At 60.4% G+C, this 41,115-nt stretch carries 44 protein-coding genes and 7 pseudogenes; 30 read left to right on the top strand and 21 right to left on the bottom strand.

The window, feature by feature from the left end; all coding sequences use genetic code 11:
• Positions 1 to 1,202, bottom strand: a 1,202-nt coding sequence (locus LB565_RS27640; protein ID WP_224589258.1) for a beta strand repeat-containing protein, incomplete at its 3' end; no start/stop codon positions are given.
• 494 nt (positions 1,203 to 1,696) lie between these two features.
• Here LB565_RS27640 and LB565_RS27645 point away from each other — a divergent pair.
• From LB565_RS27645 to LB565_RS27685, 9 genes and pseudogenes are all read left to right on the top strand, one after another.
• A complete protein-coding gene (locus tag LB565_RS27645) occupies positions 1,697 to 3,439 on the top strand; it encodes a type I secretion system permease/ATPase (protein WP_224589259.1) in 1,743 nt (580 codons plus the stop codon).
• Positions 3,436 to 4,782, top strand: coding sequence for an HlyD family type I secretion periplasmic adaptor subunit (locus LB565_RS27650; protein WP_224589260.1), 1,347 nt, complete (start codon positions 3,436 to 3,438; stop codon positions 4,780 to 4,782). The genes LB565_RS27645 and LB565_RS27650 overlap by 4 nt, the downstream gene beginning before the upstream one ends.
• Positions 4,783 to 5,153: 371 nt before the next feature.
• Positions 5,154 to 5,333, top strand: coding sequence for a hypothetical protein (locus LB565_RS27655; RefSeq protein WP_224589261.1), 180 nt, complete (start codon positions 5,154 to 5,156; stop codon positions 5,331 to 5,333).
• A 2-nt stretch (positions 5,334 to 5,335) separates the two neighbouring features.
• Complete coding sequence (locus LB565_RS27660; protein ID WP_224589262.1) at positions 5,336 to 5,662, top strand: DUF736 domain-containing protein; 327 nt, start codon at positions 5,336 to 5,338, stop codon at positions 5,660 to 5,662.
• Positions 5,663 to 5,958: 296 nt separating this feature from the next.
• On the top strand, positions 5,959 to 6,240 hold the full coding sequence (locus tag LB565_RS27665) for a helix-turn-helix transcriptional regulator (protein WP_224589263.1): 282 nt from the start codon (positions 5,959 to 5,961) through the stop codon (positions 6,238 to 6,240).
• A gap of 17 nt (positions 6,241 to 6,257) precedes the next feature.
• Positions 6,258 to 7,262: a conjugal transfer protein TrbF gene (gene trbF / locus LB565_RS27670; RefSeq protein ID WP_224589264.1), complete on the top strand. Its 1,005-nt coding sequence runs from the start codon at positions 6,258 to 6,260 to the stop codon at positions 7,260 to 7,262.
• Positions 7,259 to 8,323, top strand: coding sequence for a P-type conjugative transfer protein TrbG (gene trbG / locus LB565_RS27675; RefSeq protein WP_224589265.1), 1,065 nt, complete (start codon positions 7,259 to 7,261; stop codon positions 8,321 to 8,323). The genes trbF and trbG overlap by 4 nt, the downstream gene beginning before the upstream one ends.
• Positions 8,320 to 9,456 (top strand): TrbI/VirB10 family protein, encoded by a 1,137-nt coding sequence (locus LB565_RS27680; protein WP_224589266.1) that lies wholly within the window; start codon positions 8,320 to 8,322, stop codon positions 9,454 to 9,456. Before trbG ends, LB565_RS27680 begins: the two co-directional genes overlap by 4 nt.
• A gap of 2 nt (positions 9,457 to 9,458) precedes the next feature.
• Positions 9,459 to 9,671: pseudogene (locus LB565_RS27685) on the top strand (DUF2274 domain-containing protein); the annotation flags it as partial.
• Positions 9,672 to 9,916: 245 nt separating this feature from the next.
• On the opposite strand, the gene LB565_RS27690 reads toward LB565_RS27685, so the two are convergent.
• Positions 9,917 to 10,570 carry a TetR/AcrR family transcriptional regulator gene (locus tag LB565_RS27690; protein WP_224589267.1) on the bottom strand — a complete coding sequence of 218 codons (654 nt, stop codon included), beginning with the start codon at positions 10,568 to 10,570 and terminating at the stop codon, positions 9,917 to 9,919.
• Between the two features lie 82 nt (positions 10,571 to 10,652).
• On the opposite strand from LB565_RS27690, the gene LB565_RS27695 reads away from it, so the two are divergent.
• Positions 10,653 to 11,177 (top strand): cupin domain-containing protein, encoded by a 525-nt coding sequence (locus LB565_RS27695; RefSeq protein WP_224589268.1) that lies wholly within the window; start codon positions 10,653 to 10,655, stop codon positions 11,175 to 11,177.
• A gap of 22 nt (positions 11,178 to 11,199) precedes the next feature.
• Positions 11,200 to 11,424, top strand: a pseudogene (locus tag LB565_RS27700) (efflux RND transporter permease subunit); the annotation flags it as partial.
• Between the two features lie 243 nt (positions 11,425 to 11,667).
• On the opposite strand, the gene LB565_RS27705 reads toward LB565_RS27700, so the two are convergent.
• Together LB565_RS27705 and LB565_RS27715 are read right to left on the bottom strand one after the other, a co-directional pair.
• Positions 11,668 to 11,847 (bottom strand): hypothetical protein, encoded by a 180-nt coding sequence (locus LB565_RS27705; protein WP_224589269.1) that lies wholly within the window; start codon positions 11,845 to 11,847, stop codon positions 11,668 to 11,670.
• A gap of 124 nt (positions 11,848 to 11,971) precedes the next feature.
• Positions 11,972 to 13,141: an amidase gene (locus LB565_RS27715; protein WP_224589270.1), complete on the bottom strand. Its 1,170-nt coding sequence runs from the start codon at positions 13,139 to 13,141 to the stop codon at positions 11,972 to 11,974.
• A gap of 603 nt (positions 13,142 to 13,744) precedes the next feature.
• Between LB565_RS27715 and LB565_RS27720 the strand changes: the two genes are divergently transcribed.
• Positions 13,745 to 14,167, top strand: a complete 423-nt coding sequence (locus LB565_RS27720; RefSeq protein WP_224589271.1) for an SgcJ/EcaC family oxidoreductase — start codon at positions 13,745 to 13,747, stop codon at positions 14,165 to 14,167.
• Positions 14,168 to 14,223: 56 nt separating this feature from the next.
• Here LB565_RS27720 and LB565_RS27725 read toward each other — a convergent pair whose 3' ends face one another.
• Positions 14,224 to 14,724, bottom strand: coding sequence for a MarR family winged helix-turn-helix transcriptional regulator (locus tag LB565_RS27725; protein WP_224589272.1), 501 nt, complete (start codon positions 14,722 to 14,724; stop codon positions 14,224 to 14,226).
• A 182-nt stretch (positions 14,725 to 14,906) separates the two neighbouring features.
• Entirely contained in the window at positions 14,907 to 15,293 is a 387-nt protein-coding gene (locus LB565_RS27730; RefSeq protein WP_224589273.1) for a hypothetical protein, read from the bottom strand.
• Positions 15,294 to 15,394: 101 nt separating this feature from the next.
• On the opposite strand from LB565_RS27730, the gene LB565_RS29920 reads away from it, so the two are divergent.
• Positions 15,395 to 15,529: a hypothetical protein gene (locus LB565_RS29920; RefSeq protein WP_263488676.1), complete on the top strand. Its 135-nt coding sequence runs from the start codon at positions 15,395 to 15,397 to the stop codon at positions 15,527 to 15,529.
• A gap of 100 nt (positions 15,530 to 15,629) precedes the next feature.
• Here LB565_RS29920 and LB565_RS27735 read toward each other — a convergent pair whose 3' ends face one another.
• The gene (locus tag LB565_RS27735; RefSeq protein ID WP_224589274.1) at positions 15,630 to 15,785 is read right to left on the bottom strand and encodes a hypothetical protein; all 156 of its coding nucleotides are present in this window, start codon (positions 15,783 to 15,785) and stop codon (positions 15,630 to 15,632) included.
• A gap of 760 nt (positions 15,786 to 16,545) precedes the next feature.
• Here LB565_RS27735 and LB565_RS27740 point away from each other — a divergent pair.
• Positions 16,546 to 16,761: a hypothetical protein gene (locus LB565_RS27740; RefSeq protein WP_224589275.1), complete on the top strand. Its 216-nt coding sequence runs from the start codon at positions 16,546 to 16,548 to the stop codon at positions 16,759 to 16,761.
• A gap of 83 nt (positions 16,762 to 16,844) precedes the next feature.
• Entirely contained in the window at positions 16,845 to 16,994 is a 150-nt protein-coding gene (locus tag LB565_RS27745) for a hypothetical protein (protein WP_224589276.1), read from the top strand.
• 273 nt (positions 16,995 to 17,267) lie between these two features.
• On the opposite strand, the gene LB565_RS27750 is transcribed toward LB565_RS27745, so the two are convergent.
• Positions 17,268 to 18,908, bottom strand: a complete 1,641-nt coding sequence (locus tag LB565_RS27750; protein ID WP_224589277.1) for a recombinase family protein — start codon at positions 18,906 to 18,908, stop codon at positions 17,268 to 17,270.
• Between the two features lie 276 nt (positions 18,909 to 19,184).
• Complete coding sequence (locus LB565_RS27755; protein ID WP_224589278.1) at positions 19,185 to 19,709, bottom strand: hypothetical protein; 525 nt, start codon at positions 19,707 to 19,709, stop codon at positions 19,185 to 19,187.
• Positions 19,710 to 19,970: 261 nt separating this feature from the next.
• On the opposite strand from LB565_RS27755, the gene LB565_RS27760 reads away from it, so the two are divergent.
• Entirely contained in the window at positions 19,971 to 20,897 is a 927-nt protein-coding gene (locus LB565_RS27760) for an ArdC family protein (protein WP_224589279.1), read from the top strand.
• On the opposite strand, the gene LB565_RS27765 is transcribed toward LB565_RS27760, so the two are convergent.
• The 4 genes from LB565_RS27765 to LB565_RS27780 all read right to left on the bottom strand — a co-directional run bounded on the left by LB565_RS27765 (position 20,818) and on the right by LB565_RS27780 (position 22,794).
• A complete protein-coding gene (locus LB565_RS27765; protein ID WP_224589297.1) occupies positions 20,818 to 21,165 on the bottom strand; it encodes a hypothetical protein in 348 nt (115 codons plus the stop codon). The genes LB565_RS27760 and LB565_RS27765 overlap by 80 nt on opposite strands.
• Positions 21,056 to 21,472, bottom strand: coding sequence for a hypothetical protein (locus LB565_RS29980; protein WP_224589299.1), 417 nt, complete (start codon positions 21,470 to 21,472; stop codon positions 21,056 to 21,058). The genes LB565_RS27765 and LB565_RS29980 overlap by 110 nt, the downstream gene beginning before the upstream one ends.
• A gap of 2 nt (positions 21,473 to 21,474) precedes the next feature.
• The gene (locus LB565_RS27775; protein WP_224589280.1) at positions 21,475 to 21,951 is read right to left on the bottom strand and encodes an integrase; all 477 of its coding nucleotides are present in this window, start codon (positions 21,949 to 21,951) and stop codon (positions 21,475 to 21,477) included.
• Positions 21,952 to 22,038: 87 nt separating this feature from the next.
• A complete protein-coding gene (locus LB565_RS27780) occupies positions 22,039 to 22,794 on the bottom strand; it encodes a helix-turn-helix transcriptional regulator (protein WP_224589281.1) in 756 nt (251 codons plus the stop codon).
• 97 nt (positions 22,795 to 22,891) lie between these two features.
• On the opposite strand from LB565_RS27780, the gene LB565_RS27785 reads away from it, so the two are divergent.
• The gene (locus LB565_RS27785) at positions 22,892 to 23,290 is read left to right on the top strand and encodes a VOC family protein (protein WP_224589282.1); all 399 of its coding nucleotides are present in this window, start codon (positions 22,892 to 22,894) and stop codon (positions 23,288 to 23,290) included.
• A 119-nt stretch (positions 23,291 to 23,409) separates the two neighbouring features.
• Positions 23,410 to 23,529, top strand: a pseudogene (locus LB565_RS27790) (antirestriction protein ArdC); the annotation flags it as partial.
• A 168-nt stretch (positions 23,530 to 23,697) separates the two neighbouring features.
• Here the strand turns inward: LB565_RS27790 and dinB are convergent.
• Together dinB and LB565_RS27800 are read right to left on the bottom strand one after the other, a co-directional pair.
• Positions 23,698 to 24,734 (bottom strand): annotated as a pseudogene (dinB, locus tag LB565_RS27795) (DNA polymerase IV).
• A 667-nt stretch (positions 24,735 to 25,401) separates the two neighbouring features.
• Positions 25,402 to 25,824, bottom strand: a complete 423-nt coding sequence (locus LB565_RS27800; protein WP_224589283.1) for a DUF6894 family protein — start codon at positions 25,822 to 25,824, stop codon at positions 25,402 to 25,404.
• 217 nt (positions 25,825 to 26,041) lie between these two features.
• Here LB565_RS27800 and LB565_RS27805 point away from each other — a divergent pair, with 217 nt between their 5' ends.
• The gene (locus LB565_RS27805) at positions 26,042 to 26,257 is read left to right on the top strand and encodes a hypothetical protein (protein ID WP_224589284.1); all 216 of its coding nucleotides are present in this window, start codon (positions 26,042 to 26,044) and stop codon (positions 26,255 to 26,257) included.
• Positions 26,258 to 26,319: 62 nt separating this feature from the next.
• Here the strand turns inward: LB565_RS27805 and LB565_RS27810 are convergent, their stop codons facing one another.
• The 3 genes from LB565_RS27810 to LB565_RS27815 form a co-directional block, all read right to left on the bottom strand.
• Positions 26,320 to 26,574: a hypothetical protein gene (locus LB565_RS27810; RefSeq protein ID WP_224589285.1), complete on the bottom strand. Its 255-nt coding sequence runs from the start codon at positions 26,572 to 26,574 to the stop codon at positions 26,320 to 26,322.
• 530 nt (positions 26,575 to 27,104) lie between these two features.
• Positions 27,105 to 27,353, bottom strand: a complete 249-nt coding sequence (locus LB565_RS30075; protein WP_411970699.1) for a PAS domain-containing protein — start codon at positions 27,351 to 27,353, stop codon at positions 27,105 to 27,107.
• Entirely contained in the window at positions 27,329 to 28,390 is a 1,062-nt protein-coding gene (locus LB565_RS27815) for an EAL domain-containing protein (RefSeq protein ID WP_263488678.1), read from the bottom strand. The genes LB565_RS30075 and LB565_RS27815 overlap by 25 nt, the downstream gene beginning before the upstream one ends.
• Before the next feature lie 147 nt (positions 28,391 to 28,537).
• On the opposite strand from LB565_RS27815, the gene LB565_RS27820 reads away from it, so the two are divergent.
• Together LB565_RS27820 and LB565_RS30080 are read left to right on the top strand one after the other, a co-directional pair.
• Positions 28,538 to 29,197: a cupin domain-containing protein gene (locus LB565_RS27820; protein WP_224589286.1), complete on the top strand. Its 660-nt coding sequence runs from the start codon at positions 28,538 to 28,540 to the stop codon at positions 29,195 to 29,197.
• On the top strand, positions 29,119 to 29,505 hold the full coding sequence (locus LB565_RS30080; protein WP_224589287.1) for a helix-turn-helix domain-containing protein: 387 nt from the start codon (positions 29,119 to 29,121) through the stop codon (positions 29,503 to 29,505). Before LB565_RS27820 ends, LB565_RS30080 begins: the two co-directional genes overlap by 79 nt.
• Here LB565_RS30080 and LB565_RS27830 read toward each other — a convergent pair.
• Complete coding sequence (locus LB565_RS27830; RefSeq protein WP_224589288.1) at positions 29,502 to 30,356, bottom strand: AraC family transcriptional regulator; 855 nt, start codon at positions 30,354 to 30,356, stop codon at positions 29,502 to 29,504. The two genes, LB565_RS30080 and LB565_RS27830, sit on opposite strands and share 4 nt — an antisense overlap.
• A gap of 82 nt (positions 30,357 to 30,438) precedes the next feature.
• Here LB565_RS27830 and LB565_RS27835 point away from each other — a divergent pair, with 82 nt between their 5' ends.
• The 9 genes and pseudogenes from LB565_RS27835 to LB565_RS27875 all read left to right on the top strand — a co-directional run bounded on the left by LB565_RS27835 (position 30,439) and on the right by LB565_RS27875 (position 39,911).
• Positions 30,439 to 30,825 carry a hypothetical protein gene (locus LB565_RS27835; protein ID WP_224589289.1) on the top strand — a complete coding sequence of 129 codons (387 nt, stop codon included), beginning with the start codon at positions 30,439 to 30,441 and terminating at the stop codon, positions 30,823 to 30,825.
• 165 nt (positions 30,826 to 30,990) lie between these two features.
• Positions 30,991 to 31,909, top strand: a pseudogene (locus LB565_RS27840) (NADP-dependent oxidoreductase).
• Between the two features lie 378 nt (positions 31,910 to 32,287).
• Complete coding sequence (locus tag LB565_RS27845; protein ID WP_224589290.1) at positions 32,288 to 33,457, top strand: ROK family transcriptional regulator; 1,170 nt, start codon at positions 32,288 to 32,290, stop codon at positions 33,455 to 33,457.
• Positions 33,454 to 34,707, top strand: a complete 1,254-nt coding sequence (locus tag LB565_RS27850; RefSeq protein ID WP_224589291.1) for a M20 family metallopeptidase — start codon at positions 33,454 to 33,456, stop codon at positions 34,705 to 34,707. Before LB565_RS27845 ends, LB565_RS27850 begins: the two co-directional genes overlap by 4 nt.
• Positions 34,708 to 34,739: 32 nt before the next feature.
• Entirely contained in the window at positions 34,740 to 35,801 is a 1,062-nt protein-coding gene (locus LB565_RS27855; protein WP_224589292.1) for a substrate-binding domain-containing protein, read from the top strand.
• Between the two features lie 57 nt (positions 35,802 to 35,858).
• Entirely contained in the window at positions 35,859 to 36,920 is a 1,062-nt protein-coding gene (locus LB565_RS27860) for a substrate-binding domain-containing protein (protein WP_224589293.1), read from the top strand.
• 43 nt (positions 36,921 to 36,963) lie between these two features.
• Positions 36,964 to 37,935: an ABC transporter permease gene (locus LB565_RS27865; protein WP_224589294.1), complete on the top strand. Its 972-nt coding sequence runs from the start codon at positions 36,964 to 36,966 to the stop codon at positions 37,933 to 37,935.
• A 13-nt stretch (positions 37,936 to 37,948) separates the two neighbouring features.
• Positions 37,949 to 39,148, top strand: coding sequence for an alanine racemase (locus LB565_RS27870; protein WP_224589295.1), 1,200 nt, complete (start codon positions 37,949 to 37,951; stop codon positions 39,146 to 39,148).
• Positions 39,149 to 39,158: 10 nt separating this feature from the next.
• Positions 39,159 to 39,911 carry an ATP-binding cassette domain-containing protein gene (locus tag LB565_RS27875; RefSeq protein WP_224589296.1) on the top strand — a complete coding sequence of 251 codons (753 nt, stop codon included), beginning with the start codon at positions 39,159 to 39,161 and terminating at the stop codon, positions 39,909 to 39,911.
• A 182-nt stretch (positions 39,912 to 40,093) separates the two neighbouring features.
• On the opposite strand, the pseudogene LB565_RS27880 reads toward LB565_RS27875, so the two are convergent.
• Together LB565_RS27880 and LB565_RS27885 are read right to left on the bottom strand one after the other, a co-directional pair.
• Positions 40,094 to 40,273, bottom strand: a pseudogene (locus tag LB565_RS27880) (D-glutamate cyclase family protein); the annotation flags it as partial.
• A 72-nt stretch (positions 40,274 to 40,345) separates the two neighbouring features.
• Positions 40,346 to 40,659 (bottom strand): annotated as a pseudogene (locus LB565_RS27885) (ABC transporter permease); the annotation flags it as partial.
• Positions 40,660 to 41,115: the final 456 nt, after the last annotated feature.

The following is a 41,115-nucleotide window of genomic DNA, read 5'->3' on the forward strand; positions in this document are numbered from 1 at the left end:
AGCGTCGCGCCCGCGCCGATCGTCGCGTTGACAGTATTGGAGCCGGCGGTGAAGGTCACCGTGTCATTGCCGGTCCCGAGTGTTACCACGTTGCCGCTGCCGCCGTTGACGGTGAGGTTCAGACCATTTTTTAGGGTCAGGCCTTCACCGGTTCCCGAGAGCGTGACGTTCTCGACGCCGCCGAGGGTCACGAGGGTATTGAGATCGAAGGATCCCGATCCGGAGAGGACCAGCGTGTCGGTGCCGTTGCCGCCGGTGAGGCGATCGCCCGCGTTCAGCGTCGCGCCCGCGCCGATCGTCGCGTTGACAGTATTGGAGCCGGCGGTGAAGGTCACCGTGTCATTGCCGGTCCCAAGTGTTACCGCGTTGCCGCTGCCGCCGTTTACGGTGAGGTTCTGACCATTTTTCAGGGTCAGGTTTTCACCGGTTCCCGAGAGCGTGACGTTCTCGAAACCGGTGAAGGTCGCAAGCGTGTTGAGGTTAAGCGATCCCGATCCGGAGAGGACCATCGTGTCGGTGCCGCTGCCGCCGTTGAGGCGATCGCCCGCGTTCAGCGTCGCGCCCGCGCCGATCGTCGCGTTGACTGTGTTGGAGCCGGCTGTAAAAGCCACCGTGTCATTGCCGGTCCCGAGGGTTACGGCGTTCCCGCTGCCGCCGTTGACGGTGAGATTCTGACCGTTCTTGAGCGTGAGGCTTTCACCTGTGCCGGTGAGAGTGACATTCTCGAAACCGGTGAAGGTCGCAAGGCTGTTGAGGTTAAACGATCCCGATCCGGCGATGTTGAGTGTGTCCGCCCCGCTGCCACCCGTCAGGGCATCGCCATTGTTCAGGGTCGCGCCGGCTCCGATCGTCGCGTTCACCGTGTTGGAGCCGCCGGTGAAAGTCACCGTGTCATTGCCGGTCCCAAGCGCCACCGTGTTGCCGCTGCCTGCGCTGACAATCAGATTTTGACCATTCTTCAGGGTCAGGTTCTCACCCGTGCCGGTTAAAGTGACATTCTCGAAACCAGTGAAGGTAGCCAGGCTGTTGAGGTCGAACGATCCCGATCCGGAGATGCTGAGAGTGTCGACGCCGCTGCCGCCGGTCAGCCGATCGCCGCTGTTTAGCGTCGCGCCCGCGCCGATCGTCCCAAACACGGTGTTCGCACTTGAGCCGCTGAAAGTGACGCTATCATTGGCTGTTGTGAGCGTTCTTGATGGCATGACGTCCTCCCCGATTCTTGTTTTGAGCCGGCAGCCGAAAACGCAGAGACCTGACTAAGAGCCGCTCAGGATCTCAGAGTGTTACGCCGCTCAGTATTTCCCTGTGGGAATTTTTGCCCCGAATTTCTGCCAGCGTGCCGACCATCGTATGCCGAAAGGACGGGCGCCGGGGCAAACGCAACTGCCTTAAGCAGAATACGCAAGATATGACATGCGGAGCGCATTGCAACGATGTCCCACCTGGAGCTAAATAAGAAAGCACTAATGCAATAAAGAGTCGAGAGGAGAACGTGCGCCAACTCCAATTTCGTGAAGGCACGATCGTGGCAAAGTTGGAGGAGGCCGCTACCATCTCACTCGTATACCCAACGAACGATGGCTGCCGCCCTGTAAAGCCACTTGGGAAATTGGCGAGAGATCGAAAAGCGACAATCTAGAAGGAGGCCTGGGGGCGGTTCAGCCCGACCTTTCCACACAGCTAGGGGGAAATCAATTTGGGTAAACTCCACAACGAATTGAAGACGATCTCCAAAAGCGTGATTGAGATGGGGCTGTTCTCCGCCGCCATGAACGTCTTGATTTTGATTACTCCACTCTACATGATACAGATCTACGATAGGGTAATACCATCGTCAAATATTAACACACTGTTATATTTGAGTTTAATTGCGACACTCTGTGTCTTCCTTTTTGGTATCCTAGAAGTGCTTAGGGGAATATACGCAAGTCGCCTCGCGGCGCGGCTTGACGTGAATTTTGGCCCGACATCCTTTCTTGCTGCCATGAATGGACCGCGGGCTGGACTTGGGGATGTCCAAGCGCTGCGTGACCTAGCCACGGTGCGGGGGTTTGTCGCCTCGCGAACACTCTTCTATCTGTTTGATCTACCGTTTGGCCTACTCTTCATTGGGCTGCTGTATTTCATTCACCCGTTACTGTTCCTCGCGACCGCCGTCGGAGCGGGTTTCATGGTTGCCATTGCAGTGTTGAACCAAGCGGTGACTTCAACCTCAAGCAGAGGAGCCGCAGAAAACCTTGCTGCGGCGATGAATTCGGCCCAGGCCTTTTCGCGAAATTTCGAGACGGTTCGCGCGCTGGGCATGGTATCTAACGCGATTGAGTTCTGGGGCGTCCGCTTTTCGGGCTTCCTGCACGCCTCTGATCGAGTTGCCCGCGTCAATGCCTTCTATGGAGGTCTCTCCAGAGCCACGCGAACCGGCCTGCAAATCGCGATACTAGGGGCCGGAGCTTACTTGGTTCTCCACAACGAAATCACTGCGGGCATGATATTCGCTTCTTCGATGATAGCGGCTCGGGCTTTGCAACCTCTTGACCAGATAATTGGAAGTTGGCGGCAAATTGTCGAAGCCAACACGGCATGGAATAGGCTTTCGGTCGCGGCACGCGGCCCGGGGAATTGGCATGACGTGGCGCTGCCGACCCCAAGAGGGGCGTTGACCGTCGATCAAGTCATTTATCAGGTTCCCGGCTCGACCGACGGCTTGCTACCCCTAATTAAGCGGGTGAGCTTTGAAGTGGCAGCGGGGGAAACGGTTGCCATCGTTGGGCCCTCCCAAGCTGGCAAGTCAACTTTGGCGCGTCTGATCGTCGGTGCCATCGAGCCTCGGTCGGGGGCGATCCGGATCGATGGTGGTGAAATTCGGAATTGGGACCCGGAGGACCTCGGCCGGCACATCGGCTATCTCCCCCAGGACGTGGAACTCTTCCCAGGCACCATCGGCCAGAACATTGCTCGTTTTACCCCGGATGCGTCGGATGCAAGCATAGTTGAAGCGGCGTTGCGCGCGCAGGTTCATGATCTCATCCTCGGTCAAAAGCACGGATACTCTACTTTGATCGGTCCTACCGGCGTTCGCCTCTCTGGCGGCGAACGCCAACGCATTGGTCTCGCGCGCGCCTTCTATGGCGAACCAAAAATCCTGGTTCTTGATGAGCCAAATGCAAATCTTGATGCGCTCGGCGAGGCAGCACTCGAGCGGGCTATTATGCAAGCCCAAGCGCAGAAGAGAACGGTGATCGTGATAACTCACCGGCCGTCTCTTGCCGCCAAATGCGATCGCATTCTCATGCTGTGTAATGGCCAAGTCGAGATCTTTGGCCCCAGCAAGGAAGTGCTCGACGGGCTGGCCCAGAGACAGAGCCAGGTGCTTCCATCGGAAGTGTCTCAATCCGTTCCGCCGCACCTTCCTCATATTGACAAGGATAGGCACCAATGACGGCTCGAAGCGAATCCGGGCAGCTTGTGGCACAGGCGTATCGTTGGCAGGACAGCGTCGATACGGGCACAAACCGGATCGTCCTGGCTGCCTTCGGGGTCGTGATTGCGTTTCTAGTTGGATGCGGGGTTTGGGCAGCCACGGCGCCGATTGCGGGGGCAACGATTGCGCCTGGCGTAATTGTGGCCGCAGGTCAAAACGTTATGATCCAGCATCTCGAAGGAGGGATAGTCCGCAGCATCAGAGTGCGGGAGGGGGATAGGGTTTCAAGAGGCCAGGCCCTTATTGTGCTTGATCCGATACTTGCTCAGGCACAACTAAACCGTGTCCTTAAACAATGGGTTGCGCGGAAGGCTGAAATCGCGCGGCTCGAGGCAGAGCGCGATGGGTTAAAGGAAATCGTATTTCCCAAGGATCTAGGCGGGTATTCAGATGCTTCGGAGTTCAGTGACGTCCTCCGGGAGCAGAGCAAGGAATTCCTAGCTCGGCTCGCCCGTTACACCGCCGAAGCGGAAATTTTGAAACAACGCGTTACAGCTCTTCAGGAGTCTATTGGAGGACTAAGGGCTCAGGAGAAGGGAATGGAGAATCAACTTACGATCGTCAACGAAGAGACGGATCGTAAGAAAAAGCTGTTGGAGAAGGGCCTGACAAATCGTTCCGAGTATACGGATCTGCTGCGCAGCAGTGCTGAACTGGCGGGTCAGACTGGATCGCTGGAAGCGCAGATTGCGAGCTCTGAAACTCAGATTGGAGAAGCTCAAGAGCAAATCGAGCGACTGACGACCAGTCGCGTTGAGGACGCCGACGGGGAACTTAACAAGGTTCGCGCGGATGTAGCTGATCTTGAGGAACAAATAAATGCCGCTCGATCGGTGCTCGATCGCACTACCATCCGGGCGCCGGTCGACGGCATCATCGTTCGATCCCTCTATAACTCGGAAGGCAGTGTCATTCGGGCTGGCGAGGCAGTGATGGAGCTTTTGCCCACGACGAACGAATTGATCGTCGAGGCCAAAATAAAGCCGGAAAACATCGACGCGATCCGGGTGGGGCAAGACGCAAATATGATGTTCACGGCCATGAATACGAGAACCACACCAAAAGTGCCTGGAAAAGTGTTTTACGTTTCCGCGGATCGGTTAGTGACGCCCAACACGGGACTGTCGTACTACACGGTACGCCTTCGAATGGTCGACCAATTGCCGCCACAGATCAAACCAGATCAGATCTACCCAGGAATGCCGGTGGAGACATTTATCTCAACGGGCGAGCGAACATTCCTGGACTATCTTGCCAAACCGCTGTCGGATTCGTTTCAGCGGGCTTTCCGGGAACGTTAACTTCATGATAGCGGCGCAATTCTCCAGCTCGAATGCGAGCATCGGGCTTTTTATTAGGAGACCGCTAATGTTAGTTGGACCTGCCGCTCGGTTTGCATGCAAATTGCAATTTCATCCCTAAAGCAGTCGGTCCGCATTCGGCCCCAAATAAACATTCATGGTCGTCGTCATGGGGGCTTGTCAGCGGGCAGGCGAAGGCCTTGATGTAGACAAGCCATTGTAGCTCAGAGATATTGGCCAACTAATCCGGTTCTTTCTGAGCCACCGACGCCGCCAGCGCCTCCGTTTTACATTTAACGGAGCACACCAACGGCCTCTCGAACGGGCTGATCTGGCCGAAGGACGGCTGAGCCTCGACCGCCTATACCGCAATGGCGCGTCGCGAGTTTCTTCCCCTGGGCGAAGCCCATTCCTCGCGCAACCGAGAAACGCGCGCCTGCGCCATCCTGCGCTTTGCTACGGTCGCAAGCGATGCGGCAGCGGTCGCCTTCGGCCTCACGATCGCCATCGAGGCCGCATGGTGCGGGCTCGGAAACGAGAACGGAGACTGAAAATGGCTACCATCGGCACCTTCAAGAAGACCAATGAGAACGAGTTCACCGGCGAGATCATCACCCTTAGCGTCCAGGCCAAAGGCGTGCGCATCGTCCCCGATACCCGGGCGAGCGGCGAGAACGCTCCAAGCCACCGCGTGGTGGTCGGCAAGGCCGAAATCGGCGTCGCCTGGTCCAAGCGCTCCAACGAGGGCCGTGACTATCTCGGGCTTAAGCTCGACGACCCGAGCTTCACCGCTCCGATCTACGCCAACCTCTTCGCCGACGAGGAAGGCGAGGGCCATAGCCTCATCTGGTCCCGCCCCAACCGCCGCAACGGCGAGTGAATCGGCAGACGCCTCGCCCGGTACCGGGCGGGGCGTCTTCTGATGGCGCGAAAGCCTTCCGCGCCGCCGGTCTATCCGACCGGGTTCCTGTTACAGGATGCGCTGCTTGATACGAGATGGCGCGAAATGCTCGAGCGCGGCTACCGCCCATCGATGCACGCGCCTGCGCCACTCCCGACGGCCTCTTAGTGGTGCGAAATAGCGCCCCTCAATTGCGCACCTGATCACCGCCCCCTTGCTCCTCCATCCTGGCCATCGATCGCCGTTCAACCGCAACGGCCGGAAGGAGAAACCTCATGAACGCCGACGCCGCGCCACTGCCGCCGCGCTACCTGCGCACTTCTGAAGCCGCGCATTTCCTCAGTCTCTCGGCGCGCACGCTTGAGAAACATCGCACCTACGGCACCGGGCCTGCCTATCGCAAACTCGGCGGCCGCGTCGTCTACGCCGTCGACGACCTCCAGGTCTGGGTTCAGCGCGGCGCGAAGACCTCGACATCCGATCCGCACGGCTCGGTGCTGCCCGCCAAGCCTCAGGTCGCCCGCCTGATCCCCTATGCGGGGCGCGAAAGGCGCTGAGCCCGCTGATTTCCCCCTTGTCTGCCAGACCACGTCCACCATTGGAGCGCGAACAGCTCGACCTGTTTCAGGCGCTGCCGGGCGTCGTCGCGCCACGCGATGCGCAGGACCTCATGGCCTATCCCTTCTTCTCCCTCGCCAAATCCAGGCGCGTCGCGCCGATCGACTTTCACGCCGGCGATGTGGCGATCCGTGTCGAAGCTATGCCCGATCACGGCATGGCGACGATCTGGGATGCCGATATCTTGATCTGGGCCGCGAGCCAGATCGTCAGCGCGCGGGATGCCGGGCTGCGCACATCCCGCCTGATGGCTGCGACGCCATACGAGATGCTTACCTTCATCGGCCGCGGCGTCTCCAAGCGAGACTACCTGCGCCTCAAGGCGGCGCTGGATCGCCTGCAGTCGACGAGCGTCGTCACCTCCATCCGCCAACCCGCCGAAGGCCGTCGCCATCGCTTCTCGTGGATCAACGAATGGCAGGAGCGCTCGGGTCGAGACGGCCGTCCGCTAGGTGTCGAACTGGTTCTGCCCGACTGGTTCTATCGCGCCGTCATGGTCGATAAGCTGGGCCAGCCTCAAGCGATCGAGCCCGCAACCGCCGACTATAAGCCGACCGATCCGCAGATCGCGTGGCATCTCGCCCGCTTTATCGAGCAGGTACGCTCCATCCCCGCTGACCCGATCATCCTGCGCCAGGACTGGCTGCGCGCCTATGATTGGACCACCGACCAGGGTGCGGCGGCGCTCAACGACTATGCCCGCGCAGCGGATCCTTTCGCCAAGGTCGGCAAGCAGCAGGTCGCGGTGGACATTTCTTCGGTCATCAGAGCCTCGCCGGGATCCTTTCGTGTCGCCTGGATCGAGCACCACTACGAAAACGGTCAGCTTTCAGACACCGAGCGCTGGACCGCGATCCTGACGATCGTGACGCAGATACCAAGCGACGCCGAACGGCTTCGCGCCAATCCGTTAGGCATTTACGTCAACGCCATCAACTGGTCGCGGGAGATGAGCCAATGAGCCCGACATCGCCTCTTGTTGCCGGCGCGACCTTCTCGAGATATCTGCTGTCGGCCATGCTGGCCTCGGGGACGGCGCTGCTTGCGGGTTGCGCCACGCCTGCGAAGAAGCCGCCGAAGATCAGCTACGATACCTATGTTCCGCCCTTGCCGCCGGCTCCGGCCGCCTCGACCGACCAAAGGCCGAAACCTCTTCGCGTGCCACCCGGCTGGGCGCCCACACGGGGCGGCGCCATCGGGCAAACGCCGGCCGCCCGTGTCGAGAACGCAAACGCCGCGGCGCGCGTGGAACCGCGCCGTGACGGCTACTACAACGCGATTCAGATCTACCCATGGAGCGAAGGAGCGCTCTATCAGGTCTACGCCTCACCTGGCCAGATAACGGACATCGCGCTTGAGCCGGGCGAGAGCCTGACCGGAGACGGTCCGATCGCGGCTGGTGATACCGCGCGCTGGATCATCGGCGACACCGAAAGCGGGTCCGGCACTGCCCGACGCGTCCACGTGCTGGTGAAACCCGCGCGGGCAGACATCACAACGAACCTTATCATTGCCACGGACCGGCGCAGCTATATGCTTGAGCTACGCTCAGGCGCGAAACCCTACATGCCTGCCGTTGCCTGGTCCTATCCGGCTCCGAAAGCGGGCCTCCTGCGGACGATCGCCACAACGCCGCTCATACCGGAGGTTTCGGCGCGAAACTATCGCTACGGCATTACCGGCGACAGCCCGCCCTGGAAGCCGGTGAACGCCTACGACGATGGGCGCAGGGTCTATGTCCAGTTTCCGCGGGGCATCGTGCAAGGCGAGATGCCGCCGATTTTCGTAATCGGTCCGGATGGCGACGCTGAAATCACCAACAGCCGCGTCTATCAAAACGTCCTGATCGTCGACCGCCTTTTCGGCGCGGCCGAACTGCGTCTTGGCGCCCGCAAGCGGCAGCAGACGGTAAGGATCGCTCGCACCGACGGAGGAAGAACCGATGGGTTGTGGCGGGGCCTAAGCGACAGCGCCGCGTCGAAGCTGTCGAACGCAACGCAAAGGGGAGCGCTGCGGCCATGAACGAGAAGAATATGGCCGTCGAATCCATGCGGCTTCGCGCCGACCCGCCGCGTGTGACGCGTCTGTCGCGCAAGATGCTCGCAGGCATCGGATTCGCCGCCGCCCTCGGTGTCGGCGGCGCGCTGATTTACGCTTTGCAGGACGCCAATACATTCAAGCAGGGCGAGGAGCTCTACCCTACCTCCAATCGGCCACCGGCCGACGGACTGACAAGACTGCCGCGCGACTATGCCGGCCCGATCCTTGGGCCGCCGCTGCCTGGCGATCTCGGCAGGCCGATCCTCGATGCTCAGAACAAGGGGCAGGCCGTCGTGCCCCCCTCAATCGCAAGCCCGGCGATTGACGAGACCGAGCAGCGCCGGCGAGCCGAAGAGGAAGCCGCCAGAACCTCGCGCGTCTTCTTCCAGACAGCGCAAGGAGATCCCAGGACCGCCGAAGCGTCCGCCCCTGCTGCTAGCGATCGTGCCAGTCAGAACGCTGCGCCAAATGCGCAGGATCGCCAGCTTTCCTTCCTGACCGCCGCCGCGGACCGGCGGACCGTAGCCCCAGACCACTTCACGCCTCCCGCGTCACCCTATGTGCTTCAAGCCGGTGCCGTGATCCCGGCCGCACTTATTACGGGTATCCGGTCGGACCTTCCCGGGCAGATCAGCGCTCAGGTGACCGAAAACGTCTATGACAGTCCTACCGGCCGCTCGCTGCTCATCCCGCAGGGCACTCGTATTATTGGGCAGTACGATAGCGGAATTGGTTCCGGGCAGCGCCGCGTGCTGCTTGTCTGGAATAGGCTGATCTTTCCCGACGGACGCTCCATCGTGCTGGAGCGGCAGCCTGGCGCGGACGCTCAGGGCTATGCCGGCCTGGAGGATGCCGTCGACTATCACTGGGGCGAGCTGTTCAAGGCCGCGGCGTTGTCGACCGTTCTGAGCGTTGGCGCGCAGGCCGGTTCTTCCGATCAAGATAGCGACATCGTGCGGGCTCTGCGAAGCGGCGCTTCCGATAGCGTCAGCCAGGTAGGCCAACAGGTCGTTCAGCGGCAACTCGCTGTCGCTCCGACGCTCACGATCCGGCCTGGGTTTCCCGTTCGCGTCCTCGTCACCCGCGACCTTGCCCTCGAAGCATACGGAGATTGACATTGGCCAAGTTGAAACTCGCAACGATCACCGACGACAAGCCAGTGAAGGTGACGGTGGAACTGCCGGCGCCCCTGCATCGCGATTTGGTGAAATACGCAGAGATCCTCGGGCGCGAGACCGGGCGGCCATCTGCCGATCCATCGCGCTTGATCGCGCCGATGCTTAAACAGTTCATCGCAACGGACCGCGGCTTTGCGAAAGCAAAAAAGGAGAAGGATTTTGAATCACAGGCGCCTGGCCAATCGCAACTTTTCTGGCCCGACCCCGGTTCGGCGCTTAAGGGCACAAACGGACATCAACCTGCCGACAATCCGGATGAAGCCATCGAAAATGATCCCGAGCCGACTTCGGCGTTGTGATGTTGGCCCGGTCGCCACCGTGTGCGGGAAAATTCGGGCCAGCTTCGCGAGGGCTACCAACGCTGGTAAAAATTAGATAGCGCCGTACACGCGTCCCGTTAGCAATCGGTCGCGTCGGTCTCGTGCTCGCCAGCCCACGTCGGAACGGCCGCTGACGCTTTGACGAGGACCAACGCCATCTCGATTGCTTCCTTGTCGCTTAGGGTTTCCGCCAGCGATTGCCAGGTCGCGAAATCGATGACGAGACCAATCGCCGCTTGGAGATACCGAGCGCCGTTCGATGCTGCCGGGGACCATGCCTCCGAGAGGATTTTGATGCTCCTGACGATCAGCTCCTGACGGCGGGCCAGGGCAGCCGCCACCACCGGCATCTCCCGATCGCGGTAGAGGTTTGCCAGAAGCCGCCGCTTGCGCCGGTAGTAGCCGTAGAGGCCGCGAAGGGCTTCCCGGAGCCGGCGCTCCGGATCGGCGACGGCGCGCCAAGTCTCCGGGTCGGGCGGAGGATCCTCAGCGAAGGAATAGGCGGTGCAGGCGGCAAAGATCGCAGCGTCGTCCGGAAAGTGCCGATAGACTGTCAGGCGCTGAACGCCCGCTTTCTTGGCAATCGCGCTGACTGTGGTTTGCGAAGGGCCGACGCTGCTATGCAGCTCGAACGCCGCCCGCGCCAAGGCAAGATGGGTCTCGTCGCGCTTCTCGGCCCGTCGGTGTAGCCGGTACTCGCGCTTTTGTTTCTGTTTTTTCAGTGAACGCACGTGATCACCGATATTGACTCCAGCCGGAATGCTCGCTATTGAGTGAACGTACGCGTATACTCAAATAAGCGCGGAGGATCAAATGCTCAACGCAGCATCCGTGGATAGCGCGTCGCGTCGTCTCCCTGAAGACGGCGGCGACAGAGTCTCCCTTGGCGGTCTCGGAATTCACTGGAAGATCGAGGGCGACGAGGCCGGAGGCCGCTTCGCCGTGGTCCATCATCCGCTGGCGCCGCGGGCGCTTGCCGCGCCCCTCCATCGCCATCACTGCGAAGACGAATATTCCTTCGTGTTGAAGGGAACGCTCGGGGCGTTGCTCGGCGACGATGTGATCACGGCCACGCCCGGCACCTGGGTGTTCAAACCGCGCGGCCAGTGGCACACATTCTGGAACGCGGGCGAAACGCCTTGCGAAATCATCGAGCTCATCTCGCCCGCCGGTTTCGAGAACTATTTTCGCGAACTCGCCGCCATTTGGCCGGATCGCTCGCAGGCCGTCCCCCTCCTTAAGAAGTATCAGTTGGATATGGACTTCGACAGCATCCCGAAGCTTTGCGCGCGGTTCGGATTGATCTCGGCGAGACCGGAAGCCGCCGCCTCTGCGTAACCGAGATCAAGCATCCTCGGGTCTCGTCGCCGTCCTGTTTCTCATTCTCGGGAATATCCGAGCGGCGATCGTCACCGCCTGTGTTATCCTGCTGTCGATGCTGTTCGCGATGACCGGAATGGTCCAGCAGGGGGTGAGGGCCAACCTGCTCAGGCTCGGTGCGATCGACTTTGAACTCATCGTCGACCACGCCCTCATCATCGTCGAGAACTGCCTGGGGTTGCTCGCGGAGGAGCAGCACCGTCGCCGACCGATAAACGCTGTCGCTCATCCGCTCGGAATGTCGCCTTTCGCACCATCGCGACATTTGCTGCGGTTGCACAGAGGCGGTCGGTGTCGGGGCGAAGCGGACATCACCGACGATTTATGAATACGCGCCCTAGGCAGAATGTCAGCTCTGAGAGGACAGCGATCGTCGCCAGCGATTTAAATCAGCTGCGAGGTCGTGCGGGACGGTATGGGAAGATTTCTGATTTTGGCCCACGAAAAATCAGTGAAATCCATAGTCTCGATAGAGGCGGAAACTCTTCCGCTGTACGCTTTGTAACAAAGTAGGTGCGTCCCAGATCGTCATCACGGCGATGACGGCGACGATGGCGAACAGCCGATTGTTGCGGTCGGTCATCCGACGGTAAACCTTAGAACCGAGCCAGCGCTTACTGATCTCCATCCGCTTTCACGAGCGGTTGGCGCCGCACGATGTCACGCAGCTCGAAGGCGAAGCGCTTGAGCGGCGACAGGCTTCACAGATTTTGGTCAGGATCGTGAAATGGGACGCCACCGGACCTATCGCCTCACGGCCGAATGAGGCTCGGTTGCTGTTGCTCCTGGACACGCTTTCCGAAGTTCAGAACGCTCAGGTCGGCACCGGCCGGACCGACGATTTGCAGGGCCACCGGCCCAAGCTGATCGTCAAATTCGAGTGGGATGCTGATGGCAGGTAGTCCAAAATAGTTGGCAAAAAAGGTGTTTGCAGGTGAGACGGCTTGATCACCGTCGCGACGCGCTTGCTCAACTGGCGGAACGGGATCCACGAGCGTCGGCAACACGATTATGTCCACGTCTGAGAACAGCCGCTCGTTGATAGCATAGCGTGCCGACTCGATTCCTGCGCGATCAAACCGCGCCTCCGAGAACGGCACTGTCACCTCCACACTCGAATCAACGATGCTCTTGATGGAGGACAGACCAGTTTCGAACTTGCGCCTCATTGCACCGGAAGCAGAATAGTTGCCCACCACTCCGAGCCGCAGCTTGTCTTTGGGCTCGGCAAGGACGCCCTCGGCCAAGATACCGAATACGACAGCAACATCCTCGACCACACGCGCCGTAATCGAAGTGTGGTTCAAGGCAACGATTGCGGGGTCGACTGGCTCCCCGCGAAGAATTCCAGCCGAGGAGATGCGACCGTAGCTGGGCTTGAAGGCCGTTACCGCACAGCAGGCCGCCGGGAGCCTGGCAGAGCCGACAGCATCGGTGTCGATGGTGGCAAAGCATATCCCCCTCGCGACCGCCGCTGCAGAGCCCCCGGACGAGCCTCCCGCGACGCGGTCTTTCATCCACGGATTGCGAACCGGACCAAAATAGCTTTCCAGGGATGTTGTCCCCATCCCGAGGGTGTGCATATTCGTCTTGCCCACGATCAGCGCCCCAGCCGATCGCAGCCGGCGCACCACATCAGCATCCTCAGCTGGAACGCGATTGGCGAACTTTTCCGAGCCCGCAGTCGTGCGCACCCCCGCGGTGTCGAAAAAGTCTTTGAGGCCGACCGGTACTCCGGCAAGAGGAAGGGCGGTTTTTCCCTTACTGGTGTCTTCCAGCATCACCGCAATGAAGGCGTTGAGCTCCTTGTTCGCATCAAGCCGCGTTTTGATGTCTCGCCGGATATCCTCGATCGTCAGTGCCTTGGTTTCAATTTGATGCCGGAGTTCAGTGATGGTCTTGGGTAACGGGTTTTTGTTCATGACAACCTCGCTTCTTGTTTGAGTGAGGAATGGGGAGCAGCCTTTCCAAGTAGTCCTTGAGCAGTGCGAACGACCAGTCCGCGACGCCAATTTTGCTCCAAGCTTTTGACGAAACAAACACTCCGGCAATACGGCCTGCGTGTAGGGGGCGATGTCCCGAGCTTACAGGCACGCCAACGGTGGAGAATTCAAAGCGGCTGAAGTCGCAGAGGTTTTGGAGCTCCGGACAAAATCCCGGATCAAGCAAGCCCGTGGAACTTCCGCCAAAGAAAGGGACGCCTCTTGCGCAGTCCAAGGCCAAGCGCATTATGTCGCGTCCGCGCAACAAGGAGTTCTTCGCCGTTGTTAGGCGGGCGCAAGCCGTCGGTTCTTTGTCTGAATGTGCGGCGCGTTCCTGCGCCGGCTCAGCCCTTCCTTGGTTCAACCGTTTCGCACGCGCCGTCCTTCGCCCGGGCCCCGCTTGAGCCTACCTGAAAATTTCTCTATGGTATCTTACCAGGAAGATATACCAGGTGAACCTCTGTCCTTTGCGATCTCCGGCGTTGTCCGTTGATGAGCGATATCACCAGGTCCCCGCACCATCAAAACGAGGCGAGAACCATCATGATCGAAATGAAACGAGCCGAGGCAGCCGCTGACAATTTCCAGGAGGCGTGGAATGGGCATGACATGACTGCGCTCGGAGCGCTATTTCATGAGGACGCTACGTTCGTAAACCGGTTCGGGCACCGTGTGCGCGGCGTTGATGAAATCATCGCGCTTCACGCGCCGATCCACAATACGGTCTACAGCGACTCTACACTGGAAAACGAGGTGATCGATGTGATCTCCATCAGTGATGGAGCGGCCGTTGTGCACTTCTGGAGTCGTCTCACGGTCGGGGCCGCGCATCCAGCAGGTTCGCATTCCGTGGATACTTTGATCCAGGCGGTGCTGACCCGCCATGAAGGATCATGGCTTATCAAAGCCTTCGAAAACGTTACTTTGACCAATCCGCGCACCGGCGAGCCCGTCCTGCGGAAATAGTGAGATTTTGCCTTGCCCGCACAGCTCGAGTGGGAACGGTTTTCGATTGAAGCAAGTCAGCGACGGGGAGTATCGCCGAGAGACTGCAGGAGTGTTCGGAGCAGATCGGCGAGTTGGTCGAGCTTGTCTCGATCAAGGCCCTCGAGCAGACGCACCTCATTGGCAATATGCGGGGCGAAGATAAGCTCGACCGTCGCGAGGCCTTGTTTTGTCAAGCGAACCTGCACAATGCGACGGTCGAGCGTGTCTGGAAATCGTTCGACAAGCTTCCTTGTTTCGAGCCGGTTGATGCGTTTGGTGATGGCACCGGATGTGACCATCAAGGCTTTGACAAGCTGCGTCGGCGTCAATCCATAGGGCGCACCCGACCGACGCAGAGTGAACAGGACGTCCACTTCGCTCGTATCTAAACCATACTGCCGGAAAAAACTCTGAAGTTCGTCCTCGAGCACGCGGGCAAGCCGCTGTGTGCGCCCGACTACTCCCACCGGCCAATTATCAACGTCGGGCCGCTCTCGGCTCCAGGCGTTTCGCACATCCTCCACAGCGTCGTTCACAGGACCTCGCTCGGGTCATTTCAAAAGTTTCTGTAAAGTATCTTATCGGAAAGAGACTACATTGAACCACGTTTTTTGAAGCTGCGCCGTGTGTGCCAGCCGCAAGCTTGCTGCCGAGCGTGCTTTCTGAGAACGGATATTTCGATCCTCGTGCTGAAACGGTCGCTGCACCGGTGAGGGAATTATTCCTGCCTCAGCCGACCATCAACCTCTTTCAGGAAATGAGCTTGATTGAGGAGCTTTTCCCAATCCGTACCGAAGCGCTCAATCAGATCACGAGCCTGTGCTTCCGTGAAATTCGCTTCTCGCGACAGTTGGCCGGCCAGGAGGTCGAATTCTCTGAGATCGGTCTCGGGCAAACTGCCATCGCGGTGCCGCATCGCCTGGGCGATAACCTCGAACACGCTGCCGACTTCCTCGTAAATCTCGCTGACCTCGATTCCCTCTCGGTCCGCAGCTTCCATCGCTTGGTCGGTCAGATCGCTTATCGCGGCAGGGTCGTCTGTCACCACTTCGGGCAAATGCTCTGCCATCCAACGCTCGAGGAAATTGGCGCCGCGTGTGCTCATTTTTCCACAAGCGGGAGGCGCATATTAGGTTCCGCTGATCTTAGTTGGACCTTGAACCTTCTCTTTCGGGGAGCGTTGCCATTGGATTCAGGAGGTTTCCGATGGCGTGTTTTCAAATTGAAGAGTTCTATGGCGAACGCATCGTTGCCAGGACATCTGCAGAGGCACCTGATGCCCTCAGCGCCGCAGAGACCCTGACGGGAAAGGCGATCTCCACCACGCCACATGGCTCGTGACAAGCCGCACAGCACCGCGCTTGATCGTAATCCCCAGATCCTTGCCACCGACCGTTACAGTGTCATCATCCATGCGCAGGACTTCCCCGGTTAGCGCGATCTACTGCCCGCTGCTGATGTTCGGCGACGTGTCCACGATCGAATGCGGCTGATGATAGGAAGGGATCAGCACCCTGACCCTGTCCTCTGTCACGCGCTTGCGGATTGTCTCGGTGATCGCAACCGTATCGCAGGGCCTGATGCTGCTCATCGCCATACCATGGCTCCTCGCGTTGCAACCGGCTCAGTCAAGTGATCGGTAATGGAACATCGGGCTATGGGTGAGGTTGATTGATCAGCCGGCGCGCTGGGCTGCTTCCTTTCAGAGCGCGTCGCGTCGGGTGGGTGCCTTCCGCAATCTAAGACTTCACACTCGATAAAGAGCCCGTCTAGTCTAGTGCACATGGCAGGCGGGCCCTTTCACATGCCGATAGACCATAGCAGGTAGCGCAATGGGACCTCAGTCCTCATTGCAGCACGAGGGATTATCGAACAACTCTTACTTACCGCCGAGTTTGAAACCACTTCCCCCCGGAATAAGTGTCGGCGGCCTAGGCCCGGCTCGCATAATCCTGTGTCACCCGCGATCTGCGAGCCGGGCTTTGCGCCGAAGCAGTTCCTCATTTGGCAGAATCCTTTGGCGGCTCCTCTGCAATGCTGAATTCGTGGACAGTGCCTTCGCGTTCGTCGACAACCCGAAACCAGTGCTCTTGCAAGGCCGAACGGCAAGAAATGAGAGGGCGGTCGGGCAAACTTACGCAGCGGACCGCCGGGCGCATCCTTGCTGATCTGCGGAGGTGACCAGGAGGCCGGCGACGACCTGGTACAGTTCACCCTGGAAACCGCCATTGACGAATACGCAAGTCGGCCGGCCGATGTGGGGCTGCTGTGACCCGGCTGCGCCCGACCGTCGCAGGAACAAAAGGCCCTGGCGCCGATTGGTTTTTTTGAAGGGACCAACCCCCGGAGGAAACGGGATGACGGTCGAACTTGTAGTTCTCGAAATGGCGGCTGCCCGGCAGCACGCAAAGCGAGCTGACCAGTCGCTGAAGCAAGCGACGGCTATGCTCGACGATAATCATGGCATGGCTGTGAGCATTGCGCTGTGCTGCCGCATCCGAAACGGGCGAGCGCGCGCGAAGGCAGCCAAGCGTCGCCTGCTGAAGATCGCCCCACCAACAACCGCGCAGTGACGAGCAACAACACTCATGCAGATCTCAGATTTTAACACCGCATCGATGCACGGGGCCAACTGTTCCGCGATGCCAAGACGGCCATGCTCGTGGTCCGGCTCCTGCACCAGATGGAGCGGACTGCGGCCGCGGTCGACGACGTCGAGGACGCGCTTGAGGAGTTTGCAGCAGCAACGCGCCCGCCGGTGACACACTTCACCCGGCTGCGGACGGGCGAAACGCTCGGGCTTTAGCCCACGCGACAGGCCGTCCGTCGAGGCGGGGAGGGAGCCCGCCGTCTCTACAGGGTATGGAGATAGACGGAGAAATTAGCACGGTTAGCGAAGTCCTCCAGTTGGCGAGCGAAATGAGAGGCTTAGAATCGGAGACCCACCCGCTGCGCGATAGTCATCCTCGAATTGGAAGGACCGATCTTGCGGTCATTCAAAAGCACATCAAGAGAATGTATCGACTTCAGCGATTGTGAACCGTGGACCATTGAGGAACCGAGAGAACAAAAGGCGCAGTTAGGTTGGCGTTACGGCTCTTTCGCCCCGAGGCTTCGAAGGGTCATAACGCAAGCCCTCTCGCAGCAGCTGCCGTGCCCTTATCCGCCCGTCACGGACGGTTTGTCCTCTGGTAGTTGGGAAACCTGCCAACTCGTACGCCTTCAGCATCGATCCAAAACGTTCGTCGAAAACGTGATGCTTGGGGAGATTCGGATCCCCATCCACTAGGGCACATGAAACGTATCCGAACGTAGCATGCAGACGCCGGATGCCATCCAGAAGCTCCGTATCTGAGTGCTTTGGACCCCGTTGGCTGACCCTACGCCGCGCTGCCCCTACCGTTCCTTTTTTGGTAGTTGGGAAACCTGCCAACTCGTAGGCCTTGATAATGGACCCAAATCGCTCGGCGAAAACGCGATAAACAGGCAGCTCTTGATCCGCATTGATCAGCGCGATTGTGATAAAGCCGAACTCGGCGTGTAGCCGTCGGATTCCGTTCAACAGCTCTTCATCGGTGTAGGTGCGACCTCGTTTTGCGATGGCCCGAAGCGACTGGAATCCGACCGTTGCAAATGCTGTCCGCAGGTTGCCGAAATGCTCGATATATGTTTGGACGCAGGGCGTGTATGGGCAATTGTCGATGATTGCGGAGGTGAGATTGTTCTTTTCTCTAAAGAGTCGCCTCAGTCTTTTTACCATGTCGCGTCTGGTATAGCCGTACCCTCGTTTGTGTCGGAACTCCCGCTGCGCTCTCGCAAACCGCTTGGGGTCTACAATCGGTTCCATTACCCGCGTCCTGACCCAGAGGCCGGGAGGATTGGGTTTGGCCGTCCCTCTCATTTTTTGGTTGGTTCTGTTGTAGACGTAGTACCCGATCATCAACTCGCTGCGTAGAACAGTCTTTACGCGCGCGAACGCCCATACGCACCCGTCCGTCGATGGCACCCTCTCATCGTTCAGTATCCTAACGATGCTACCGATGCTTCGCCTCTGATCGACAAACATCCGAAAGATGCGCCTAACGATCTTAAGCTCCTCAGGAGGTCCCGGAACGTAAATCACGCGGTCGGTACTCAACCCCTTTTCTTCGCCCGGCCCGAGGAGAAATCGGGGCCGACCATCGCTGCTAATCAACATTCGTCTGACCCCATAGGGCAGTGTGCCGCCCTGCTTAAACCCAAGGCGAGCCTGCTGTGTCTGCGCCCTTGAAATCTTCGCTGAGAGCTCCCGGCTGTACTCGCTTGCCATCACCCGCTTAAGGTTCTTGACGATGGCCGAAACCATGCTGCCGTCGTTTTCAAAAGGCTCTCCACAGTACTGGACAGCTACACCGGCATCTCGGCAGATGAATTCGTAGTGAGCGGATTGGTCGGTGTCCTGAAACCGCCCCCATCGGCTGACGTCAAGGACGAGGATTGCAGAATAGGTCCGTTGGCCAGTCACCACATCGGACAGCAGTTGCTTGAGGCCGTCCCTCCCTTTTAAACTTAGGCCACTTTTTCCGGCGTCGGCGTATGTCTGGACGATAGCGAAGCCTCTTGCCTCGGCATACTCGGCAATAGCGGCGATCTGATTCTCCAGCGAATAGCGCTGGTGTTCGGTTGACATCCGAATGTACTGCGCGGCCGGGATGCGAAGATCGGCTGTCAACTCAGTCACTATAGTGACCTCTCTTTCAACGTTCTACGCCCCTCTTCGGCGCGCATATTATAACCTCTGAATGTTTTCCCAGGAAGGTATTTGGGCGTTGCCGCACTAAGACTCAAATTATCGACATATGATCAAGAAAGCCAAATGTATTTATACGCGATCCGTATAATTCTGTTTTATACGCGATCGGGTATAATGCAACTCAGTCGCACGTGTTCGGAAATCGTGACAGGATTGGGGGAATCGATATCGATGACAACTTTGCGGTCGTTTCCCCCGGGCCGATCATTGAGCTGCGTTCGACGCTTGGATTATCGCCTCCTGCGCTTCGCTTTCCTGCCTCCAAACGATTTCGATGTGCTGGAATGATCCCTCAATGGAATTTACACGAGCGTAGAATGCAGCCTCGCTTTTCTGAAATGTAGCACAAGCTGCCTTCCAAACTAGGGCTGTGGTGACATCTGGATCATCGCCAATCTTGGCATTTGCGAGCGGCACACAGATTTGGTCGTACCTCGCTGTCTCGGTGAGTATGGATTTGGTCTGCCTTGTGAAATCAGTGTGTGCAGTTTCGACGCTGTCGTGAAGGTTGGATGCCGCGCCTTGGGCGTCGCTGATCCACATCGCTATGTCAGATCGCGCACTGTAAGCGTCCGGCCCTTTAATGATCGCCTTCTGCTTCGTAAGACCTCGACGCATATCCGCTGTGATGGTTCGATATTTCTGCTCGACCCGATCGAACCGCGAGAAATTTTTGTCCGCATAAGAACCGAAATCGGCAAGTCGCTCTGATAGGTCACGCAAGCCCACAAGCGCCTTCGCCAGCGGCGTCCGCCTCGTGGTGGCGGCTGAGAGCTCGCGTAATCCTCATCGATCCGGTCTTGGCGCGCCGGTCACGGCCGCCTCCTCAAGCTCGCCCGTCGAGGCAGGGCTCGGGTTGTGGCAGACGCTGCCGACCCGTCAACCCTGTTCCGCACCAGCACCGAGAACAGGGTTGTGACGGGCCGGCTTCCCGCGTCCGCCTCTGCCGCTTCGCCCTCGACGGAGAGGGGCGAGCTTGAGGAGCCAGCCATGACCACCAATCGCACATATGAGACCCGGACCGATATCTATGAGCGCGTCACCAGCCAGATCATCCCCGCCATCGAGGCCGGCGCCGACGACTATCGGATGCCCTGGCACCATGACGGATCGGCCATCACCACGCCTGTTAACGTCGCCTCGCAGAAGGCCTATCGTGGCGTCAACGTCATCGCACTCTGGGCCGCGGCGTACGCGATCGGCTATCCCGCCGGCATCTGGGGAACCTATCGCCAGTGGCGGGCACTGGGCGCCAAGGTCCGCAAGGGCGAGCGCGGCCATCTGGTCGTGTTCTGGAAGATTGCCGACCGCCACGGCGAGGCAGACACTGAGGACACTAATGAAGATCACGACGAGCCTGCCCGACGCATGTTCGCCCGCGGCTACACCGTCTTCAATTGTGCCCAGGTCGATGGCTACACGCTGCCCGAGATGCCGGTGCTGCCCGAGGCCGAGCGTATCGAGCAGGCCGAGCGGTTCTGTGCGGCGCTTGGCATCGACATCCGGCACGGTGGCTCACGAGCGTACTACAGACCGTCCACGGATCACGTGCAGATGCCCGAGTTTGCCTGCTTCCGCGATGCCGTCGCCTACTACGCCGTGCTGCTCCACGAATGCGGGCATGCCTCAGGCGCCAGCCATCGCCTCGATCGCGATCTCTCCGGACGTTTCGGCTCGGCGGCCTACGCCATGGAGGAATGCACGGTCGAGCTCCTGAGTGCCATGATCTGCGCCGACCTCAACCTCAGTGTCGAGCCGCGGCCCGAACACGCCGCCTATGTCGCGTCCTGGCTCGAAGTGCTTCGCGCCGAAAAGCGGGCCATCTTCACCGCCGCGGCTAAGGCGCAACAGATCGCCGACTGGATGCACGCCCAGCAGGGCAACACCCATCGCCACGACAACAGGGACGCAGCATAGGCGCGCCCCTACCAACCGGGGTGACACCAGCATCGTCAAGGCGCCGTCGCACCATGCTGGCCAGCATACCGAGCTTGCGATAAGGCGCGCGTGTTCGCACGAAGATCTCGCGGGCATCTATCGCAGGCCGCCCCGTCTGCAGATAGGCAAGCATCGCTTCACCCACCGGCACCATCAATGGCAGGAATGAGCATGCCCGCGTCTTGGTGTTCCTGATGCGGATCGATTCCGCCCGCCAGTCGATATCCTCGATCCGAAGATTGCAGATTTCGCCCGATCTCAGGCCGTAGGTCGCACGCAATTGAAGGATGGCGGGGGTCCCGCAACCCCGCCGGCGTCTTGTCCTCCCCCGACGCATGCAAAACGGCGGCGACCTGATCGGGCGTAAGGATCGACGGCACACCTTCATGGGCATAGAGCAAAGGGGCGATAACGTGGGGCGATAAATCGGTGGCCACGCGCCCAGTCCGATGGAGATAGCGCAGCATCGAGCGAAGGCGCTCCGCCACATCCTTCACAGATCTGCGCGTCTGGTGAGGGCTGCGCGTGTCCATGTAGCCATCGATGTCGCTCACTGTCATGTCATCAGGCTGTCGGGATCGTGCCGATCGATCTGCCAGGCCAGAAAGTTCCGCCCCTCCCACATCAACGCGTCGATGCTGGCGGCAGCAGGACCTCGTTCCTCGCGCAGCCAGGTCTCGTACTCCTCGCAGATGGCAAAGCGCACTGCCTCGGCAGCGCAGGTCGCCTTCGGTGCGGACGGCCATTGACCCTGTGCGAGCCGGAGCAACGCATCGATTCCGGAACGCGGAATCGAGTGCCAGTATGGTCCTGGAGATCGACCATAGCGTTCCTTGAACAGCGCGATTGCATAGCGCAGATATTCCGTTACCTCCGCTTCGCTCACGTTCGTGATCGGGATATTCCGCCGTAAAAGGTATTCAAGGAATCCGCGCACATAGACACAATAATTCCCGATTACCGTCGGGCTGTATTGCTGGCGGGATAGCACGGTCCTAAGCTCTGCGATCAGGTCGTAATTGCTATTCGACATACATGGCTCCTCTGCTGGTCAAAAAGACCGCAGAAGTTTGCCATCGGAAAGCAAAGGCCCCTCATCGGATATTTCCGCCCGTTGGTGTCATTGAGCGTCACTGTGCCGGCTTGGGATGTCGTCACCAAGCTTTGAAGGGCGGTCCAGTTGGAGATACCTTAACTGATCAGCCCGCCAGCTCTGCCAGCGCCGCCGAAGTTCACCTGACCGCAACCCTATCGGCTCCTTCATTATGTCAGCGCTCCGTATCCGCTCGCACCGAAAGTGGCGGAAGCCCTGCCGAAGTTCGCACCATGCGATAAGCAGGCGGCTGGTCTCCGCATAACCCAGCGTGACCGGCCAGACCACTCTCTCGGTCGTTTGTCCGGATAGATCACGGTAAACCAGTCGCAGTTTGCGCCCCTCGCGCACGGATTGGCGAAGTTTCACGGCGAGCGCGTCTTCAGGTGCTGGAGCCAACGGCGGTCTGGCGGTAACGCTCGCTTCGGCGACGAAGGGACGAAGATCTTCGGGGATCGCCGCGGTAATTTTGACAAGCAGATCGCGCGCGGCATTGGCAAGAAGGTGATCGGAATGGGCGGACACCCATTGCGCACCTAGAACAACCGCCTCTATTTCGTCCGCGGTGAGCATGAGCGGCGGCATGTCGTAGCTGCGGTCGAGTACGAAACCAAATCCCGCCTCTCCCTGGATGGGCACTCGCTGGCCAATCAGGTCGGCGATGTCGCGGTAGACCGTACGTTTGGAAACTTCCAGCTCTTCGGCAATCGCCGCTGCCGTCACGGCCCGATCTGTGCGCCGCAATATCTGGATGATTTGAAAGAGGCGATCGGCTCGACGCATTGCTGTTGACTCCTGTTGCCATAATGGTGGCAACAGGGCTGTGCGACAAGGCGTTAATTGGACGCCAACACGACGATACCTGACGAACGGAAACAAAATGAAACTCGCATCAGTCCGCCTCATCGCAGCCGATATCAAGCAGATGGTCGCGTTTTACGAAATGATCTTGGGCCGCAAGGCGGAGTGGCTTGCTCCAGTGTTCGCCGAGCTTGTCGGGCCTGGTGCAACGCTGGCAATCGGCGCACCTGAAACTGTAGCACTTTGGAAAGAAGGAAGCGGTGAGCCCGGGGCCAATCGCACGGCCTATTTGGAGATTCAAGTTGAGGATGTCGATGCGGAATTCGAGCGCCTGAAGGACAAAGTGCAACTGGTGCACGACATGAAGACGATGCCGTGGGGCAACAAGACATTTCAGTTCCGCGACCCGGAAGGAAACGCAGTCTCGCTTTACATGCCGGAAACGGAAGCCGCCAAAAAACGCTTCGCTACACGATAGATATGGCAATGGCCCCGGTACTCGACACGCTCTGAAATAATGCGGAGGAAGGTGGTCAGAAACCCTGGACTTCAGGCAATCTAGTCGCCTTCCTTCACATTATGGGCTGCTGCGGATAATTGAAAGTCCTCGCCGACGACAAGCGCGCGATCTTATCGGCCGCTGCCCATGCGCAGCGCGCCGTCGCTTTCCTGCATGGCTGTCAGCCGGAGGCCGCAGAAGGACGCGAGGCCGCCTGATGTTCCATCCATCAACCTTCGGAGGGCGGCCATATCTTCCCCCTCTGTTTAGCTCGGCCGTGCCGGCCGATGACTATGCCGCAGAAGCTATCCCAGATAATCGCGAAATCCGATCCCCATGCGGGCTGATCGGCAGAGCCGGCGGGGGCTTTTCTTTTCGCGGCGATCCTAAAGTTCGAACCGAAGTTGCCGTTTTTCCGGCGGCCACACATTGCCTAGCGACGAAAGCGTGATGCCCAACAGCCGGATTCCCTTCTGTACCGGAAACACCGACCTCAGGAGATCGGCTGCGAGGCGTTCGAAGTCAGAGAACTCGATTGGCACCGCCGCGGTGCGACTGCGCGTGATCTGCTGGAAATCGGCAAATTTGACCTTCAGCGTGATCGTCCGGCCGCGGATGCCCTTGCCTTCACAGTATCCCCAGACCTTGGCTGTCAGCTGCTTGAGTTCGGCGATTGCTGCTGGGAGCTCGGAGATGTCGGCTGCGAACGTATCCTCGGCGCCGATCGATTGGCGCCGCCGATCCGGCTCGACCGCGCGCTCGTCGATGGCGCGCGCGATCTGATAGTACCAGAGCCCAGACTTCCCGAAATGCTGCTGCAGGAAGGAGAGTGAGCGGTCCTTGAGATCGGCGCCGGTCTTGATGCCCAGCGCCTCCATCTTGGCGGCGGTCGCGGGATCCACACCATGAAATTTCTTCACCGGCAGCGTCTCCACGAAGGCCGGCCCATGACGGGGCGTGATGACGAACTGGCCGTTTGGCTTCTTCTGGTCGGACGCCATCTTGGCGAGGAATTTGTTATATGAGATGCCGGCGGAAGCGGTGAGACCGGTCACCAACAGGATCTTCGCCCTGATCATCTCGGCGATCGTCGTGGCAGACGAAACATTGAGCCTGTTCTGCGTCACGTCGAGATAGGCCTCGTCGAGCGAGAGCGGTTCGATGAGATCGGTATGTTCGGCGAACACCTCGCGGATCTGGGCCGAGACGGACCGGTAGACGTCGAAGCGGGGCGGCACGAAGACCAGCTCGGGGCATTGCGCTTTGCCGTGACCGACGGCATCGCGGAGCGAACGCCGAAGGCGCGAGCCTCGTAGCTTGCAGCAGCCACCACGCCGCGCGCGGCGGCCCCGCCAACGGCAAGCGGCTTGCCGCGCAACTCCGGATTGTCGCGCTGTTCGAAAGACGCGTAGAACGCATCCATGTCGACATGGATGATCTTACGCTGGTCGAGCCAGCAATCAATCTCGTTTGTTGTTTTCGGGTTCGCCAGACCATACGAGACGATACGAAGGATATGGGTTGGCTAACCATCCGCTAAGCCATTGATTTTCTTCGAAGGTCTCACACCCTCAGCGACTAACATAATCGTTATTCAGCAATGAGTTACGAAGCGGTTCGCCGAAATTGATTCAAGGCGCTGATGCAGCACTCGCTGACCGCAGTGAGCTTCTAAGAAATGGCAGCTCTGCGCTGATGCTGGACATAGAGGGAGGATTTGACGCTGCAAGAAATCCATATCGTCTGCACAAGACGAGGGGTTAGGGCTGGGCCCGGGCGCCCTCGAACCTATATGCGTGGTCCTATGGATCACAGAAAAACGGCCATTGAGCGCGCATTTGACCTGGCCAAGTCCGGGGTATACGCAAATTTCGGAGATGTGCGTACAAAGCTTAAAAGGGAAGGGTACGAGATACGGCAATTGGAGGGGATGGCCCTTCGGAAACAAATCAACCAGCTCATAAAAAATGCGAGGGAAACCACCGGCAGGACCTAGAGAGAGCTTTCCATCATTAGACGCTGGATCCTTCAGGGAGCGTGCCAATCTAAGCGGTTTCTTAGCAGCGCTGCACATAGCGCGGCGCGCATAATTACTTGTTGCGGCGAAGCCGTTCGACTTCGCCCTCAGCCACCGAAAAGAGGCTGTCGAGCCCATCCATTTCCAACGCAAACCCGTCCTCTGGAAACTCTCGGCGTAGCTCACCAAGTTGGGTTTTGGTGCGGGAGAGTGCTTCTTCCCAGCGGTCCTCACCGGGCTGGTGCTCGCCGGCCACATCTTCGACCATCCACGCCGAGGCGAGCTTGAGGGAGGCTCTGAAGATGTAGCGCCCGGCATCGTCGCGTACCTTGACAAAGCAGGTCCGCATACGGCCGTTGGGCAGTTCCTCACGGGCGATGTCTGGCAATACCTCGACCGCCCTGCTGCTCACCTCTGCCAGGGATGAACATTCAACGCCCGAGTCGTCTCTCATCAACTCGCTTCCATCGTCAATATCGAAAAAGAACAATGGCATAAGCGGATACTCTGAGATGTTCTCCAGGTCTCTGAGCCGAACTTTTCACCTAAATAAACGTTCCCGCGCGCGCTCTAAAAGGCCGCTGCTTGCGACCAACCTCAAATGTGAATGCGGACCATTTCTGGAAGGCCTAAAGATCGTGCGTCGTCCGGTTTATCATGGCACACGGACGCTGGGAGCGAATAGCACTCTCGTCCAAACCTGAGGCGCTGAGATGCACACCCAAATCCTCGAATCGTCCGACCTCGAAATGCTCACGCGCGTTCTGCACCACCTATGCAAGCAGGAGGGGCATCGACTGGACTCGGACGATGCTCAGAACGTCGCCGCCAAACTGGTCTATCTCTTCCAGAGCGGGATGGTCGATGAGTTTGACCTCATGGACACCATGGCAGCCAGGTCGCGCGAAAACCTACGACGCTTTGGCTGAACAGGCGGCTTGTCGGATGGCAAATTGGTCAACTGCATTGTGCCGGATCGCAAGCTTCTAGGTCACCCAGGCGACCGTGAAAGCCGCTTTCTGTTCGCCCTAATCTTCCCGCCGCAGTAACTTGCGAGCTTGTCTGCTGATGCGCCCATGGCGAGCATCACAGTTGCGCGGCCGGCAGCCTCGATTTTTTCACTGATCATCAACTTTGCTTCGCGTTCAGCCGCTTTGCCGCCGCTGGCAATTCGCATACCTCGAAGCCAGATCACTTGCTGCGCCTCCAGTATGGAAAGAGAGAGATCGACCCATGGGTTGAACATTGAGCGCTCCTGATCGGCATGAGAGAACGGCAATTTCGCTGGTCGGTTCCGCCGAAGGCAGTTCGAAAGCTTCTCTCTGGGAGCGAGTTCAAGGAAGAAGCCGAACGTTCTGCTGCGCACGGCTCGGGCCGACTCCTTTCTCAGTTGGACACAAAGCCTGCCGTCCCGTTTTCGCTCGGATCGGCCGTTTGAAAATCCTGCTCGGAGCAGGGATTAACCCCGTTTTTTAGCGAAAGCCCAAACCATCAGCAGGTATTCCTCGTGAGGCCAGCGCAACATGCCTTTGATCGAGTGAGTAGTAACCACTCGGACGCCAAATATGGGCCAAGGGCCATTTCCGGACATTCACGGCTCAAGGCCACCGCTATGCGATCCGATTCCCGACTCGGTCAGGATGTCGCGCATTATCACACCGGCGTCGTGCTCGGAGGGAGATTGAGGCGCAGTATTTCTTCTGCGCGCTGTTGGTTTTCCCGCTTCAATTCATCTTTGCCGTTTGGCATGGCCGCACTCCTTCAGAACGGCGATGCTCAACTCCGCGGAAACGCGGGAGGTTCAAAATGGCCGTTGGTTTTGGACGCGGTCACAGACTCGTGATGCGTGACGTCAACGACCGCAACTGAAACGCCGATGACCTCTCCTGTCGGGTCACGAACCGGTTGATAGGATGACTGCAACAGTCGGGCGGGCCTCCCTGCCACTGGGCTATGGCGAGTTCTGATGTCTTTTATGATCTCGCCCGCGAGCGCTCGCCTTAACCGCGGTTCGACATTTTTGATTCTTCCGGAAAGACATCAGCGACGGCGCGGCCGAGAAACGCAGCGGTTGGTAGGCCTTGCATTTCCGCCAGGCGTTCGTTGACTGCGAGGTACCGAAGTTCGCGATCGAGGAACGCCAAGCCGACCGGCGCTCCTTCGTAGAGCGCCTTCAATTGCCAGAGACATTGGATCGGCATTGCCTCCAGCTGCAGCGCGACCTGCTCCGCAATCTGTGCGACGGAGTTTAGCGCTACGACCGACTGCCCGTTTTTCAGAAGCGCTTCCGCCTCAGCTGCCGGGGCCGGCCGGCCGAATAGCCATCCTTGTCCATTGCCGTAGCCAAGACAGCGAAGCATTTCCAATTGACTGTCGTTTTCAATACCTTCTGCGATGGTCGCGAGTTTGAGACTTTGGCAAAGGCCCATCACTGCTGCGACGATTTTTCTGCTTTCTGTTTTAGTGCACAGTGTGCGCACAAAAATCGCGTCGACCTTCAAGATATCGAACGGCAACTCTTGTAGGTGACGAAGTCCTGAGTAGCCGGTGCCGAAGTCGTCGAGCGCGAGATGAGCTCCGAGCGACCGCAGATGCCCCAAGATCAAGCGCGCTAAGTCGATGTCATCGACCACGGCGCTTTCGGTAATCTCTAGCGTCAGTCTCTGAAACGGAAATCGCGCTTGTTCCAAGATGCCGGAGATCTGCTTGGGGAGTCGCGAATCATGCAACTGCCGGGGTGAAATGTTCACCGAAAGCCGGAGGTGGGCTGGCCAATTCGCTGCATCGATGCACGCTTGGCGCAAAAGTCGTTCGGTTAGCGCGCCGATCAGCCCCAGTTTTTCGGCTGCTGGGATGAATTCCGCAGGGCCGATGTTTTGTCTGATCGGATGTTGCCAACGCGCCAGTAGCTCGAAGCCTTCGATGCGCCTCGTCTGCAGATTCACAATCGGTTGGTAGTAGGGAACGATTTCATTTCGATCCAGTGCGCGCGCCAGTTCACTCGCCACATTCCTGCCTTCCGTCCGACTGGTGAGCATGGCGTTGCCTCTGTTGACGGACATCCCAGCAATTCCGAATTCGGGGCCTCCGCATTGCCTCGTCACGAGCATTTCGTTGCGAAGCAAACCTCCTTATATTTAACGTGAGCGCTCATCCAAGAATCGGCCGACTGGGAACAATTGATCGGCTCGAACAGAACGGAGGCGGTGATGAATACGACTGTCTCGACCGCGGACGTTCACCCGCGCGATGCGTTTGACTACTGGCATGAGGAACTTTGCAAGAAGGTCGTGCCGCACGATTGCACGCCTGAAGATCGGCAAACCTTCAGCGCCAAAACTCAGTCCGCGCCTCTGGCCGACATTGCTCTCGTGCAGTACGAGAGCACGCCGATGGAAAACGATGTTACAGGCCGCCATGTTGCGCGGGCGAACTCGGACGAGGTCTTGATTCGCCTGCAAACCGCCGGAATTTTCTTGTTCGAGCAGGACGGCCGCGAAGGCGTGCTTGAAGCCGGCGATATCTTATTGTTCGACACACGCCGACCGTTCCGAGGGAGATACTTAGACGGTGCGAAGGAGCTGATTCTCAAAGTTCCGCGGCGCCAATTGGAAGCACGCATCGGTGATGTGCGGCAGGCGGTCGCTCGCCCGATTAAGCGTCTAGAAGCGGAGCACGGTTTGACATCGAGCTACCTCGCGATGCTGCCCTCCGGCCGGTGGATGCTGCCGCTGCAGAACTCGTCAGGGATCATGCACTGGATCTTGTCGCGCTTTCGCTGGCGAAAGCGATGGATCGAAAACCGCGCCTATCGTCTGCCCGCTCTCTTGTTCTTGTCAACGTGCGCGTTGCGGTCGAAGCGCGGCTGAGCGACCCGTCGCTTGACGCCGCGGCGGTTGCTGCGGCCGCCGGAGTGAGTGTCCGGTATGCCAATAGCGTGCTTGCCGAGGACGGCACGTCGATCACGCGTCTAATTTGGTCCCGGCGCCTTGAGCGTTGCCGAAGAGCGCTAGAAGACCCAAAACAAGTGCATCGGAGACTGAGCGAGATTGCCTATAGCTGGGGATTTTCCGATATGACGCATTTCGGTCGCAGTTTCAGGGCGGCTTTTGGTTTGTTGCCTAGCGAATACCGCCGGGTCGCACAGACCACTGCCGTTGATTGTACGGATGCTTAGTGCCGAGTTCGTCGATTAGCGAGATCTATCCCGAAGCGCGTCGACTCGCGCGGCGGCTTCCCGGTCAGCCGACTGAATACGCGCGAGAAGGCGGCCGCGCTGTCGTAGCCGACCTGCGCCGCGACACTCTTGACCGGTTTGCCCTTGCCGAGAAGCTGGCGCGCGATCGTCATGCGCCAGACCGTCAGGTACTCAATGGGCGTCAGCCCGACCAGTGTCCGAAAATGATCGGCGAACCGCGTGCGTGACATGCCGGCGACGTCGGCCAGATCCTCAAGCTTCCAAGGCTTCTTCGGCGCCTCGTGCATCGCAGTCAGTGCCTTGGCCAGGCGTGGGTCGGCGAGGCCGGCAAGCACGCCGGTCGAAATGGCACCGCTCTCAACCACGTGACGCACGATTAGGATCAGGAGATAGTCGAACAGCCGGTCGAGCGCCGCCTGGCGGCCACCAGCTTCGGAGAATGCTTCGCCGACCAGCAGATCACAAACCGGGCCTAGCGCCGGATGAGCAGCGAGCGGCAGAACCACACATTTAGGCAGGCCCCGGCCAATCGGGTTGCCCTCCGCACCCCCGAGTTCGACGGTCGCGCATACAAGGTCGGCTCCGCGCTCGGGATCAACTGCGAAACTGTGAGTCCGCCCGCGCGGTAAAAACAGCAGGGTCGGCTCAACGAGTTCGAGGTCGGCTTGTCCGTCCTGGGTGACCGTGAGCGCGCCTGCCTTGAACAGGTGCAAATAGCCCACACCAGTGAACTGCAACGTCTGGCACAGGTTCCCGGTGAAGAACGTCCGGGCCCTCGGGGTTACGTGGGCGAACAGGGCAGCGAAGGGATCCATCGGGACGATCAGCAAAATTATTGGCACCAAGCGTCACCCATAGTCTTCCATATGAGTGGTGTGCAAGTCCATAGTCCTTGATCAACCGGAGAGTGTCATGAATATTCGCTTCGTCACAAAGACCGTTCACGCCTTCCTCGACTATCCCGTCGCCCTGAGCCTGATGGCAATGCCGTTCCTGCTCGGACTTGGCCATGCCAAGCCGCCGGCGATCTGGGTGTCGGTAGCAACCGGCGCCGCCGCCCTCATTCTGACCCTGTTCACCAATCACAAGACCGGTGTAGTCCGGGTGCTGCCGTATGGGCTGCATGTCGCGACTGACCGCCTCGTCGGCATTACTTTCGTCGCCGTGCCATCCGTGCTCGGCCTGCAGGGGCTGGACGCCTGGTACTACTGGGCGAACGGTGCTGCGGTTCTCCTCGTCACCTTCGTGCTCAACGCGCCCGAAAGCGGGGAGCGCGCGCTGAAGACGGCGCACCCCTAAGAGCCCTTGCTAACATGATGCGGCAGCGGGCGAGTTAACCCTCGGCCAAATCCTGCCGACGGAAAATGGCTGACGGTTGCCATTTCGTCGGCGGATGATCTGAGTGATGGGGCGAACTTCTTCCCCTGCAACCGAACCAGCAAAATATCTGAGGAGACAATTCCCATGAAAGCAATCGTTGTTAGAGATCAGACGGCGGGGACAGCCGGAATGAAGCTCGTGGAGCGGCCCGAGCCGCGGGCCGCGATAAACGACGCAGTCGTTCAGGTTCATGCAGCGGGATTTGTCAACACCGAACTGGAGTGGCCTTCTACTTGGGCGGATCGGGCCTTTCGTAATCGCACGCCATCAATCCTGGGCCATGAATTGGCCGGTGTGGTCACTGCCCTCGGCTATGGGACAACCGGGCTTTCAATCGGTCAGCGGGTATTCGGCCTGTCCGACTGTGCATCGCGACGGCACACTCGCCGAGTATGTCGCCATGGAAGCCCGCAACCTCGCGCCGCTGCCCGGCGATGTCGACTTCACGGTGGGCGCGAGTCTGCCGATCTCCGGCTTGACCGCATGGCAGGGGCTGTTCCAGCACGGCCGCCTTCAGGCGGGACAGAGCGTGCTTGCGCATGGCGCGGCCGGTGCTGTCGGTTCGATCGTGGCGCAGCTCGCACGGGAAGCCGGAGCCTATGTCATCGGCACCGGGCGCGCCGCCGACCGCCAGAAGGCTCTCGACTTCGGTGTAAATGAATTCGTCGACCTCGGAAATGACACTCTGGAGGACATCGGCGGCGTCGATCTGGTTTTCGACGTCATCGGCGGCGATATCCAGAGGCGGTCGGCAGCCCTGATCCGGGTCGGAGGAACGCTTGTGACCGTCGTCGGACCGACGGATGTTCGACCCGTCGACGGCTTGACGGTTGACTTCGTCGTAGAGGCCGATCGCGCCCAGCTATCCGAGCTAGTCCAGCGGATACGGGACGGACGGCTGCGGACGAACATCGGCAAGGTCTCGAGCCTGGATGATGCCGTTGAAACCTTCAACTCCACCGAGCGGCGCTCGGGAAAGACGGTCATTCGCATTCGTCCGTGAGGCGATTTCCTATGCGGATGGTCCGCTTCAGCCAAATGCCTCCTGTTGAAGGACAGCCGGCTTACGGCCCATTCCAGACATTCAGTCTGATCGCGCTTTGGCGAGCCGGTTTGCGCCTCGCCCCTACTAGGCCCTATGCCTGGCTATTCCCCGAAGGAGACGTCGTCAGCGTGTGGAGCGTGGCGTCACAGAACGGGGCCACCTTCGGCAGCCGCTCCAAGCATCCAAAAGCGGCGTAGGAGCGCCGCCAAGCTCTTTTGCTGCAGCTGTTACCTTGACAGTCGGAGCTTCAAGGGCAATAGTTCGGTCGTAGAACGAATTAAGAGGCCTTCCGCGATCGACACGCCGCGCATCTCCCGCAAGTTTTCGCAGCGGTCGGTGATGGAAGCGATTGTGCAAGGCGGCCCGATCTCGCGGGCATCGATCGCCAAGCAGACCGGGCTCTCTAAGCAGACGATTTCGGAGATCGTCAGGGTGCTGGAGGAGGAGGGCTGGGTGCAGGAGACAGGCCGTACCAGCGGCCATGTCGGGCGCACCGCCGTCACCTATGAACTGGTCCACGATGCCGCCTACATCATCGCCGTCGACCTCGGCGGCACCAAGGTGCGCGTGGCCCTGACCGACCTCGCCTGCCAGATCTTCGCCGAGGCGTCGACGCCGACCGATTCGCGCGGAGGCCAGTTCATCGTCGACCAGATCGCAGCACTTGCCTTCCAGGCCGCTGCCCGGGAGCGCATCCCGCGTAAGAAGATCCGCCTTGCCGTCGTCGGCGCGCCGGGCGCGCCCGACCCCACGACCGGCCGCATCCTGCTCGCGCCCAACATTGCCGGTTTCGACGCCATGAATGTGCTCGACGCCTTCGAGAAGGCGCTCGGCGTCGCGGTGATGATCGAGAACGACGTCAATCTCGCCGTGCTCGGCGAGAATTGGCTGGGCCAAGGCCAGGGCATCGACAATCTCGCCTATATCGCGCTTGGCACCGGCGTCGGCAGTGGCCTGATGCTGGGCGGCCATCTGGTGCGCGGCGCCACCCATGCGGCGGGCGAGATCGGCTTCATGCCGATCGGCGCCGATCCCTTCGCGGTGGAATCGCTGCGCATCGGAGCATTCGAACGGGTCGTGGCGACACATGCGATGACGGAACGCTACCGGTCGCTGACCGGCAAGCAGCTGGCGGTGCCAGCGATCTTCGAGAATGCGGGCCAGGGCGACAAGGATGCGCTTGCCGTGCTTGACGAAACCGCGCGCTTTCTCGCGCAGGGCATTGCGGCCATTTCCGCCGTGGCCAATCCCGAAAAAGTCATTCTCGGCGGGTCAATCGGCCTCAGGCCGGAAATCCTATCGCGGGTGCGGACCTTGATGCCCCTCTGCTTCCCCTATCCCGTCAAGGTCGAGGCGAGCGAGCTGGGCGCACGTGCGGCCCTGATCGGCGCGGCCGCGATCGGTCTTGGTCAGTTGCACAACACGCTGTTCGGCGTCGATGCCCCGGACGGACGGATTTCGCTTCCCACCGCCCAGGCTGCTGCATTGAAGGAGGCCGCGCTGTGACCAGCAATCTCGTTGCCCGCCTGCGAGCCGTGCTCGACGCCGACCAGGCGCTGGCGCTCTTCCGCGGCGCCATCGGCCGCCAGAGCATCACTGGCAACGAGGCGAACTTCGTCGACTTCCTCCAAACGACGATGGGCAACCTGAGCCTGAGCGGCCTGACCAGGACTGACTTCCTTCCCGGCCGCCCAAACATCTGGGGGGAGCGCAAGGGAACGGGCCAGGGCAAGCGTCTGCTGTTCATCGGCCACACCGACACCGTCCATGTCGACGGCTGGCGCGAGCATTGGGCTGGCACTGAGCGTGAGGATCCCTTCGCCGCCCCCGTAATCGGCGCCGCTGTCTGGGGCCGCGGCTCGGGCGATCTCAAGGCGGGCATCACCGCCTCGCTGGCGGCCCTGTCGCTTCTCGATAGGGCCGGCATCCGCCTCAAGGGCGATGTCGCTTTTGCATTCGTGGGTGACGAGGAGAGCGGCCAGCCCGGCACTGGCCTATCCGCCGGCATCAAGCATTTCGTCGGCCGTATCGAGGCTGGCGAGGTCGCGGCGCCCGATTTCACCGTCTATGTCGAGCCGACTCGGCTCGCCGTCTATGCCGCGCAGATCGGCTTCTTCATCAGCGACATCACGGTCACCGGCAAGTCGGCCTATTTCGGCGTGCCGGAGCTCGGCAAGGATGCGTTGCGCGCCGCCCATGCCGCCATGACGGCGCTGTGGAAGCACTCGGATGAGGTGGCCGCCCGCGCCAAGCACAAGCTCACCGGACGCGGCTTCCTGCTGATCACCGGCCTTACCGGCGGCGGCTATATCGCGGTGCCCGAGCGATGCACGCTGTCGCTGATCCGCAAGCTCCTGCCGGGCGAATCCCTCGACACGGCCGCCGCCGAGATCGAGGCCGCGGTGCGCGGCGCTATCACCGATCCCGAGATCACCGTGGAGTTCGCCTATCCGGCCGGACGCGATCACAGGCTGGGCGGCACCGCCGCCGAGATCGATGAGACGCGCGTCGAAGTCGCCATGCTTTCGCAATCGATGGCGGGTGCCATGAGCGGACGCGGCGTGATCGAGGGCGCGCCCTTCTGGTCGGAATCGTCGTTCTTCGTCAACCGGTTGGGCATTCCCGCCGTCTATTGCGCGCCAGGCGACATCCGCAACTGCCACACTTTCGAGGAGCACGTCGATGTCGAGGAATACCTCGCCGGCATCGTCGGCTTCGCAGCCTTCATGGCGCGCTATTGCGGCGCGGCCGACTGAATGATCAACGAAGCAGAAATGGGAGACTGAACATGCTGATGAAGAAATGGCTTGCCGCCGCATTCGCCGGCGGATTGATGCTGACGACAACCGCCGCCTGGGCGCAGACGGTCGGTCCGCAGGGCGAGACCGCCACGCCGAGCTCCAGCCTGACGCTGAGCGATGCCGACATCGCGGCGCTGAAGGACAAGGGCTATAAGGCTGCCCTTCTGTGGCACACCTCTTCTGACTTCACCAATGCGGTGACCGCCGGCGCCACCGACGAGTTCGCCCGCGCTGGCATCTCGATCGCGGTCAAGACCGACGCGCAGTTCGACGCCGCCCGCCAGCGCAGCGACATCGAAACCGCCTTAGCCGCCAAGCCGAACGTCATCCTGGCCTTGCCGCTCGACCCCGTCACCTCCGCCGAAGCATTCCGCCAGGCGGTCAAGGATGGCGTCAAGCTGGTGTTCCTGTCCAACCTGCCCAAGGATTACAAGCAAGGCACCGACTACGCCTCGATCGTTACCGACGATCTCTACCAGATGGGCAAGCAGGCTGCCGACGCGATGGCCAAGGCCATCGGCGGCAAGGGCAAGGTCGGCTATATCTTCCACGACGCCAATTATTATGTCACCAACCAGCGCGACCAGTCCTTCAAGAAGACCATCGAGAAGGATTATCCCGACATCAAGATTGTCGCCGAACAGGGCATTTCCGAGCCGGCCCGTGCCGAGGAACTCGCCAATGCAATGCTGCTGCAGCATCCCGATCTCGACGGCATCTATGTGACCTGGGCCGAGCCCGCCGACGGCGTGCTTTCGGCCCTGCGCGGCGCCGGCAACACGCATACCAAGATCGTCACGCTCGATCTTGCCGAGCCGGTCGCCCTCGACATGGTCAAGGGCGGCAATGTCGCGGCACTCGTCGCCGATAAGGCCTATGAACTCGGCCGCGCCATGGCCGCCTCCGGCATAAAGTCCCTGCTCGGCCAGCAGACGCCCGCCTTCGTCGTGGCGCCGGCGCTGACCGTAACCAAGGAAAATGTCTCCCAGGGCTGGAAGGATTCGCTGAACCGCGACGCACCCCAGTCGGTGCTCAACGCGGCGAAGTGAAGCCGACGCTCCGGCCCGCTAGGCCGGAGCTCTTCCTGAACAAAAAGGGGAACCGACATGCGCAGAGCATTGAGCATCATGACTATATTGGCGAGCCTGTTGGCCGCTCACGCCTTCGCCGCCGAAGGCGTGACCACTGGCCCGAACGGCGAGAAGCCGGTTCCGGCGGCCTCTCTGACGCTGACGGCGGCGCAGGAGCAGCAGATCAAGGACGGCAAGTTCACCGCCGCCCTCGTCTGGCACGAGATGAGCGAGTACACCAACGCCGTCAACGCCGGGGCGCGCGACGAGTTCAAGCGCCTCGGCATCAAGGTGGTGGCGCAGACCGACGCCGGCTTCGACGCCGCGCGCCAGAAGGCAGATGTCGAGACGGTGCTGGCCAAGAAGCCGTCGATCATCTTGTCGCTTCCGGTCGATCCGGCGACGGCGGCCGCCGTCTACGATCCGGCCCGCCAGGCCGGCGTCAAGCTTGGCTTCGTCGACAATTGCCCGGCCGGCTACAAGCAGGGCTCGGATTACGTCACGATCGTCTCCGACGATCTCTTTCAGATGGGCAACAAGGCCGGCATCGCCATGGCCGAGGCGCTCGGCAAGAAGGGCAAGGTCGGCTACATCTTCCACGACGCCGACTTCTACGTCACCAATCAGCGCGACGGCGCCTTCAAGAAGACGATCGAGCAGGACTATCCGGAGATGAAGATCGCCGACGAGGCCGGCATGGCCGACCCAGCGCGCAGCGAGGACATCGCGCAGGCGATGATCACCCAGCATCCGGACCTCGACGGCATCTATGTCACCTGGGCCGAGCCGGCTCTCAGCGTGCTCGCCGCGCTGCGTGCCGCCGGCAACAAGCACACCAAGATCGTCACGCTCGACCTCAACGAACCGGCCGCGCTCGATATGGTCAAGGGCGGCCGCGTCGCGGCCCTTGTCGCGGACGAGGCCTACTCGATCGGCGTGACGCTGGCGCGTGCCTCGGCAGGTTCCCTGGTCGGCCTGAAGGCCGAGCCTTTCTATGCCGTCGATTCCATTGCCGTCACCAAGGAGACGGTGAAGGAAGGCTGGAAGAAGTCGCTCAACAAGGATGTGCCCGCGACCATCGCGGACGCCATGAAGTAAACGCCGTGGCAGGCTGCGAAGCACGCATCATCGGAGATCGAACATGTCCAGTGCCAACACCAGTACCGAGGTGGGCAGCCTCGCCAGCCGCTTCAATCTGCAGCAATATGTCGTCTATCTCGGCTTCCTGGCGATCTTTCTGTTCTTCGCATTCATGCTGAGGGACAGCGGCTTCCTCACCGTCCGCAACCTCTCCAACATCGTGCTGCAGACGGCGCCGGTGACGATCATGGCGATAGGCCTCGTCTTCGTCATGTCGGCCGGTGAGATCGACCTTTCGATCGGCTCGATCGTCGCGGTGGCGGCGCTCGCCGCCGCCGTCACCATCGCCTCCTATGGGATGGCGGCGGGCATCGTCGCCGGCCTGGGTGCGGGAATCCTGATCGGCCTCATCAACGGCGCGCTGGTCGCCTATGTAAGGCTGCCGTCCTTCCTGGTGACGCTAGCGACGATGGGCCTGTTCGCCGGTGTCTCGCGCTCGATGACCGATCTGCGTTCGATCTCGGTCACCGACGAGACCTTCACCGGTTTCTTCGGCTCGGGGTCGCTGCTCGGCGTGCCGTCGCTGATCTGGTGGACGGTCATCGCCATCGCCATCGGCCATCTCGTCTACCGTGAGACGCGTTTCGGCGCGCATGTGCTGGCGACCGGCGACAACGCCCGCGCGGCGAGCGTCTCGGGCATCAGCGTGCCCAAGATCAGGCTCGCCGTGCTCACCATCAGCGGCGGGCTTGCGGGGCTTGCCGGACTGCTCTACGCCGGGCGCCTGCAAGCGGCGAAATACACGCTCGGCGAGACCGATCTGATGACGGTGATCGCTGCCGTCATCGTCGGCGGCACGCTGCTCAACGGCGGCAAGGGCTCGATCGTCGGCGCTCTCGTCGGCTCGCTGATGATGGGTATGCTGAACAACGGGCTGATCCTGATGGGCCTTTCGGTCTCCGACCAGATGATCGTGCGCGGCCTGATCATCCTCACCGCCGTTGCTGTGTCGCTGCGCGACAAATCCCGCTGAAGGAACCTTTTCCATGTTTCTCGACGTTCTGCGCCGCCGCAACCCCGCCTTCATCGAGGCGGCGATCGGCCTTCATCAGCAGGGCAAGCTGCCGGCCAACGCCTATGTGCTTGATCTCGACACGGTCGAGCGCAATGCAAAGTTGCTCAAACAGGAAGCCGATCGGCTTGGCCTGAAGATCTTCGCCATGACCAAGCAGGTCGGCCGCTCCTCTTCGTTTTGCAAGGCCGTGATGCGCGGCGGCATCGAACGCGCGGTCGCAGTCGACATGGCCTGCGCGCGCGCCACACACAACGCCGGCATGAAGCTCGGCCATCTCGGCCATCTGCAGCAGATCGCGAAATTCGAAGCCAATGCGGCAGCAAGGATCTTCAAGCCGGACTACTGGACCGTCTTCAACGACATCAAGGCCGAGGAAGCAGGCAAGGGCGCCAAGGCGGCCGGCTATGTCCAGGACCTGCTTGCCCGTATCGCGGCCGACGGCGACATTTTCTACCGAGGCCATGAAGGCGGCTTCGACGCCGGCGAAATTGTCGCCGTCGCCGATCGTCTCGATGCTGTTCCAGGCGGCCGCTTCGCCGGCATCACCACCTTCCCTGCCTTGCTCTTCGACCATGCCGCGCGAAAAGTGCTGCCGACACCCAACCTGGCGACGCTGAGCAAGGCCGCCGAGGCGCTCGCCAAGGCCGGCCGCAAGGAGATCGAAATCAACGCGCCGGGAACCACGTCGAGCGTCATGCTGGCCGCGCTGGCGGAAGCCGGCGCCACGCAGTGCGAACCCGGCAACGGCCTGCACGGCACCACGGCCCTGCATGTCATGGAAGACCTGCCGGAACTGCCTGCCGTGCTCTACCTCACCGAGGTATCGCATCTGTCGGGCGGCAAGGCCTACTGCTTCGGCGGCGGCTTCTATATCGACCCGATCTTCCCTGATTACGATGTCAAGGCGATCGTCTCAGCCGAGCCGACGACGGGTGCTGAGGCGCTGCGCAGCGTCGAGGTGCCGCCGCCTTCGGCGATCGACTACTACGCCATGGTCGACGCCTCCGGCGCGAACGCGCCGAAGCCGGGCGACAGTGCCGTCTTCGGTTTCCGCGGCCAGGCCTTCGTCACGCGGGCCTATGTCGTCGGCGTCTCAGGCATCTCCGGCGCGGCGCCGAAGGTGGAAACCATTGAAAACGGCTTCGGTGATACCAGAGCCTGGCCGGTTTAGGACGACGATAATGGACACAACGGCAAGCGGGCGAGCCCCCGTCCTTCAGCTCAAGGATATCCGCAAGCATTTCGGTGGCATTACCGCGATCGAGAATTTCGCGCTCGAGATTTATCCGGGCGAGATCGTTGCGTTGGTCGGCGACAACGGCGCCGGCAAGTCGACGCTGGTCAAGATCGTCTCCGGCGTGCATGCCCCCTCGTCGGGGACGATCACGATGGAGGGCCGGGAAGTGACGATGGCGAGCGCAACCATGGCGCGCTCGCACGGCATCGAGGTGGTCTATCAGGACCTGGCGCTCGCCGACCAGCAGACCGTCTACATGAATCTGTTTCTCGGCCGCGAGCCGGTCAATCGGTTCGGCCTGCTCGACCGCCGTCGGATGATCGACGAGACCGACAAGCTGGTGAAGGAACTCGACGTTCGCATTCCTTCCGTGCGTGCCACGATCCGCAACCTCTCGGGCGGGCAGCGTCAGGGCGTCGCCATCGCGCGGGCGACGCATTGGGCGAGTAAGCTCATCCTCCTCGACGAGCCTACGGCCGCGCTGGGCGTCTCCGAAACCGCCAAGGTGGAAGAGACCGTGCGCTCGCTGAAGCAGCGCAACATCGGCGTGCTGATCATCAGCCACAGCCTCGACCAGGTGTTCCGGCTCGCCGATCGCATCTGCGTCTTGAGGCGCGGCCGGCAGATCGGCATTCGCAACGCGGCGGAGACCGACAAGAACGAGATCATCGCGATGATCACCGGCCTGCAGCATTAGCAAGCCAACTCGGGACCGATTTGCCTGCGAATACCAACGAGTTGGAAATCGGCTTGTGTCTGGAACGCCTGACCCTGAGCGGCAGGCGCATCGTTTCGAGGCGATGAACGGCGCTGGTCGTCGGCGGCGCTGGTCGATGTGGTGCGGATCAATGGGGAGTGAACCAGCCGTCGCCGCGCCACTCAAACGGAACGGGTACGGAAAACCCTGAACTGTTCATCACAGCGAGAGTCGCGGGCATTCGGAAAGCGCGCCGTGAAAGCGCGAACCTGCTCGACATAGCAACGCTCTATCGGGCGCATCGAGACGACCGTTTTGCCACCAAGCGGTCCAGCCCGCCAAGTCTCGATCCCAGTTCGAAACTCGGGGTGGTTCCATGTTCAGCATACCGTATTCTCTAGTTCTTTGAGTTCTCCGTGCATCAACACGCCCGGTTAGCCCGCCGGCCGGAACGGCTTCGCCAGCGTCGCCGGAAAGTGCAGCGCAAGCATCTGGCGGTTGTGCGAGATCAGCACCAGCACGATGATTGTCACCAGATAGGGCAGGGCTGATAGCAGTTCCGAACCTGCAGCCCCAGCGCTTGCCCCTGCAATTGCAGGATCGTCATGCCACCGAACAGCCAGGCGCCGAGCAGGATGCGCAGCGGCCTCCATGTGGCGAACACCACCAGCGCCAGCGCGATCCAGCCTTTTCCTGCCGTCATGTTCTCGACCCAGAGTGGCGTGTAGGCGACAGACAGATACGCGCCGGTGCGTGAACCGCGCAAGGAATTCATCGGTCCGGATGAAATGGCCATGCTCGATCGGGTGATGAAAAACCTTTCTCCCTGCTGACGCTGAGGCCGCAGAGGGGGAATGGTTCGCGTCCCTCCTGCTCCGCGCTGTTCAGGCAGGCACCACGGACGAGGCAGCTCCGACGGCTCGCATGGCCAAGAGCATCCGCCCCCACTCCGCACGCGGCTGCTAAGGAACGTTCGATCTGCCACCTAGTTGAATGAATCTGCGGCGTCGGTTGGTTCGTCCGCATGAGGCAATAGAGAACTGGAGTCGCTATGCGCCGAATGGTTTTGGCTATTGCTGCCATTTTGGACTCGACCGCGTTGGTGTGGTCACAGCCGTGGCAGCATTGTAACCGGTGTTCTCAGGCCACGGCTTTGAGTTGCGCGGGGGCATATGCCCAAGGCAGTAGGTGGTCGAGCTGGTTT

The organism is Mesorhizobium sp. CA14 (assembly GCF_020165195.1).
In the GTDB taxonomy this organism is placed as follows: domain Bacteria; phylum Pseudomonadota; class Alphaproteobacteria; order Rhizobiales; family Rhizobiaceae; genus Mesorhizobium.

Coding starts and splice junctions, on each gene's coding strand:
- LB565_RS27665 (WP_224589263.1), top strand. CDS start 5,959: ATGAACGCCGACGCCGCGCCACTGCCGCCGCGCTACCTGCGCACTTCT.
- LB565_RS27735 (WP_224589274.1), bottom strand. CDS start 15,785: ATGGCGATGAGCAGCATCAGGCCCTGCGATACGGTTGCGATCACCGAG.
- LB565_RS27855 (WP_224589292.1), top strand. CDS start 34,740: ATGCTGATGAAGAAATGGCTTGCCGCCGCATTCGCCGGCGGATTGATG.
- LB565_RS27705 (WP_224589269.1), bottom strand. CDS start 11,847: ATGGAGATCAGTAAGCGCTGGCTCGGTTCTAAGGTTTACCGTCGGATG.
- LB565_RS27780 (WP_224589281.1), bottom strand. CDS start 22,794: ATGCGTCGAGCCGATCGCCTCTTTCAAATCATCCAGATATTGCGGCGC.
- LB565_RS27680 (WP_224589266.1), top strand. CDS start 8,320: ATGAACGAGAAGAATATGGCCGTCGAATCCATGCGGCTTCGCGCCGAC.
- LB565_RS27655 (WP_224589261.1), top strand. CDS start 5,154: ATGGCGCGTCGCGAGTTTCTTCCCCTGGGCGAAGCCCATTCCTCGCGC.
- LB565_RS27800 (WP_224589283.1), bottom strand. CDS start 25,824: ATGCCATTGTTCTTTTTCGATATTGACGATGGAAGCGAGTTGATGAGA.
- LB565_RS27870 (WP_224589295.1), top strand. CDS start 37,949: ATGTTTCTCGACGTTCTGCGCCGCCGCAACCCCGCCTTCATCGAGGCG.
- trbG (WP_224589265.1), top strand. CDS start 7,259: ATGAGCCCGACATCGCCTCTTGTTGCCGGCGCGACCTTCTCGAGATAT.
- LB565_RS30080 (WP_224589287.1), top strand. CDS start 29,119: ATGGATCGAAAACCGCGCCTATCGTCTGCCCGCTCTCTTGTTCTTGTC.
- LB565_RS27730 (WP_224589273.1), bottom strand. CDS start 15,293: ATGAGCACACGCGGCGCCAATTTCCTCGAGCGTTGGATGGCAGAGCAT.
- LB565_RS27740 (WP_224589275.1), top strand. CDS start 16,546: ATGACGGTCGAACTTGTAGTTCTCGAAATGGCGGCTGCCCGGCAGCAC.
- LB565_RS27835 (WP_224589289.1), top strand. CDS start 30,439: ATGAATATTCGCTTCGTCACAAAGACCGTTCACGCCTTCCTCGACTAT.
- LB565_RS27760 (WP_224589279.1), top strand. CDS start 19,971: ATGACCACCAATCGCACATATGAGACCCGGACCGATATCTATGAGCGC.
- LB565_RS27720 (WP_224589271.1), top strand. CDS start 13,745: ATGATCGAAATGAAACGAGCCGAGGCAGCCGCTGACAATTTCCAGGAG.
- LB565_RS27810 (WP_224589285.1), bottom strand. CDS start 26,574: ATGTTCAACCCATGGGTCGATCTCTCTCTTTCCATACTGGAGGCGCAG.
- LB565_RS27860 (WP_224589293.1), top strand. CDS start 35,859: ATGCGCAGAGCATTGAGCATCATGACTATATTGGCGAGCCTGTTGGCC.
- LB565_RS27695 (WP_224589268.1), top strand. CDS start 10,653: ATGCTCAACGCAGCATCCGTGGATAGCGCGTCGCGTCGTCTCCCTGAA.
- LB565_RS27785 (WP_224589282.1), top strand. CDS start 22,892: ATGAAACTCGCATCAGTCCGCCTCATCGCAGCCGATATCAAGCAGATG.
- LB565_RS27660 (WP_224589262.1), top strand. CDS start 5,336: ATGGCTACCATCGGCACCTTCAAGAAGACCAATGAGAACGAGTTCACC.
- LB565_RS29920 (WP_263488676.1), top strand. CDS start 15,395: ATGGCGTGTTTTCAAATTGAAGAGTTCTATGGCGAACGCATCGTTGCC.
- LB565_RS27815 (WP_263488678.1), bottom strand. CDS start 28,390: ATGTCCGTCAACAGAGGCAACGCCATGCTCACCAGTCGGACGGAAGGC.
- LB565_RS27805 (WP_224589284.1), top strand. CDS start 26,042: ATGCACACCCAAATCCTCGAATCGTCCGACCTCGAAATGCTCACGCGC.
- LB565_RS27875 (WP_224589296.1), top strand. CDS start 39,159: ATGGACACAACGGCAAGCGGGCGAGCCCCCGTCCTTCAGCTCAAGGAT.
- LB565_RS27820 (WP_224589286.1), top strand. CDS start 28,538: ATGAATACGACTGTCTCGACCGCGGACGTTCACCCGCGCGATGCGTTT.
- LB565_RS27745 (WP_224589276.1), top strand. CDS start 16,845: ATGCTCGTGGTCCGGCTCCTGCACCAGATGGAGCGGACTGCGGCCGCG.
- LB565_RS27650 (WP_224589260.1), top strand. CDS start 3,436: ATGACGGCTCGAAGCGAATCCGGGCAGCTTGTGGCACAGGCGTATCGT.
- LB565_RS27865 (WP_224589294.1), top strand. CDS start 36,964: ATGTCCAGTGCCAACACCAGTACCGAGGTGGGCAGCCTCGCCAGCCGC.
- LB565_RS27715 (WP_224589270.1), bottom strand. CDS start 13,141: ATGAACAAAAACCCGTTACCCAAGACCATCACTGAACTCCGGCATCAA.
- LB565_RS27775 (WP_224589280.1), bottom strand. CDS start 21,951: ATGTCGAATAGCAATTACGACCTGATCGCAGAGCTTAGGACCGTGCTA.